General features: G+C 61.8%; 43 protein-coding genes (2 of these 43 only partly in view). 30 read left to right on the top strand and 13 right to left on the bottom strand.

Going from position 1 to position 57671, the window contains the following annotated elements; all coding sequences use genetic code 11:
* The 5 genes from LJ655_RS11155 to LJ655_RS11135 form a co-directional block, all read left to right on the top strand.
* A protein-coding gene (locus LJ655_RS11155; RefSeq protein ID WP_230561301.1) for a response regulator transcription factor crosses the window boundary here: on the top strand, positions 1-209 show its 3' end. It extends 475 nt beyond the left edge of the window; 209 of the gene's 684 nt are visible here — the last part of the coding sequence; the start codon falls outside the window, past its left edge; the stop codon is at positions 207-209.
* A gap of 37 nt (positions 210-246) precedes the next feature.
* Positions 247-5241 (top strand): AAA family ATPase, encoded by a 4995-nt coding sequence (locus LJ655_RS11150; protein WP_230561300.1) that lies wholly within the window; start codon positions 247-249, stop codon positions 5239-5241.
* Entirely contained in the window at positions 5201-7894 is a 2694-nt protein-coding gene (locus LJ655_RS11145) for a hybrid sensor histidine kinase/response regulator (RefSeq protein WP_230561299.1), read from the top strand. Before LJ655_RS11150 ends, LJ655_RS11145 begins: the two co-directional genes overlap by 41 nt.
* Positions 7895-7899: 5 nt before the next feature.
* Positions 7900-9075, top strand: coding sequence for a hybrid sensor histidine kinase/response regulator (locus LJ655_RS11140; RefSeq protein WP_230561298.1), 1176 nt, complete (start codon positions 7900-7902; stop codon positions 9073-9075).
* 370 nt (positions 9076-9445) lie between these two features.
* Positions 9446-9865 (top strand): PPC domain-containing DNA-binding protein, encoded by a 420-nt coding sequence (locus LJ655_RS11135; RefSeq protein ID WP_230561297.1) that lies wholly within the window; start codon positions 9446-9448, stop codon positions 9863-9865.
* A gap of 156 nt (positions 9866-10021) precedes the next feature.
* Here the strand turns inward: LJ655_RS11135 and LJ655_RS11130 are convergent, their stop codons facing one another.
* The 3 genes from LJ655_RS11130 to LJ655_RS11120 form a co-directional block, all read right to left on the bottom strand.
* The gene (locus LJ655_RS11130; RefSeq protein ID WP_230561296.1) at positions 10022-10408 is read right to left on the bottom strand and encodes an MAPEG family protein; all 387 of its coding nucleotides are present in this window, start codon (positions 10406-10408) and stop codon (positions 10022-10024) included.
* Between the two features lie 185 nt (positions 10409-10593).
* Positions 10594-12270 (bottom strand): alkaline phosphatase family protein, encoded by a 1677-nt coding sequence (locus tag LJ655_RS11125; protein ID WP_230561295.1) that lies wholly within the window; start codon positions 12268-12270, stop codon positions 10594-10596.
* A gap of 253 nt (positions 12271-12523) precedes the next feature.
* Positions 12524-12928: a DUF427 domain-containing protein gene (locus LJ655_RS11120; RefSeq protein WP_230561294.1), complete on the bottom strand. Its 405-nt coding sequence runs from the start codon at positions 12926-12928 to the stop codon at positions 12524-12526.
* 362 nt (positions 12929-13290) lie between these two features.
* Here LJ655_RS11120 and LJ655_RS11115 point away from each other — a divergent pair, with 362 nt between their 5' ends.
* Entirely contained in the window at positions 13291-14277 is a 987-nt protein-coding gene (locus LJ655_RS11115) for a hypothetical protein (protein ID WP_230561293.1), read from the top strand.
* Here LJ655_RS11115 and LJ655_RS11110 read toward each other — a convergent pair.
* Positions 14274-15515, bottom strand: a complete 1242-nt coding sequence (locus LJ655_RS11110) for an FkbM family methyltransferase (RefSeq protein ID WP_230561292.1) — start codon at positions 15513-15515, stop codon at positions 14274-14276. The genes LJ655_RS11115 and LJ655_RS11110 overlap by 4 nt on opposite strands.
* 251 nt (positions 15516-15766) lie before the next feature.
* On the opposite strand from LJ655_RS11110, the gene hmpA reads away from it, so the two are divergent.
* The gene (hmpA, locus tag LJ655_RS11105; RefSeq protein ID WP_230561291.1) at positions 15767-16981 is read left to right on the top strand and encodes an NO-inducible flavohemoprotein; all 1215 of its coding nucleotides are present in this window, start codon (positions 15767-15769) and stop codon (positions 16979-16981) included.
* Positions 16982-17086: 105 nt separating this feature from the next.
* On the opposite strand, the gene LJ655_RS11100 is transcribed toward hmpA, so the two are convergent.
* Positions 17087-17995 carry a LysR family transcriptional regulator gene (locus LJ655_RS11100; RefSeq protein WP_230561290.1) on the bottom strand — a complete coding sequence of 303 codons (909 nt, stop codon included), beginning with the start codon at positions 17993-17995 and terminating at the stop codon, positions 17087-17089.
* Between the two features lie 155 nt (positions 17996-18150).
* On the opposite strand from LJ655_RS11100, the gene metE reads away from it, so the two are divergent.
* Both metE and LJ655_RS11090 read left to right on the top strand, forming a co-directional pair.
* A complete protein-coding gene (metE, locus tag LJ655_RS11095) occupies positions 18151-20457 on the top strand; it encodes a 5-methyltetrahydropteroyltriglutamate--homocysteine S-methyltransferase (protein WP_230561289.1) in 2307 nt (768 codons plus the stop codon).
* A 194-nt stretch (positions 20458-20651) separates the two neighbouring features.
* A complete protein-coding gene (locus tag LJ655_RS11090; protein WP_230561288.1) occupies positions 20652-21326 on the top strand; it encodes a protein-L-isoaspartate(D-aspartate) O-methyltransferase in 675 nt (224 codons plus the stop codon).
* A 29-nt stretch (positions 21327-21355) separates the two neighbouring features.
* On the opposite strand, the gene LJ655_RS11085 is transcribed toward LJ655_RS11090, so the two are convergent.
* Positions 21356-22645 carry an MFS transporter gene (locus tag LJ655_RS11085; protein WP_230561287.1) on the bottom strand — a complete coding sequence of 430 codons (1290 nt, stop codon included), beginning with the start codon at positions 22643-22645 and terminating at the stop codon, positions 21356-21358.
* Positions 22646-22745: 100 nt separating this feature from the next.
* Positions 22746-24020 carry a glucarate dehydratase family protein gene (locus tag LJ655_RS11080; RefSeq protein ID WP_230561286.1) on the bottom strand — a complete coding sequence of 425 codons (1275 nt, stop codon included), beginning with the start codon at positions 24018-24020 and terminating at the stop codon, positions 22746-22748.
* Between the two features lie 210 nt (positions 24021-24230).
* Here LJ655_RS11080 and LJ655_RS11075 point away from each other — a divergent pair, with 210 nt between their 5' ends.
* Positions 24231-24935, top strand: a complete 705-nt coding sequence (locus LJ655_RS11075) for a GntR family transcriptional regulator (RefSeq protein WP_230561285.1) — start codon at positions 24231-24233, stop codon at positions 24933-24935.
* Positions 24936-24992: 57 nt separating this feature from the next.
* Positions 24993-26054 (top strand): DMT family transporter, encoded by a 1062-nt coding sequence (locus tag LJ655_RS11070; RefSeq protein WP_230561284.1) that lies wholly within the window; start codon positions 24993-24995, stop codon positions 26052-26054.
* A gap of 40 nt (positions 26055-26094) precedes the next feature.
* Here the strand turns inward: LJ655_RS11070 and LJ655_RS11065 are convergent, their stop codons facing one another.
* The gene (locus LJ655_RS11065; RefSeq protein WP_230561283.1) at positions 26095-27174 is read right to left on the bottom strand and encodes an alcohol dehydrogenase catalytic domain-containing protein; all 1080 of its coding nucleotides are present in this window, start codon (positions 27172-27174) and stop codon (positions 26095-26097) included.
* Positions 27175-27286: 112 nt separating this feature from the next.
* On the opposite strand from LJ655_RS11065, the gene LJ655_RS11060 reads away from it, so the two are divergent.
* Complete coding sequence (locus LJ655_RS11060; RefSeq protein WP_230561282.1) at positions 27287-28060, top strand: helix-turn-helix transcriptional regulator; 774 nt, start codon at positions 27287-27289, stop codon at positions 28058-28060.
* Positions 28061-28315: 255 nt separating this feature from the next.
* Entirely contained in the window at positions 28316-29275 is a 960-nt protein-coding gene (locus tag LJ655_RS11055; RefSeq protein WP_230561281.1) for a Vgb family protein, read from the top strand.
* 63 nt (positions 29276-29338) lie between these two features.
* Here LJ655_RS11055 and LJ655_RS11050 read toward each other — a convergent pair whose 3' ends face one another.
* Positions 29339-29767 (bottom strand): DUF1810 domain-containing protein, encoded by a 429-nt coding sequence (locus tag LJ655_RS11050; RefSeq protein ID WP_230561280.1) that lies wholly within the window; start codon positions 29765-29767, stop codon positions 29339-29341.
* Between the two features lie 149 nt (positions 29768-29916).
* Between LJ655_RS11050 and LJ655_RS11045 the strand changes: the two genes are divergently transcribed.
* The 10 genes from LJ655_RS11045 to LJ655_RS11000 all read left to right on the top strand — a co-directional run bounded on the left by LJ655_RS11045 (position 29917) and on the right by LJ655_RS11000 (position 43412).
* The gene (locus tag LJ655_RS11045) at positions 29917-30630 is read left to right on the top strand and encodes a carbonic anhydrase (protein ID WP_230561279.1); all 714 of its coding nucleotides are present in this window, start codon (positions 29917-29919) and stop codon (positions 30628-30630) included.
* Between the two features lie 27 nt (positions 30631-30657).
* Positions 30658-32187 carry a CYTH and CHAD domain-containing protein gene (locus LJ655_RS11040; protein ID WP_230561278.1) on the top strand — a complete coding sequence of 510 codons (1530 nt, stop codon included), beginning with the start codon at positions 30658-30660 and terminating at the stop codon, positions 32185-32187.
* 533 nt (positions 32188-32720) lie between these two features.
* Positions 32721-35303, top strand: a complete 2583-nt coding sequence (gene ptsP / locus LJ655_RS11035; protein WP_230561277.1) for a phosphoenolpyruvate--protein phosphotransferase — start codon at positions 32721-32723, stop codon at positions 35301-35303.
* Positions 35304-35325: 22 nt separating this feature from the next.
* Positions 35326-37119 carry a PTS glucose transporter subunit IIBC gene (gene ptsG, locus LJ655_RS11030; RefSeq protein WP_230561276.1) on the top strand — a complete coding sequence of 598 codons (1794 nt, stop codon included), beginning with the start codon at positions 35326-35328 and terminating at the stop codon, positions 37117-37119.
* A 31-nt stretch (positions 37120-37150) separates the two neighbouring features.
* Positions 37151-38740, top strand: coding sequence for an aspartate-alanine antiporter-like transporter (locus LJ655_RS11025; RefSeq protein WP_230561275.1), 1590 nt, complete (start codon positions 37151-37153; stop codon positions 38738-38740).
* A 57-nt stretch (positions 38741-38797) separates the two neighbouring features.
* Positions 38798-39793 carry a 2-hydroxyacid dehydrogenase gene (locus tag LJ655_RS11020; protein ID WP_230561274.1) on the top strand — a complete coding sequence of 332 codons (996 nt, stop codon included), beginning with the start codon at positions 38798-38800 and terminating at the stop codon, positions 39791-39793.
* 163 nt (positions 39794-39956) lie between these two features.
* Positions 39957-40769, top strand: a complete 813-nt coding sequence (locus LJ655_RS11015; RefSeq protein ID WP_230561273.1) for a gamma-glutamylcyclotransferase family protein — start codon at positions 39957-39959, stop codon at positions 40767-40769.
* A 581-nt stretch (positions 40770-41350) separates the two neighbouring features.
* A complete protein-coding gene (locus tag LJ655_RS11010; RefSeq protein ID WP_230561272.1) occupies positions 41351-41698 on the top strand; it encodes a hypothetical protein in 348 nt (115 codons plus the stop codon).
* Positions 41699-41986: 288 nt separating this feature from the next.
* Complete coding sequence (locus LJ655_RS11005) at positions 41987-42448, top strand: RlpA-like double-psi beta-barrel domain-containing protein (RefSeq protein WP_230561271.1); 462 nt, start codon at positions 41987-41989, stop codon at positions 42446-42448.
* Positions 42449-42983: 535 nt separating this feature from the next.
* Positions 42984-43412: a lysozyme inhibitor LprI family protein gene (locus LJ655_RS11000; RefSeq protein WP_230561270.1), complete on the top strand. Its 429-nt coding sequence runs from the start codon at positions 42984-42986 to the stop codon at positions 43410-43412.
* A gap of 155 nt (positions 43413-43567) precedes the next feature.
* Here LJ655_RS11000 and LJ655_RS10995 read toward each other — a convergent pair whose 3' ends face one another.
* A complete protein-coding gene (locus tag LJ655_RS10995) occupies positions 43568-44128 on the bottom strand; it encodes a hypothetical protein (RefSeq protein ID WP_230561269.1) in 561 nt (186 codons plus the stop codon).
* A 95-nt stretch (positions 44129-44223) separates the two neighbouring features.
* Here LJ655_RS10995 and LJ655_RS10990 point away from each other — a divergent pair, with 95 nt between their 5' ends.
* The 3 genes from LJ655_RS10990 to LJ655_RS10980 are packed head-to-tail and all read left to right on the top strand — an operon-like array spanning position 44224 to position 49541.
* Entirely contained in the window at positions 44224-45357 is a 1134-nt protein-coding gene (locus LJ655_RS10990; protein WP_230561268.1) for a hypothetical protein, read from the top strand.
* Positions 45358-45381: 24 nt separating this feature from the next.
* Complete coding sequence (locus tag LJ655_RS10985) at positions 45382-48420, top strand: nSTAND1 domain-containing NTPase (protein WP_230561267.1); 3039 nt, start codon at positions 45382-45384, stop codon at positions 48418-48420.
* An 11-nt stretch (positions 48421-48431) separates the two neighbouring features.
* Positions 48432-49541: a hypothetical protein gene (locus tag LJ655_RS10980; protein WP_230561266.1), complete on the top strand. Its 1110-nt coding sequence runs from the start codon at positions 48432-48434 to the stop codon at positions 49539-49541.
* An 81-nt stretch (positions 49542-49622) separates the two neighbouring features.
* On the opposite strand, the gene LJ655_RS10975 is transcribed toward LJ655_RS10980, so the two are convergent.
* Entirely contained in the window at positions 49623-50387 is a 765-nt protein-coding gene (locus tag LJ655_RS10975; RefSeq protein ID WP_230561265.1) for an SDR family oxidoreductase, read from the bottom strand.
* A gap of 138 nt (positions 50388-50525) precedes the next feature.
* Between LJ655_RS10975 and LJ655_RS10970 the strand changes: the two genes are divergently transcribed.
* Both LJ655_RS10970 and LJ655_RS10965 read left to right on the top strand, forming a co-directional pair.
* The gene (locus tag LJ655_RS10970; protein ID WP_230561264.1) at positions 50526-51434 is read left to right on the top strand and encodes a LysR family transcriptional regulator; all 909 of its coding nucleotides are present in this window, start codon (positions 50526-50528) and stop codon (positions 51432-51434) included.
* A gap of 75 nt (positions 51435-51509) precedes the next feature.
* Complete coding sequence (locus LJ655_RS10965; protein ID WP_230561263.1) at positions 51510-51980, top strand: ribonuclease; 471 nt, start codon at positions 51510-51512, stop codon at positions 51978-51980.
* A gap of 79 nt (positions 51981-52059) precedes the next feature.
* Here the strand turns inward: LJ655_RS10965 and LJ655_RS10960 are convergent, their stop codons facing one another.
* Positions 52060-52521 (bottom strand): hypothetical protein, encoded by a 462-nt coding sequence (locus LJ655_RS10960; protein WP_230561262.1) that lies wholly within the window; start codon positions 52519-52521, stop codon positions 52060-52062.
* Between the two features lie 38 nt (positions 52522-52559).
* Complete coding sequence (locus LJ655_RS10955; RefSeq protein WP_230561261.1) at positions 52560-54443, bottom strand: S8 family serine peptidase; 1884 nt, start codon at positions 54441-54443, stop codon at positions 52560-52562.
* 357 nt (positions 54444-54800) lie between these two features.
* On the opposite strand from LJ655_RS10955, the gene LJ655_RS10950 reads away from it, so the two are divergent.
* Together LJ655_RS10950 and LJ655_RS10945 are read left to right on the top strand one after the other, a co-directional pair.
* Positions 54801-55583: a bestrophin-like domain gene (locus LJ655_RS10950; RefSeq protein WP_230561260.1), complete on the top strand. Its 783-nt coding sequence runs from the start codon at positions 54801-54803 to the stop codon at positions 55581-55583.
* A 200-nt stretch (positions 55584-55783) separates the two neighbouring features.
* Positions 55784-57671, top strand: partial view of a D-(-)-3-hydroxybutyrate oligomer hydrolase gene (locus LJ655_RS10945; RefSeq protein WP_230561259.1) — the 5' portion only. The gene runs 275 nt beyond the window's last position; the window shows 1888 of its 2163 coding nt (coding positions 1-1888); it begins with the start codon at positions 55784-55786; its stop codon lies off the right edge, out of view.

Here is a 57671-nt window from a genome sequence, read left to right as displayed (position 1 = left end):
AACTGCTCGAATATCTGATGCGGCACGCCGAGCAGGTCGTCACCCGAACGATGCTCCTGGAGAACATCTGGGACTACCACTTCGATCCGCAGACCAACGTAGTGGATGTGCATGTGAGCAAACTTCGGCAAAAGATCGATGCCGGCTTTGAAGTGTCACTTCTAAGAACTGTTCGAAACGCTGGATACATGCTTTCGGCGAATGGATGACGGCGGTGTCGGAATGGAGAGGGAACGGCGGGGAGTCATGGATATCGAAGAATCGGCGGCGGAAATGTTATGGGACGATGGCCTGTTCGTCCTGTCGCGAATCGATGCTGGCGACGGCCGCCCGTCGCGGCTGTCGCTGCGGCCCACGGAGAGTCAGCCCTCCGGTCAGACACGGGCCTTGCTCGAGAACGCCTTTTCGCTTCGGGCGCACCTGGATGGACCGCGTTTCACGCAGCCCGTCGAGTTCGTTCGGGATAGTTCTTCCATTGCGCTGCAACTCGAGGACCCGGGCGGCGTTGCATTGCCTGCACTCGATACGTCCCTGCTGTCATTCGGCCAGATCGCGACGATTGCCGCGAACGCCGCGGCTGCCCTCGAGATGTTGCACAGGAAGGATGTCATACACAAGGACGTCCGCCCGGAGCATCTTCTTGTCAATCCAGCTAACTGGGCAGTGGCTCTGACGGGTTTCGGTCTGTCGACGCGCGTCACTTCCGCTGGAAAGGAGCCGATCCACCCGGTCATGCTCGCGGACGCACTTCCCTATCTCGCTCCCGAGCGCACTGGGCTCGTCAACCGGCCGGTCGACGCTCGCGCCGACTTGTACTCGCTGGGCGTCCTCATCTACTGGATGCTAACGGCTAAATATCCGTACTCCGCTCACTCCCCTGGGGAATGGCTTTACTGTCATACGGCGAGGAGGCCGACACCTCTGCGCGAGCGCGTTCCCGACGTGCCCGAATCGCTTGAAGCCATCGTCGAGCGATTGCTCGCAAAAGCGGCGGAAGACCGCTACCAGACCGCGCGCGGAGTCGAATACGACTTACGTCTGTGCGCCGAACAACTGCGTGCAGGAGACGGCCTCGCCCCGTTCGCCCTCGGAACGGCAGACGCTGACGACCGGCTGCTGATACCAGACCGACTGTACGGGCGGGAAGGTGAATTGAGCGCACTGACTCAGGCTTTCGACCGCGTGGCTCATGACGGTACGACCGAATTCGTGCTGGTGTCCGGTTATTCAGGGATCGGGAAGTCATCGCTGGTTGGAGAGTTTCACCAGACGATGAGCCGCGGGCGATTTGCGTCGGGCAAGTTCGATCAGTACAAGCGAGATATCCCCTACGCGACGATTGCGCAGTGCATGGAGACAGTCGTCGAACAGATCATCAGGGAGGACGAGCGCGAACTGGCGAAGTGGCGCAGGCGCATCCAGGATGCGATGGGACCGCATGGCCGCCTGCTCACGGAGCTCATCCCCGTGCTCGAAGAAATCGTCGGGCCGCAACCGGCAGTCGCCGAATTGCCGCCCCTGGACGCCCAGAAGCGCTTCGTCACTGCGTTGATTCGCTTCATTGGAGCGTTCGCGACACCCGCACAGCCGCTCGTGCTGTTTCTGGACGATCTCCAATGGCTGGACGCAGGCACCATTTCGGTACTGGAAGCGCTCGGCCGTGGCTCCGCTATTTCCCATTTTCTGCTCATCGGAGCCTTCCGTGACAACGAGGTCGGCCCGAGCCACCCTCTCGCTCGCGTGATCAGCAGCGTTCGGGAAAGCTCGGTGCCGGTTCATGACGTATTGCTGGCCCCCTTGGGGGTTGCCGATGTGGAACGACTCGTTTGCGATACCACTCGCGGTGATCCGGCAGAGGCCAGAAGGCTGGCGCGACTGATGTTCGAGAAGACGGGCGGGAACCCGTTTTTTGCGGTCCAGTTCCTGCGCGTGCTCGCCGAGGAAGGACATCTGAAGTTGAACCGTGCTTCGCGCGAATGGGTGTGGAATGTAGAGCAGATCGCGCAGGGAGCTTTCCCCGATAGCGTGGTTGATTTGCTGGTGAAGAGAATCGAGCGGCTGTCTGAACGGGCGCGACGGCTGCTCGTCGATTTCGCTTGTCTTGGCGCCACGTCGGCGACGTCGGTATTGGCGCAGGTGAGCGGGCACTCGAGCGGCGAAGTTGACTCGGCGCTTGGTGAGGCAATCGGGCACGGGCTGGTTTACCGCCGTTCGGACGGCTACGCATTCGTTCATGACCGGATTCAGGAGGCTGCCTACGCTTTACTCGAGGAGGCAGAGCGCGCGCCATCGCATCTTCGTATCGGAGTCCGGCTGGATACGGGAGACGCTGACCCTGAACTCGAACGGAATATTTTCGAGGTCGTCAACCAGTACAACCAGGCGCTCGACGCAATCAGCGACTCTCAGGTTCGTACGCGTGTAGCCATCCTGAACCTCCGCGCGGGGCGTCGCGCGCGCGCAGCGGCGGCCTACGGCACGGCGCTGAACTATCTCACGGTAGGGACCCGGATTTTCGGCGAGGATGCGTGGGAGACCCATTACTCGGAGAAGTTTTCGCTCGAACTCCTGCTCGCGGAATGCACGTTTCTCGCCGGCAGTCCAATAGAGGCGGACGATCGCCTGTGTCGTCTCGAACGATATGCTGGCAACGTACGCGACAAGGCGGCCGTCGCTTTTCTTCGGATCACGCTGCATACCGCCCTGGACAAGATGCACGCGGCAGTCGAAATTTGTTTGAGCTATCTTTGTGAGGTCGACATCGATTGGGTAGCCCATCCGGACAGGGAAGAGGTCGATAGAGAGTACGCAAAGCTGGTCGCTCGGGTTCAACGCGGCTCGATTGCAGAATTGCGTGACAATCGATTGCTCGATGACGAAGCGCTCGATGCGACGCTGAATGTCTTCACAGCCGTTTTGCCGCCCGCATTCTTCACTGACGAAAACCTGGTGTGTCTCGTGCTGACGCGCATGGCGAATCTGAGCATAGCGCACGGCAATAGCGATGCCTCCGCGTTGGGTTTCGCCTATTTGGGAATGGTTGTCGGTCCATTCTTCGGCGACTACGAGAGCGCCCACGAGTTTGGCAAGCTAGGGATGGCGCTCGTCGACGACCGAGGACTCGATCGGTTTCGCGCCCGTGTCTACCTGTGTTTCTCGTATCACGTCATGCCGTGGACAGAGCCGATTCAAGCAGCGATTCCGCTGTTGCGGCAAGCATTCGAAGTGGCAACACAATGCGGCGACCTGACATACATCGGCTTCAGCAGCTGTTGCCTCGTCACCAGTCTGCTCGCCGCCTCTGCGCCACTGGCGGACATTGAGGAGCAGGCAGTCGAACGGCTGCATGTCGTGCGGTCCGCCGGATTCGGGTTGATCGTCGACATCATTAATTCGCAGCTCTCGTTGATTCGCGAATTGCGCGGCGGTGCGCCATGGTTTGGTTCAACCGATTCTGACTATCCGAACGCGAATGCTCTGGAGCAGCACTTCGAGGGCAATCGGGCACTCGATATCGCCGCGTGCTGGTACTGGATTCGTAAACAGGAGGCGCGCTACCTGGCCGGCGACATCGCAGGTGCGAAGGAGGCGGCGAACAAGGCAGCTCCCTTGTTGTGGACGACATGGGGACATCAGGAACTCGCCGTTTACCACTTCTTTTCCGCGCTGACGTGGCTCCATGACAGGGATACCCACTCAGCGCAAGCCGACGTCCTCGCTGACGCAAAGCTTGCCGAGCACGTGAACAAGCTCCGCGGCTGGGCCTTGAACGGTCCGGCGAACTTCGCCGCGCGTGCAGCGCTGGTCGAAGCAGAGGTCGCACGCGTGCGCGGTAACGCTTTTGAAGCCATGCGGCTATACGAGCAAGCCATCGAACATGCAAAGGCGCACCGATTGCTGCATCTCGAGGGGCTCTCTAGCGAGATAGCCGGACGGTTCTATGCCAACCGCGGCTTCGCGACCATTGCCGCGGTGTACTTGCGCAATGCCCGATCGGCCTACCTGAACTGGGGAGCAACGGCGAAGGTGAGAATGCTCGAGGCGGAACACTCTGATCACAGGGCGAACGAGCCGGGAGGTTCATTGTCAGGTGCCGTGGAAAGTCGGCTGGAAATGGAAACGGTCGTGAAGGCGTCACAGGCGATATCGAGCGAAAGGGTGCTCGACAGTCTGATGAATACACTGATGACCATCGTTCTCGAGCACGCGGGCGCGCGGCGCGCGCTGCTCATTCTTCCGCACGAAGAGCAGCTTTACATCGAAGCCGAGGCCAACGAGGGAGGCAACGTCCGCGTGGAGCGGCGAACGGCCTCGCCGCGCAACTTGCCGCTCTCCCTGCTTCACCATTGTCTTCGCACCCACGAAACGCTGCTTGTCGATGATGCGACGACGGAGAACCCGTTCGCCTCTGACGAGTATTTCAGTGGCAAACGCTCACGCTCCATGCTCTGTTTACCTCTCATCAAGCAGACGAGACTGGTCGGCGCGCTATATCTCGAGAACGAGCTCGCGCCCGGCGCATTCACGCCGCCGCGCATGGCGGTGCTCAAGTTGCTGGCGTCCCAGGCCGCAATTTCTATCGAGAACGCGAGCCTGGAGCAGGTCGAAGCGCTCCTCGAGGAAAAGGACGCCTTGCTGAAGGAACTGCACCATCGGGTGAAAAACAATCTGCAGCTGATTAGCAGCCTCCTCAATCTTCAAGCAGCTCGTGTGCAGGATAAGGCCGTGGCGGAGCTGTTTCAGGAGAGCCGGAACCGCGTGCGCTCCATGGCGATGGTCCATGAAAATCTGTATCGTGCGGGCAACTTCGCGCGAATCGACATGGCGCCTCATATCAGAAACCTGTGCGCGCACCTGTCGCGCGTATACGAACTGAGTCAATCGAATGTCATCCTCGACGTTGTCGTTGACGACGTTCAGCTCGACATGAATCGCGCGATAGGATGCGGCATGATCGTCAACGAGCTTGTTTCGAATGCACTCAAGCATGCGTTTCCGGACGGTCGAAGCGGGCGGCTGCGCGTCGAGCTGGCAGAGCAGGAAGACCATTGGTGCCGCTTGAAGGTCGTCGATGACGGTATCGGCTTGCCGACGGAGTTTTCACTTGAGCATGCCGAATCCCTGGGACTGCAGCTCGTATTCGACCTTTCGCGGCAACTCCACGGGTCGATCGAGGTGAGTCGCGGGAGAGGGACGGCCTTTGAGATCGATTTCAGACTTCAGCAATCGGGCGGCCAATAACATGTCTTCTGCGCGAATTCTGATTGTCGAGGACGACCGGGTGGTCGCTCGTGACATTGCCCAACAAATGACTCGCTGCGGGCACGTCATCATAGGTTGCGTGACGACCGGCGAGGACGCGATAACCGTTGCCGCGAAGGAAAAGCCAAGCCTTGTCCTCATGGATGTGCGCCTCGAGGGAAAGCTGGACGGCATTGATACGGCTCGTCAGTTGCGCGAGTCGCATAGTTTGCCCATTGTGTTTCTGACGGCCTATGCCGATGAGGAAACGGTCCGGCGCGCCACGGTGACCGAACCATTCGGTTACGTCCTGAAGCCGTTCGACGATTTGCAACTGCGCACGGCTGTCGAGATGGCTCTCTATAAGCACGATGCTGAGCGCCGGTTGCGCGAGAGCGAGCAGCGTTATGCGGTTACGCTGGACTGCATCGGCGATGGCGTCATTGCGACTGACTGTATGGGGCACATTACGCTCATCAATCCCGTCGCCGAGGCGTTGACAGAGTGGTCGCGGGAAGAAGCTATCGGGCAGCCGCTCGAGAAAGTCTTCCGGCTAATCGACGAGGACACGAATGCGCCAATGGAATTCGGCGTGTCAGCATCCCTGGGCGAGGGCGGCTTCGTTTCTTTTCCTCCGAAGACGATGCTTGTCGGTAGAGCAGGGCGTAGGGTGCCTGTTGAAAATCGCGGAACGCCGATTGTGAACGACGCGGGAAACGTCATTGGCATGGTGTTCGTTGTGCGTGACGCTACCGCGTCACGTCAGGCAGCCGAAGCGGAAATCCTGCGTGAGACCAATGAGCGGCTGGACGGCGCGATGCGCGGCTCCAAGGTCGGGGTGTGGGCCATCGAGGTCTCGGGCGAAGAGGGCCGGCATTTGTCGCTGAAGTGTTGGAACATCCTCGCATGGTTGGGTTACACAGAGGCGGACGCCGCTCCCAGCATCGCGCGCGTGATGGAGGTCATCCACCCGGAAGACAGGAAACGCCTTGGCGACGCGTTTTGGCGGTGCAGTCAGGAACCGGGCGGGCTATTTGGCATTGAGCACCGCGTGCTTCACCGCGACGGTTCCTGGCGATGGGTGTTGACGCGTGGCGCGGGTCCCCGGTCTTCCGGCGACCCGGCGACGCGCGTCTCCGGAACCATGGTCGATATTACGGACTTGAAGCGTGCAGAACTCGCACTGCGAACCAGCGAGGAGCGCTTCCGTGGAACCTTTGAAAACGCAGCAGTGGGCATTGTTCATTGCGACCAGAGCGGCCGGTTCCTCCGCGTCAATCAGCGCTATTGCGATATCGTTGGCTACAGTCGTGAAGAATTGCTCTCCATGACGTTCATGGATGTCACGGCGGCTGACAGTGTTCCAAAGGCCATTAGTCATTTCAAGAAACTGCTCAATAACGACTTCTCGCATTACACGGAGGAAAAAGTCAATACACGGCGCGACGGGTCGCGCGTGTGGGTCAGTGTGACGGTGTCGTTACAGCGTGATTCCAGCCAGCAATTTCAGCATAGCATTGCGATCATCCAGGACATCTCGGCGCGCAAAGCGCTCGAGGAGACGGTGCGTGTTGCCCGGGACGAGGCGGAGTCGGCGAACAAGGCGAAGGACCAGTTCCTCGCTAACATCAGCCATGAACTCCGGACCCCATTGAACTGCATTCTCGGATATACGCAGGTTCTGCGGCGCGATGACAACCTGAGCGTTCGTCAAAAGTCGCACGTTTCGCTGATTGAGCAAAGCGGGTCGCATCTGGTCACGTTGATTAATGATTTGCTCGACTTCGCGCGTGTCGGCGCCGGTCGAATCAACCTGCAGCAGAACGAGCTTCGGCTCGCGCCGTTCCTCGAAATGCTTGCGGAGATGGTTGGCGTGCGGGCTGGTGAGAAGGGGCTCGCGCAGATTTGTGCGGTTGCGCCAAACTTGCCGGCAGTGATTCGCGTCGACGAGAAGCGATTGCGACAGGTGCTGCTCAATCTGCTTTCCAACGCCGTGGAATTCACGGACGCGGGACAGGTGGCATTCTCGGTGAAGCTGGTCGGCAGCAACCTGTTGAGGTTTGAAGTGAAAGATACCGGGATTGGCATCAAGCGTGACCAACTCGAGCGAATCTTCCAGCCATTCGAACAGGTGGGTGACAGCGAGCGCGGGAGCGCCGGGCTGGGACTGGGGCTTTCCATCAGCCAGCACCTGGCCCGTCTCATGGGGAGCGACATTCGCGTCGAGAGTGAATATGGGCGCGGAAGTCGATTCTGGTTCGACCTTGCGATTGAGTGTCCCGCTCACGAACCGTCGGTGCGTGACGACGCCGATGATCGACAAGGCTCACGCGACGAATGCCTGGTGTTTGCCGGACGTGACGGTGCGCACCCCGCAATTGAACAGGTGGCCGAGCGTTCGCGCCGGATTGGCGCCCCCCTATCCGACGCCGAAGCGGTCTCATCGTTGGTTCTGCCGCCGCGTGCGAGCATGGAAGTGTTGCACGATCTCGCGCGCAGAGGTTCGATGCGGGAAGTCATACGACAGGTCGAGTCGCTTCGGGCGAGCGACACCCGCTACACGGAATTCGCCAGCAGGGTGCGCAACCTTGCGGAAAGCTTTGAGTCGCGAGAACTGCTCGTGCTCATCGAGAAACACCTGAACGGAAGTTAGTGCACATGTCGGATGAGTTCGAGAAAAATCCGCCCGTAGTCCTGGTGGTTGATGACAGGGCAGCGAACCTGGGCCTGGTCGTAGACTTTCTTGAGGGAGGCGGCTTGCACGTCTCGATTGCCCGGGACGGTGAAGAGGCGCTGAGTCGCGCAGTGCTCGTACGTCCGGACCTGATACTGCTCGACGTGATGATGCCGGGTCTGGATGGGTTCGAGGTTTGCCGCCGTTTGAAAGCGACCCCGGAAACGGCGGACATCCCCGTCATCTTCATGACGTCATTGGCGCACACGGAAGACAAGACCATAGGTTTCCAGGTCGGGGCCGTTGACTACGTCACCAAGCCCTTGCAGATGGAAGAACTTCTCGCGCGAGTGAGAACCCACGTGAAGTTCCGGCGGCTGCAAAAGGTCCTGCAAGAGAGCAATGCACGCTTGCACGACGAGGTGGAGAGGCGGCAGGCCGCCCAGGAGGCGCTGGTCGAGATGATCAGCAGCGTGCGCAACACATCGAATGCGATCGCTCACGATTTGCGAACGCCTCTGACCGAACTCCGTACCCGGATGGAGGTGATGGTTCTCGATTTGAAGAAGAAGGTCGACGCCGACACGCTTGAGCGTCTGGAGGGCTCGCTCGCGGATATCGACCGGGTGATCAGCATCTTTAATGCCCTTCTGCGCCTGGCCGAGATCGACGCGGGGGTCCGAAGGTCGGGTTTCGTTGCCAGCAATGTCGCAGATATCGTTTCCGAGGCGGTCGAGTTTTACCAACCGCTGGGTGACCTTCGAGGGATTGCGCTGTCGCTGACTTGTCCCGCCGAGCTGGAAGCGGTTGTGGACCCGCTGCTGATTGCGCAAGCAGTCGGAAACGTGATCGACAACGGACTGAAGTTCGCCTCTTCGCGCGTGCACGTGACAGTGAGCGAGCGTGAAGGGCTCATCGAGATTCAAGTAGCGGACGATGGTCCGGGCGTTCCTGCTGCCGAGAAGGCGAAGGTAACGGAGCGCTTCTACCGGGGCGATGCGAGCCGGGGCACGCCGGGCGTCGGGCTCGGCCTCGCGCTCGTGAAAGGTGTCGCAACGCTGCATAGAGGCACGCTGACATTGCTGGACAACCATCCCGGACTCGTTGTGAAGTTGACGGTGTCCTGCCGATCCGACTATCGCCTCGAGGGGCAGAACTGAAAGAGATCTGTGGCTCCGGCCCACGATCGCCACAAACTCGTGGTAGAAGATCTCTTTGCGCAACACGCGCATGCGTGCCGTACGCACCCGCTGACGAAGCGCCCACTACGCTCTGCAGCGCATTGACTCAAGATTTTTGCTACCAAGCGCTGGCTGTTGCCTCATGGAATGTGCTACCCGTCAGCATGCTGGAGCTCGGCCAGCCCCCACCACTTGCATCAAACTTTGGCGGGATTTTGAAGCCCATCGTGCGACAGTGGCAACGGGCTTGCGGAAGGACTTTTCCCGCAGACTCTGTTGTGCGCCCCTATGAGATACTTCCTCGTTCACACATGATCCCTGCGCCTACGGCGCATCGACCGATCCAGGCATGCAAGCCCATCCCCTCCGACTCTGCCCCGGCGACGACCTGCGCGTCGCCGTCGAAGACGCACTCCGGCTACGCAACCTGCAAGCGGCCTTCGTCGTACAGGGCATCGGCAGTCTCGGCGTTGCAGCATTGAGGTTTGCTGGCGCGCAGGCACCGACGGAAATTCGCGGCGACCTCGAAATATTGACCCTCGCAGGCTCCGTCTCGCTCGATGGTGCGCATCTGCACATGTCGATTGCGGATGCCCGCGGACAGGTGTTTGGCGGTCATGTGGCACGCGGCTGCACGGTACGCACGACGGTGGAGTTATTGCTCGTGTCCGTTCCGGGGTATTCGTTCGTGCGAGAGCTTGATCCGCGCACGGGTTTTCTGGAACTGCTGATTCGCGGCGACGGCACCCCGCATCCCGACTCCGCCTGATCGCGCGAACGGGACATCTATGTTGTACGGCGAATTATGTCCTTGCCCGACAATCTGGCTCGCGAGCTAGCGGAGCTGGTCCAAGCGGCCGGCTAGCAACCAAAAAAACGCTTGAGATGCAGGCCCTCGCTGGACGACGTCTCGCTGTTGCCTGCCTTAGCGCATTAGCGTCAAACATAACGCAATCCCCGCCCCATATGTTCCAAGCGCACCGACAAACCGCAGAGGATTGGGCCGCGCCATCGTGGGGAACGCAACCAGTCCGAGGACGAGCAAACACCGGCACACGGTCGCCATGACCATCAGCGAGACCGTCACTGCGGACGGTGAACGCGCGCCCAGAAAAAGAAACAGCACGGCGAAGAACGGCGCGTATTCGGCCGTATTGCCATGTGCCCGAACCAGCTTGTGCAGCAGGTTAGCGGGATCTTCGGCGCAGCCCGAAGTGGTGCCGTCCCGGAAACGCATCATCGATACCGACAAGCCGAGGCCGAATAACAACAGCCCCAACACCGCAACACATCCGAGCGCAACGAGGTTCATGGGAACGCGGCTCCTTGCCAGGCAAGCGACGCACACCGGTTTGGCGAATCAGGCGGCTCTCATTCTCGCACGGCACGGCATGCGCAAGCCGCGCGGTTGGACCCCATCAAAACGGCTACGCCGCGATCGTTGCAACACAGATCGCGGCGTAGCGCACTACTCAACCACGTCGACTATCTCCGCACTCAGTCTTCGCGATCGAACTCCGGCAGCGGACGCGTTCCTTCAATCGCGACCGAATGCAGCAGTTCAGGCTTCAGATCTAGCAGACGCAAAATCGTCGGCGCTACCTGCGTGGTCGACACACGCTGGTCGTTGACCTGCCCGGCGTGACGCGCATGGGGCACATACATCACGAGTCCGAGATGGCTGTCGTCGGGGGCATTGCCGCCATGCTCTTCGTCCTTCGATGTGCTCGACGTATAGATGACGCCCGGGTTCGGCTGAACGATGATGTCAGGCGTGCGGCCGCGCGACGGATCGCCGAACCGGTCCGCGAGTTGCGGACCGGAGAGGATGTACGCCTGCGGGCCGTCAGCGCAAATGCCCGGCGCGTTGCAGCTCAGATTGGCTTTCAGCGTCTTCACGGCAGCGGACACCTGGCTTTGATCGCGCAGCCAGATCAAACCGACGTCGTCGGTCTGCACGAAGCCGGTACCGACGAGTCCGGTGCCGTCGTTGAGGTTGCCGCTCGTCGTAGCGTTTTGCCCAAAAGCGCCGCTCGAATCAAGGTAGTTGTTGGCTTCGAGCAATTTGGTCAGCGTATCGCCGTTCTTCACGAGCTTCGAATGATCGGTCGGCGACTGGCCATGCTTGGCGGTGACGATGATCGCCGTCGACGAGTAAAGACCGCGCTGCTTCAGCTCGGACACGATGCGCCCCAACGCGTCGTCGAGATACGCGATCGCGCCGCTGACCTGCGGACCCGGCGTGAAGCTCGCGTCCAGATACCCGCCGCCGTTCGCGACCGTGGCTTTCTGCGCGACGCTCAACGTCTGGAAGTTGGTGCCGAACACCGTCGGGACCGGGGCGCTCGTTTGCCCGGTGGAATCCTTGCCGTCGATTTCATTGATCAGCGATTGCACGTGGTAGTTGTCGAACTTCTCCGTGTGCGTATATGTATCGATGTAATTGGTGTTGGTATCCGGATCGATCGAATTGATTTCGGTGCGCGCAAGATCGTCCACGCCCGTGCCGGACGGTCCGTTGAGCCAGTCGTAGCCCCACGCGTGCTTATCGGCCCACGCGGTGCGCGCGCCGTTCACGTTGCCCTTGATCACTTCGAAGACCGTGTTGGTCTTGATGTAGTTGTGCGGATAGACGGGTTTGCAGACGCCATTGACGAGCGCATGCGGGATCGCCTGCGGATTGAACGCGCCGCCGCCGTTGAGGTGGGTGAGCGCGCCGCCGTTCATGCCGTCGATACCGGTGGTTTCATCGAAGACGACATTCCAGCCGGTCGGGCCGGTGCAATTGCTATCCGACGGCGCATAGAGCGTGCGGTCGTAGGAGACGTCGTAGAAGAGGCCCGCGGACTTCGGCGAGCCGCCCGTCACGAGCGCGGCGAGGCCCGGAAACGAATCCGACAGGCCCGGCGTGTGCGCGTTCGTATAGGTCGTGCCCGACTTCGCGAGCAGTGCGAGATTGGGGCAGGTGTTCGCGCCGATGCAACGCGCAACGTCCTGCTCATGCAGACCGTCGAAGCTGATCAACAGCAAATGCTTGACCGACGCGCGATCGTGATCGCGCCCGTGGTCGTGATCGTCGCCGGCTGCCGCGATTGCCGAATACATTCCGGCGAGCAGTGCGACGGCTGCGCACATTGCACTTTGCTTACGTTTCCATTTTGTGATCGGTTTCATGTCTCGTCCTCTTGTGTGAAAGCCAATTTTGGCGGGACAGATTGGAACCGTAAAAAATGGCATTTGCGTGACCAGCGATTTTTTTTATTCGGTAATGCCTAAATCGTAAGGATTTTTTAAAGGAACGCCGTGATTCATTCGAAGCTCATTCGAGGTGAACCTGAATCGCTTTGACGCATGATCGACGCGATTCTTCACGCATAAAAAACGGCACGACGAGCCGCCGCGGCGGAAGTGACGCGGGCGCGTTCGCCTAGTGAGCAGTCGGCTGTTCCATGATGGAATCCACGCGATCGGGATAAAACGCGAGGTGCTCGCGGATCGGCGCGACGGCGTCATAAGGGTGCTCGTAGGTCCACACCGCATTCGTGCCGCGCTCGCCGGCCGACGGAATCGAGAAGTATGCGCATTCGCCCTTGTACGGACAGTACGTCGCGTGGGCCGTGCGTTCGAGCCGCGTCATGTCGACGTCCTTGCGCGGGATGTAGAGCACGGCCGGGTAGCGGGCTTCGCGCAGCGTCAACGCGTCCTGCGTATCGGCGATGACGTGGCCGCCCGCCGTAACGATCACGCGCGCGTGGTGGCGCTCGATCGTGATCGGATGGTCGGGGCCGGGAATCTTGACGGGTTTGTCGTTCGGGACCGAATAGGTGGACATTACGACGCTCCTTGAGTGAGCGCGGCGGCGAGGCTTCGTTTGCCGATTGCGAAGTCTCTCGCCCCAGCGCGACGCTGGCGAATCGATGCACGCGTCGCCAGGCGATCCAAGATATGTACGTATTGCTGCACTACTTCACTTCAGGTATTGCTATCACATAGTAGCAGCAGACCTTCCATGTGTTGCGAGCGGCGCAACGCCTGCCGGAATTGCATCAATCGCGTGGATGTGCTTTTCTACAACGGTGTGGTGAGTTTGCGTAAGACGAACAGGTCAGCCGGCCGACAGGGGTGCATCATGGTCGTTTCGTACGCTGCGTATCAGCCTCCGATCTCGTCGGCAATTTGCGAGGTTGATTGACAATGCCTGCGCTCCGGAAGCGTCGCTCACATCGCGCATCGCGGGGGTGTGCCGCTCTGCTTTTGACCTTGCTGCAATGCCCATTGCATGCGCAAGTCGTGCCGGGGCAATTGTCTAGCAATACCGTGATTGGCGGCAATGTAAAGCAGCATGCCGACGCTGTGCTCGCCATCATGACCTACACGACAGTCCCTGACGTCACGACCAGTAACCTGTCGGTGAATAATGGCCTGACGGGTAATCCCGGCTTCGGGCAGACCCAATTTGGCGGCGGTTTCACACTCAGCAGGTCGTTTCCCCTGTACATGGAGGGCACGCTTGCCTACAGCCGCTACGATCCGGTCTTCATCGCCTCGGATGGCGCCCAGCAGCGCGCGGTGCCGACCAGGTGGAACACCTTCAGCGGCACGGTCGGACTCGGGTGGGATTTCCGTATCACGGACGAACTGGCTTTCCGCCCGATCCTCAACGGTACGATTGGGCGGGTCTCGAGCGACCTGAAGGTGGGGCAGACGATCTTCAATCGCGTCACGGACAGCAACCTGCAATTCCTCGAGAGCGGCTCACTCGATGCTTACGGCTATGGCGGCTCCCTGATGCTCGACTATGAGCACTACCGCGAAAACTACGAAATCGACGCCGAATTGCGCGCAACGGATATTTACCTGCGCAGTTTCGGTAGCACTCCGCAGGCCGTTCAGGGCTCGGCCACGGCCCAGCAGGTGAGCCTATGGACGCGCTGGCGCGCGCCGACCGGCTGGCACGCGCTGGACAGGCCGGTTCGTTACGTGCTCGAAGCCGCTTACTCGCACTATTTCGGCGACAGTGCCGGGGTGCTGGGTTTCAACGACCTCACGTCGTTGGGAGTGGGCCTCGAACTCGATAGCAGCAAATATCCCATCATCGTCACTCGCACGCGCGCGTTGGTCCGATATGTGTTCGGACGCAACGTGCACGGCCTGTCATTCGGATTCGCGATGAGTTTCTAATTGAGGTGTTTGTTAACCGCCAGGAAAATCAACTGTGATTCGTTGCCTTGATGGCTCACAGCAAATCCGTTTTGCTCGAGAAACCGCAAAAATGCCAGGCCGTCCCCTCTATCAGATCCGCCTGCTTCGCCAACGATCAGGCGAACTCTCTGCGACAGCAGCCGGCCATGCGGAAACAGGATGGCATGTTCCGAGCCTTCGACATCAATCTTCAACAAATCCAGAACTTCCGACGAAAAGCCTTCGAGTAACGTCGGAAAATCCGTCACGGGGACCTCGACTGTCTCGGTGGCGGAGTGCTCGGCCATGTTCAGCTTATTGCCGCCGGTGTTGTCGGAGCTGATAAACAACGTTCCCACGCCCGACTGCGAAGACACCGCCATCTCCTTCAGCTCAATCGAAGAATGGAGCTGATTGAGTTCGATGTTCTTCCGAATCAACTCGGCATTGCGAGGCGCCGGCTCGACAACGATTATCTGCATGGGCTGTTTCAACAGCGCACTGATCTGGATGGAAAACGAACCGATATGGCCGCCGAGATCGAGTACGGTAGTACCCTGGAAGCCGATTCCAGACAGTTTGTCGAGATATTCGGACCGTACCTCATCCACGATACCCTCATCCATCGTGCCGGTACGGACAGCAAACTGGAAACCGTACTTGTTCACGATGACTACTTCGCCAGGCGGCTTGTTGTTCGCCACTAGTTCCGCGAGTTGCTTCGGTGACTCGGAATTGGGCACCGTAGTAAGGTGAAGACTCCTGTCGGCAATCGCGATATAGGCACTATTCGCGAACGGCACGTGCATCTGCGCGATCCTGTCTGCGTACTGTGGAGAAAGTTGGTTCAACATCGCCCGGTTGACGATCATCAAGCTCACCTGCGGAGAATATTCTCCGATAGGACTCAGCTTCAACCTGCCGTTCAGCAGCAAGGGTCGAGCCATTGCAAAAACTCTTTTGAAGTAGTTCGGAACCGCAATGGTCAACTGTGCATCCGGGTTCAGCGAATTGAGATCTGAAACAAGCCACCTCAACATTTCGATTGCCTGCTCGTCCCCTGCTTGCCTGGCAAGGATCTTTACCGCTGAATCGTTCTTCAGTTTTCCGAAGAACCGTGGTGCTGTACCGAGGAGCTTCAGCCGAGCGCGAGTATCGATGTAACCAATGGCACGTCTGAACAAGTTTCGGGCACCACCCGACCTGTAGGCCGATGTGATTTGCTGACTTAGTTTCATTTCGACGAGTCTCTTCGCTGAGTGATTCACGATTGTAGACGCGCGGCGCTCGGGCGGCCATACCGCTGCGTGGCTGGCCCGCTGTTTTTGTACGGCCGGCGTCGATTAAGGAAACTTGCCGTTGCGACAAATCCGCCATACTGTGCAGGTGAGCGAGGGAACGAAATTCCCCAATGCCCGTACTGCGGCAACGACACCGCGAGCCGCATGTGCGAGTTCGGCAACCAGTCGCCCAATGCAGGAGGATCAAGATGCTGACGCAGAAAACGAAGGACATCGTGAAAGCGACGGCCCCGGTGCTGGCCGCGCACGGCAACACGATCATTCGACGCTTTTACCTACGGCTCTTCGAGGCGCATCCCGAACTGAAGAACGTGTTCAATATGGCGCACCAGGAGCAGGGGCAGCAGCAGGAAGCGCTTGCCCGCGCTGTGTACGCGTACGCAGAGAACATCGAGGACCCGGGCAGTCTTGCCGCGGTGTTGCGCAATATCGCCAACAAGCATGCGAGCCTCGACGTGAAAGCGGAGCACTATCCGATCGTCGGCGAACATCTGCTCGGCGCGATCAGGGACGTGCTCGGCGAAGCCGCCACCGACGACATCATCTCCGCGTGGGCCCAGGCATACGGCAATCTCGCAGACGTGCTGATGGGCATGGAAAGCGAGTTGCGCGAGGCGCGCGCGGCGCAACTCGGCGGCTGGACCGGATGGCGCACGTTCGTGGTCAAGGACAAGCGGCCCGAGAGCAGCGTGATCACGTCGTTCATTCTCGAACCGAAGGACGGGCAGCCGGTCGCCAACTTCGAGCCGGGCCAGTACATCGGCATTGCCGTCGATGTGCCTGCGCTCGGTTTGCAGCAGATCCGTCAATACAGTTTGTCCGACGTGCCGAATGGCCACAGCTATCGGATCTCCGTCAAGCGCGAGAGCGGCGAGGCCGGGCGGCCGCCGGGCTATGTGTCATCGCTGCTGCACGACCACGTAAGCGTTGGCGACGAAGTGAAGCTGGCGGCACCGTACGGCACGTTCTACATCGATGTCCATGCGAAAACGCCGATCGTGCTGATCAGCGGCGGCGTCGGTCTGACGCCGATGGTCAGCATGTTGAAGCGCGCGATTCAGGACCCGCAGCGGCGCGTGGTGTTCATTCACGGCGCGCGCAACGGCGCGGTGCACGCAATGCGCGACCGGCTGCGCCAAACCGCCGCGACCCAGCCGAATTTCCGCGCGATCGTGTTCTACGACGCGCCGCTCGGCACCGACGTGCAGGGCCGCGACTACGACCATGCGGGCTTCATCGACCTCGGCAAGCTGCGCGACGAGATTCTGCTGCCCGATGCCGACTATTACATTTGCGGTCCTATTCCTTTCATGCGGTTGCAGCACGACGCACTGAAAAACTTGGACATCCACGAGTCGAAGATTCATTACGAGGTGTTCGGCCCCGATCTGTTTGCTGAATGACGCATACGGCTGCCGACGCGCGATCGGCAGCCGCCGCACGGACCCTGGGCCGTACGGCGGCGGCGATGGTAGCGACGATGCCGCGTGTTGGTGGCTGCGCAGCGCTCAGCGCCGCGGCTTCGAACCCCGCCAGGCCGATTTGCGCGCGAACTCGACGAACGAATGCAGATAGTCGAGCGAGGCGTCCGCTTCGCGCGTGCCAAGAAAAATCTGCTTGGCGATCCCCGTCTTGCCGAGCTTCACGCTCACCACCGGCATCCGGTCCGCGTATTCCTCGGCGAGCCAGCGCGGTAGCGCGGCCACGCCGCGATGGCTCGCGACCATCTGCAGCATGATGTCCGTGGTCTCGATCGTCTTGTGGCGGCGCGGGGCGACGCCGGCAGGACGCAGGAACAGGTTGTAGATATCGAGGCGATCGGTGTCGACCGGATAGGTGATCAGCGTTTCATCGACGAGCTGCTCGGGCCGCACAAAGCGCGCGTTGGCGAGCCGATGCCCTTCGGCCACCACCAGCACCTGCTCGTAATCGAACACCGGTTCGAAGCTGAGGCCGGGCCGCTTGAGCGGATCGGGCGTGACGAGCACGTCGATGTCGTAGCCGAATAACGCGCCGATGCCGCCGAACTGGAAACGCTGCTTGACGTCGACATCGACGTCGGGCCAGCGCGCCAGGTACGGCGACACGACTTTCAGCAACCACTGATAGCACGGGTGGCATTCCATGCCGATGCGCAGCGTGCCGCGCTCGCCGTTCGCGTATTGCTTCATGCGTGCTTCGGCGTGCTCGAACTGAGGCAGCATCCGCTCGGCGAGCGACAGCAGGTATTGGCCCGCCTGCGTGAGGCGCAGGTTACGGCCATCGCGTTCCCAGACCGACGTGCCGAGCTGCTGCTCGAGCTTCTTGACGCTATGGCTCAACGCCGACTGCGTCAGATGCAGCGCGCCGGCCGCCGCCGTGAGCGAGCCCTGCCGTTCGACTTCGCGGATCAGGGTGAGATGAAAGCGTTCGAGCATGATGACGTGGGCCCCGGCGCACCGTGCGCCTTAAACATGGAATGAACAAAACTAATGGATGGATGAAATAATGCCATTTTTATTCATGGAATGAAAACCCTATCATCGCTGCCAGTTCTCGCATTTAGTGCAATTTCAATTGGAAGGCAGCATCCATGGTCACGACACACAATCTCGGCTTCCCGCGCATCGGCGCACAACGCGAACTCAAGTTCGGCCTGGAACGCTACTGGAAGGGAGAATCGTCGCGCGACGAACTGAAGGCGCTCGGCAAGCAGTTGCGCGCGCGTCACTGGAACGACCAGCGCGAACTCGACCTCGCGCCGGTCGGCGATTTCGCGTTCTACGACCAGGTGCTCGACATGAGCTTCACGCTCGGCAATCTGCCGGCACGCGTGCGGGGCTTTCACGGCGACAAGCTCGACAACTACTTCCGCGTCGCGCGCGGCCGCTCGGCGCAGGGCGCCGAAGAGCGTGCCGCGTGCTGCGGCGGCGTCGCGGCCGGCGAAATGACGAAGTGGTTCGATACCAACTACCACTACATCGTCCCTGAATTCACCGCCGAAACGACGTTCAATCTCGACCCGTCAGGCTTTCTCGAACAACTGCGCGAAGCGCGCGAGCAGGGCGTGAGGGCGAAGCCGGTGATCATCGGACCGATCACGTATCTGTGGCTCGGCAAGGCGAAGGACGGGTTTGGCACACTCGCGGACAAGCTCGCGCTGCTGCCGCGTCTGATGCCGGTGTATCGCGCGTTGCTCGACTATTTCAAGGTGATGGACGTCGAGTGGGTGCAGATCGATGAACCGGTGCTCGTCACCGAACTGGATCCGGCATGGCGCGATGCATTCGTGAGCGCGTATCAGGGCTTCGAGGAACGGGGCGTCAAGCTGCTGCTGACGACCTACTTCGGCCAGCTGAAAGAGAACCTTGAGCTTGCTTGCAGCCTGCCCGTGGACGGTTTGCACATCGACGCGATCAACGCGCGTGACGAAGTCGCACTGGCCGCGCAAAGGCTACCCGCGCACAGCGTGCTGTCGGTCGGCGCGATCAACGGCCGCAACATCTGGAAGACCGATCTGAATGCCGCGCTCGAATGGCTCGCGCCGCTCGCGCGGCAACTGGGCGATCGTCTGTGGCTCGCTCCGTCTTGCTCGTTGCTGCACGTGCCGGTCGATCTCGCGAGCGAAGACAAGCTCGATCCAGAGATTCGCTCATGGCTTGCCTTCGCGCTGCAAAAGCTCGACGAACTGAGGGTGCTCGCCGTCGCGCTGAACGGCGGCCGCGAGAAGGTCGCGCATGAACTCGCGGCGAACGCCGCCGCGCTTGCCGCCCGGCGCAACTCGCCGCGCGTGAACAACCCGGCGGTGAAGGCTGCGCTGGCGCGCATCGACGCGAAGCTCGGCAAGCGCCAGCACGCCTACGCCGAACGCGCCAGGAAGCAGGCCGCGCTGTTGCAGCTCCCCGCGTACCCGACCACGACGATCGGCTCGTTCCCGCAAACGCCGGAGATCCGTCACGCACGCAGCCAGTTCAGGAGCGGCGCGCTCGATCAGGCCGCTTATCAGGACGCCATGCGCAAGGAAATCGAGCGCAGCGTGCGCGAGCAGGAAGCGCTGGGCCTCGACGTGCTCGTGCACGGTGAAGCCGAACGCAACGACATGGTCGAATACTTCGGCGAGCAGCTCGACGGATACGCGTTCAGCCGGTTCGGCTGGGTGCAGTCGTACGGCTCGCGCTGCGTGAAGCCGCCTGTCCTGTTCGGCGACATCAGCCGCCCGAGGGCGATGACGCTCGAGTGGATCAGCTACGCGCAGTCGCTGACGAACAAGCCGATGAAGGGTATGTTGACGGGTCCCGTGACGATCCTGAACTGGTCGTTCGTGCGCGACGACCAGCCGCGTGTGGTGTCGTGCTACCAGCTTGCACTGGCGATCCGCGAAGAAGTGCTCGACCTGGAAAAGGCCGGTGTGCAGGTCGTGCAGATCGACGAAGCCGCGCTGCGCGAAGGTCTGCCGCTGCGCCGGGCGCAGTGGGGCGAGTACCTGCGCTGGGCGGTGGAATCGTTTCGTATCGCCGCGAACGGCGTGCAGGACGAAACGCAAATCCACACGCATATGTGCTATTCAGAGTTCAACGACATCATCGCGTCGATCGCCGATATGGACGCGGACGTCATCACGATCGAAACCTCGCGCTCGGACATGGAGCTGCTCGAAGCCTTCGACAACTTCAACTATCCGAACGAGATCGGCCCGGGCGTCTACGACATCCACTCGCCGAACATTCCGACGCAGCAGCACATCGTCCAACTGATGCAGAAGGCGGCGGAGCGCATTCCGGCGCAGCGCTTGTGGGTGAATCCGGATTGCGGTCTGAAGACGCGACAATGGGCTGAAGTCATTCCCGCGCTTTCGAACATGGTCGCTGCCGCGAAGACGCTGCGCAGCCAGGTTCAGTAAAACGCGAGCGGGCCGGCGGTCCTTTCTCGCACGCCGGGGTAGCCGGTCTGCCCCATGGCGACTGGCTAACGAAGACTCGCCGCGGATGCTGGCCGGCGGTATGCTCGTTGCTGAAGCGTGGAAGACGGCGAACCCGCGCGCGGCGCTGCCCCAATGGGTGTCGCGCGGGCTGCTGCGCTCGCGAGGAGGCGGCGATGGGCGATTTCAACGAAGCGCGCGCATGGATGGTCGAGCGACAGATCGTGCGTCGCGGCGTGCGTGACGAGTACGTGATCGCCGCGATGCGGCGCGTGCCGCGCGAAGCATTCGTGCCGGCCGATCTGCGTGATTTCGCGTATGACGATACGCCGCTGCCGATCGGCGGCGAGCAGTCGATATCGCAGCCGTTCATCGTCGCCAGGATGCTGGCAGCCGCCGAACTGCAGCCTGGCAATCACGTGCTCGACATCGGCACGGGCTCCGGCTACGCGGCCGCGATCGCAGCGGAGATCGCGGGCCGGGTGGATTCGATCGAACGCGACCCGAGCCTCGCCGAGGACGCCCGCGAGCGCTTGCAGCGGCTCGGCTACGAGAACGTCGAAGTGCACGTCGGCGACGGCACCGTGGGTTTTGCCGCGCATGCGCCGTATGACGCGATCATCGCGGCGGCGGGCGGACCGCATGTGCCGCAGGCGCTGCGCGCGCAACTGGCGCCGGGCGGGCGGCTCGTGATGCCGGTCGGCAGCAGCCTGAGCCATCAGCGGCTCGTCAAGATCGTGCGGCGCGGCGAACACGACTACGACGAACAGGCGTTGGCTGAGGTGCGCTTCGTGCCGCTCGTCGGCGACGATGGCTGGCCGCAGCCCGGTGGTGCGCCGCCCTTGAATTAGCGGCCTGCGCGATCGACCGATGGTGAACTTCAGTCGCGCAGCTTCACCGCGGTCATGCGCGGCATCAGCAGATGAATGATGCCCAACGCCACCAGATACGCCGATGCGCCGACAGTAAAGAGCGCCCAATACTGCCCGGTGCGCTGCAAGGTCTCGCCGATCACGCCGGAGTAGAAGAACGACCCGATCATGCCCGCCACGCCGCCGATCCCGATGACCGTGCCGACCAGCCGCTTTGGAAACACGTCGCCGACCGTCGTGACGAGGTTCGCCGACCATCCCTGGTGCGCCGCCGCGGCGAGACCCACCGCGAACACCGCGTACCACAGGCTCTGGAAATACGACAGGGTGGCGATCGGCACGACGCACAACGCACAAACGAGCATCGTGAGCTTGCGCGCATAGTTCGGCTTGTTGGTGCGCGCCATCAGGCGCGACGACAGCCAGCCGCCCGCCACGCTGCCAACCGATGCCATCGTATAGATGGCGATCAGCGGCAGGCCCATCTTGCCGATGTCGATATGGCGCGATTCATTGAGCCACTTGGGCAGCCAGAACAGATAGAACCACCAGACCGGATCGGTCAGCAGCTTGCCGAAGACGAACGCCCACGTCTCACGGTATTTGAGCACCGACAACCAGCTGACTTTCTGTTCGGCGACTTCTTCGCGATCCGCATTGATGTAGTCGAGCTCTTCCTTCGTCACGGACGGATGCTGCGAAGGCTGCCGATAGACGAGCATCCAGACGGCGAGCCAGACGAAACCGGTCGCGCCGCCCACGATGAACGTCGCGCGCCAGCCCCACATGAGCGCGGCGATCGGCACGAAGGCCGGCGCGACGATGCCGCCGATCGTCGCGCCCATGTTCCAGAAGCCCGTCGCCAACGCGCGTTCCTTCTTCGGAAACCACGTGGCGGTGGTGCGGATCGCAACCGGAAAATTGGCCGCTTCGCCAAAACCGAGCAGACCGCGCACCGCCGCGAAGCCGGGCACGGTCGATGCCACCGCATGCAGCATCGCCGCGAGACTCCACATCGCCATCGCGCTGCCGTAGACCTTCTTCGTGCTGAAGCGGTCCGCGATCCGGCCGAAGATGGCGAGACCCACCGCATAGGTGACCGTAAACACCATCACGGTCTGCGCGTACTGCACCTGATTCCAGCCGATATCCTTTTGCAGCAGCGGCGCGAGCAGCCCGAGCATCTGACGATCCATGTAGTTGATCGTCGTCGCGGCGAAAATCATCGCGCAAATGGTCCATCGGTATCGACCGACGGCCGAGCGTGCGGCGGCCGTCGTGGCGTCTATCGTTTTCATCGAGTCTCCTGAAGTTTTTTTTGGAAATGGTGTCGATACGGTTCGGCGAGATCAACCGCCGGCATCGCCGCGAACCGGAAGCACGCATCCGAAGCGCGGATTAAAAGCGCGGGTTCTTGCCGGTGAAGCCCGGGTCGTACTTGCGCATTTGCGTGAGGTCATCGCGATTGCGCACGCCGCATGACAGATACTGCGCATGCAGTTCGGCCAGCCGCTCGCGGTCGAGTTCGACGCCGAGGCCCGGCGCAGTGGGCACGCGCACCGAACCCTTGTCGAACTTCACGCGGCCGCCCTTGATCACTTCTTCTTCCTGCCACGGGTAGTGCGTGTCGCACGCGTAGGTCAGGTTGGAGATGCTCGCCGCGACGTGCGTCATCGCCATCAGGCTGATGCCGAGGTGCGAGTTCGAGTGCATCGACATGCCGAGATCCCACAGCTTGCACATGCGGGCGAGCGTCTGCGTGGCGCGCAGGCCGCCCCAGTAGTGATGGTCCGAGAGCAGCACCTTCACCGAACCCATCTCGGCGCCGCGCCGGAAATCTTCCATCGTCGTGATGACCATGTTGGTGGCGAGCGGCAAGCGCGTGCGCTTCGCCAGTTCGGCCATCCCTTCGAGACCCGGACAGGGATCTTCGTAGTACTCGAGCAGCTCGTCGAGTTCCGGGGCGGCCGCGATGCTGGTTTCGAGCGTCCAGTTGGCGTTCGGATCGAGGCGCAGCGGCACGCCGGGAAACGCTTGATGCAGCGCACGCATGCACGCGATCTCGTGCGCGGGTTCGAACACGCCGCCCTTCAGCTTGATGCTCTGGAAGCCGTACAGCTCGATCATCCGGCGCGCCTGCGCGACGATCTGCTCCGGGCTCAGGCCCTCGCCCCATGCATCGGGCGCGTACGGCTTGTCGACGTGCTCGGCGTATTTGAAGAACAGATAGGCGCTGTAGGGCACCGCGTCGCGCACCTTGCCGCCGAGCAGGTCGACGATCGGCGCGCCGACGATCTGCCCTTGCAGATCGAGCATCGCGACTTCGAGCGTGCTGATGACCTTCGGCGCGTTCTTGGCCGAATGCGAACCGGGCGCGAGCTCGAATTCGACCGCGCCCGGGCTCGCCTTGATGGTGGCCCGCACGCGCTCTTCCATGCGATTGAGGTCGAACGGCGACAGGCCGAGCACCAGCGACTTCGCCTGTTCGAGCACGCGCAGCATCGGTTCGTCGCCGTAGGTCTCGGAGATGCCGACGCGGCCGTCGCTCGTCTCCAGCTCGACGATGGCGCGCAGCGCCCACGGTTCGTGGATGCCGGCGGCATTGAGCAGCGGGCCGTCGCGGAAGGCGATCGGGGTGATGCGCACCTGGGTGATGGTGATGTCGCGAGTCATGATGGCAATCGGCAAGAGGACAGGGTAAATACGATGGCGCAGATAGTAAAGCACTAATATATTAGTGCGTTAGTGGGGTTAATACTCATCTCCATGTTTCGCGGAATAGCCCACGGAAGGCCGCTCGAAGGGGTGGGCGTCGGCTATAGTACTAGTGCCTCAGCGGGCGGCCACGCCCGCTCCGCCTGCTTCCATGCTTCAGCTTCTGCCATGAAAAACCACGCTACCTCGTCGGTGGTGAGGCGGCTCGACCGCTCCCGCCACGCCGCGCCGCAAGTATTCGAACGACTGCGCGAAATGATCCTTTCCCTCGAACTGACGCCGGGCACGGTGCTCTCGCGCACCGAACTGGCGAACCAGTACGGCTTGAGCCAGACGCCGGTGCGCGACGCGCTGATGAAGCTCGGCGAGGAAGGTCTCGTCGACATCTATCCGCAGCATGCGACGGTCGTTAGCCAGATCAACGTGACGTCGGCGCTGCAAGCGCATTTCCTGCGCCGCTCGATCGAACTGGAAGTGGTCCGCACGCTCGCGGAGCAGCGCGACGCGGCGCTGATCGCCCGGTTGCGCGCCACGATTGCGGGGCAAACGGAACTGCTCGACCTGAAGAATTACGAGCAGTTCTCGCTGCTCGATCAGACGTTTCATCGGCAGATGTACGAGGCGGCTGGTGTGCCGCAGCTATGGGATCTGGTGCGCAGGCTGAGCGGACATATCGACCGGCTGCGGCGCCTTCATTTGCCGGTGGAGGGCAAGACGATGGCCGTGGTGCGAGATCATACCGAGATCGTCGATGCGATCGGCAAGGGCGATGTGGAGGCCGCGCAGGCGGCGCTGCGCAAGCATTTGTCGGGAACGCTGAGCCAGATCGATCAGATCAGGACCAGTCATCCGAGTTTTTTGGCGGATGAGTGAGGGGCGGGTAGGGCGATTGTGGCCTTCCTCTCGCGCTTGTCCAACCTCGGCCGAACCATGAACTCAAGACTTAACGCGGTATTGACCGCCCTCACGGCCGCGGCGCTGTTCGGTGCCGCGACGCCCCTGGCCAAAGCCCTGCTCGGCGCGATGTCACCGTTCATGGTCGCGGGTTTGTTCTACCTCGGAAGCGGCGTGGGCCTCGGCATCGGCATCATCACCCGCCGGATGCGGCGGCCGCCGGCGCAAGCCCCCATTGAGCACCGAATTCGCGCAGAGGAGTTGCCGTGGCTTGCGGGCGCGATCGTCGCCGGAGGTGTCGCCGGACCGGCATTGCTGATGCTGGGGTTGTCGAGCACCCCGGCCGCTACGAGTTCGCTGCTGCTGAATCTGGAAGGCGTGCTGACTGCCGTCATTGCGTGGGTGGTGTTCCGGGAGAACGTCGACCTGCAAGTGTTTCTCGGCATGGTTGCGATCGTCGCCGCAGGCGTGATGTTGTCCTGGACACCCGGAGAAGCGGGCGTGCCTGCCGGTGCGCTGCTCATCGTCGGAGCATGTCTGTGCTGGGCGGTCGACAACAATCTCACGCGCAAGGTGTCCGCGAACGACGCAATGGTGATCGCCTGCCTGAAAGGTCTGATCGCCGGTCCCGTGAATCTTGCAATCGCGATCGCGACCGGCGCATCACTGCCGCCGGCCATCACGGTCGGTGCTGCCATGCTCACGGGGCTTGCCGGCTACGGAGTGAGCCTTGTGCTATTCGTCGTCGCACTGCGTCAGCTTGGAACGGCACGGACCGGCGCCTACTTCTCGGTTGCGCCGTTGTTTGGCGTCGCCATTTCGCTGCTGATCTGGCCGGAGCGGCCGTCCGTCATCTTCTGGATCGCCGCGGCGCTGATGGCCCTCGGCATCTGGCTTCATGTACGCGAGCGGCACGAGCATGAGCATAGGCACGAACTGATGGAGCACTCGCACCGGCACCGGCATGACGAACACCACCAGCACGAACATGATTTCCCATATCACGGTGACGAGCCTCACACGCATCCCCACGTCCATCTGCCCATCACGCATTCGCATGCGCATTTCCCGGATATTCACCATCGTCATCAGCATTAGACATTCAATTGGCTAGACTAGACGCGGGCTGAATCGCGGGCTAAGGCTGGATCACGGTCATTCTGAATGGCCCGCCGTTCGCAGCCGCGTGGGATACCGCTTCGTTGGCTTCGTCGAGCGGGAACGTCTTGATGTCGAAATGGCCGGGATCGAGCAATCCCGAGCGGATCAGACCCGTCATGAGCGTCACGGCCTCGGTCGGATACATCCATTTGCCGCGTATCGTGATGTCGTTGCGCATGATCCACGGATAGGGCAGGTCGAGCCCCGCGCCGCCCAGCATCCCCACCCCGCCCATCAAAACGACGCGCCCATACGGGCGCACGGCCATGACCGCGGCGCGTACGGCCGTAGCAGGCGCCGAGGGCGGCAACAGATCGATTACGCAATCGATCGGACAAGGGGCCGCTCGTTGCATCCGTTCGCGGTCCGACTGTTCATCACCCGACAGTTCGACCGGCCGCACGCGCTCGCCGAACCGCTGTTTCAGATCGTCGAGTGCTTCCCCATTGCGTCCTGGCGCAATTACACAGCGCGCGCCCATCGCAAGAGCGACAGCCACGCAGGCGCTACCGAAGTTGCCGGTGGCACCGCTGACGAGCAGCGTCTCGCCGGCCCGCAGCGCGGCGCAAAGCAGCCCGCCATAGGGCACCAGCATGACGTTGAGCGCGCACCACCGCGCGGCCTCGCCAGGCTCGATCTCTCCGATCCGAATCGCGTTCTCGGTCGGCACGCGCACCTGTTCGGCGAACGGGCCGTCGTGAAAGTGCCGTTGCAGACGCAAGCCGCCCTCGCCACGTGAGCTCCATCCCTGCAGCGCAATATCGGGCATCAAGGCGTCGTCGCGCGAGCGCACGGTCGGGTCGCAAAACACCCAATCGCCCGCCTTCAGATGGGTCGCGTCCGGACCGCTCGCCCTCACGCGGCCGATCGCGCCGCAGCCGGGCACGATGGGCAACTCGATCGGATAGCGGCGCTCGCCATTGAACACTTCGTTGGCGTACGACAGCACCGGCGCGGCGGCGACATCCACGATCACCTCGCCCGTGCCGAGTTCCGGATTCGGCATCTGCGTAATCGCCAGCGGTTGGCCAAGCGAATTCAGGACTGCGGCTTTCATCGTCGTTCTCCGTCAAGGATGGGGCTGACGGGGTCATTCTGGCGAGCCTAGAATTGGCAACAAGGCCTGGCACTATCCCAGGATTCATCGATACCTCCTTGCAAGGACGACCATGCCGGCATCGAGACACACTGAATTCGGCGATTTCCTGCGTTCGCGCCGGGAGAAACTGATTCCGGCAGCCGGGCAGCTCAGAAGTGGCCGGCGCCGTCGTACGCCGGGTCTGCGGCGTGAAGAAGTTGCCGAACTGGCGGGCATCGGCGTGGACTGGTACGTGCGGCTCGAGCAGGGGCGAACGGTCAGTCCCTCCGACGCCACCCTCGACGCGCTGGCTCGCGCCCTGCGGCTCGGCAAAGCAGAAGCCGCGCATCTGCGGGCGCTCGCGCGCAGCCACGATCACCGCGCGTTTGTTCCCGAGAGCGTCCCGCCGGCCATTGCGCGCATCGTGTCGGACCTCTCGCTGCCGGCCTACGTGACCGGCCGGCGCTGGGACATCCTGGCGTGGAACCGGGCGGCAGCCGATCTGCTCGGATTCGATCGCCTGACCGAGGCGGACCGCAACATCCTCGTTTTCATGTTCATCGAACCGGAGACCAAACGGCTGTTCGGCTCCACCTGGGAGACCGAAGCGCGCCGCATGATCGCGCTCTTTCGTGCCACGCATGATCTCTTTGCAGGCGACCCGTCGTTCATTGAGCTGGTGGAGCGCCTGCGTGCGTGCAGTCCGGAGTTCGCCAGTTGGTGGGTTGCGCACGACGTGCGGGGAGGCGCATCCGGGCAGAAGCTACTCACGCATCCTCGGCGCGGTGCGCAACGCTACGAATACGCCACGTTTCAGGCCAACGACGATCCGTCGTTGAAACTCTCGATCTACACGCCCGTCTGATTCGCGCGACGCGTGCCAGGCATAAAGGCGGGATGCGATCGCGGAGTCATCGCAGCACAAGTTCGATGGTGCGTAAGCCATTCGTATTCGAGCGAGGCGCTCCCGCCTGCACGGGTTTAGACTTGAGCGGCGAAGCAACCGGCCCGCGAGCGCAGGAACGCGGCACGTTAGTCTTCTTGCTTGATACATACGACCATGCGGCGCTGGACTGTCGGGTTTCTGATTGCCCTGGCTATATACGCCCTGGGTTACGCGATGACTACCGGCAACATCGGCCTCGCGCATGCACAAACACAGCCGCCGTCGTTCGAGAGCTTCGCCGTTCCCTCCGGCAGTGCGCCGCATGACGTCGCGCCGGCGCATGACGGCACCGTGTGGTACACCGCGCAGGCGCAGGGAGCGCTCGGGCGGCTGGACCCGCGCAGCGGCAAAATCGACAGGATCGCGCTCGGCGCCGGATCGTCCCCGCATGGTGTGATCGTCGGCCCCGATAGCGCGGCTTGGGTCACTGACGGCGGCCTGAACGCGATTGTGCGTGTCGATCCGAAGACGCTCGCCGTCACGCGTTTTCCGCTGCCCAAGGATCGGCCAGACGCCAATCTAAACACCGCCGTGTTCGACAAGCAGGGGCATCTGTGGTTTACCGGGCAAAGCGGCATCTACGGCGAGCTCGATCCCGAGCAAGGCCGAATGCGTGTCTTTGATGCGCCACGCGGCCCCGGAGCCTACGGTATCTGCGTGACCCGCTCCGGGGAGCTGTATTTCGCGTCGCTGGCGGGGAGTTATCTTGGTCGCATCGATCCCGCGACGGGTGCGGCGCAGGTCATCGAGCCGCCGACCGCAAAGCAGGGCGCGCGCCGCGTCTGGGCCGATTCCAGCGGGCGCGTCTGGGTCAGCGAGTGGAACGCGGGAAAGGTCGGTGTATTCGATCCCGCCACGCATCGATGGCGCGAATGGCGACTGCCCGGCAACGATCCGCACGCGTACGCGATATTCGTCGACGACCGGGATATCGTCTGGCTCAGTGAATGGAGCGCGAACGCGCTAGTGCGCTTTGACCCCCGTACCGAGCGGTTCGACGTGTTGCCGCTGCCGCGCGATCACGCCAACGTGCGTGAGATGATGGGCCGTCCGGGCGAGGTGTGGCTGTCCGAGTCGGGTACCGATCACCTGTTGCTCTACCGGTCCCGTGAGGCCGACGTGAGAGGGCAGTGACGACATACTGCACCGGGGCCGGAATTGCGCGGTTCGCTGCGCCGCGCGCGCCGGTTCGCAACCTCAAGCGGCCTGGAGCAACTGAAGTGTTCGCGGATCGGCTTGTCCGCCGAAATACTTGCGCAAGGCCTCGACGAATACGTCGTTGTCGTCGGTGGCGCGCGCGAACAGGCTGACCGACGAGCGAAACTTGAGGTTATCCGGATACCCGAAAATCTCCTCGATGGAGCGGTCGCTGACAAGGTTGACCAATTGCGTCGTTTCGCGCAGCCGCGGAGCGAGTATCGGGTGGCGCAGATAGGCTTGCGCCTCGGCCAGCGAGGCAAGCGCGAAACGCTGCGCCATTGCGCTGGTTCCGAGCCCCTGTAGCTGAGGAAACACGAACCACATCCAATGGCTTCGCTTACGTCCGTGCCTCAATTCGTCGCATACCTGGGCATACACTGGATCCTGGGCATCGACAAAACGCTGAAGGTCATAGAGATCGTCCATTTCGTACTCCCGCTCGTGCTCCGCCCGATGCCGGTATGGAGACTTCCGACTAGTGTGAAAGGAGACATTCGAATTTGGCCGATGGCCGCATAGTATTCAGATAATACTTCGATCGTGGAGCGGCCCCCTGACCGTCCGGAGACAAGAACATGCGCAAACTGATCATGGGCATCGTCGAATTCCGCGAGAAAATGCTGCCGCAATATGTGCGAAAGTTCAGCGAACTGGCGCTCGCGCAGACACCGGATGCTCTTTTCATCACATGTTCGGACAGCCGTGTCGTGCCGGACCTGCTTGCCTCGACCCATCCGGGCGACCTGTTCACGATGCGCAACGTCGGCAACCTGATACCACCGGCGACTGCGGAGGGAGTCTCGACCGGCGATCTTTCCGAGGCAAGCGCGATCGAATACGCGGTGCTGGTGTTGAAGGTCGCGAATATCGTCGTGTGCGGGCATTCCGAGTGCGGTGCGATGAAGGCGGTGTATACGCGCAAAGCCAAGCTGAAAACGCCGAACCTCGATAAATGGCTGTACCACGCCAACAACGCAGCGTTTCGCCTCGAACACGAAGGCCCGCTCGACGAAACTCTGAAGCCGCACGATCAATTGTCGCAACTCAACGTGCTTGTGCAGATCGAGCATCTGATGACATACCCGATCGTCCGGCAGCAGGTCGCAGCCGGGGCGCTGGTGCTGAGCGGCTGGTGGTTCGACATTGCGACTGGCGACATGTATGCCTATGAGCGCGCCAGCCGCTCTTTCGCAGTCATCGACCGCGCGATGGCTGAGCGAATGATTGCGCGCCTTGCCTCACGGGCAAATGCATATGGCCGGCAGTCGCGCGGATCTGATGGAGTGTGATGGTTCTCAGCCTACACGGGGATCCTTATGGAGCGGGAGCTAAAGCTGCGAGTCGCGAAAGAAGATCTTGACGCATTGCGTCGCGCGCCTCTGCTCGCGACAGCGAACAGCGCGGCCAAGGCTCCTCAATTGCTGACGAGCACGTATTTCGACACGCCCGGGCTCGCATTTCGTGAGAACGAGGCTTCGCTGCGGGTGCGTACCGTCGGCAACGACAGAGTGCAGACGTTGAAGCTGGAGGGGGCGGTGCATGCGGGACTTTTCGACAGGGACGAGTTCGAGGTGCCAATCGAGAGCGACGTCCCCGATCTCACGCGACTGTACGATCAGATTCCCGAAGACACCGGCTGCGGCAAGCTGATTCGCGACGAGACCATTGCCGCGCAACTGGAACCCGTGTTCGTCACGCGAATCAATCGATCGGTCTTTCCTCTGCGCACACCGTCCGGTGACGAACTCGAGATCGCGCTCGACGAGGGGACGGTCGACGCGAAGACGGGTTCGGTGTCCATCGCGGCGGTGGAGCTGGAACTGAAGCAGGGAGAGCCGGAAAGCCTGTACAACGTGGCGCTCGAACTGCTCGAAGCCGTGCCGCTGCGCATCGATCATCTCAGCAAGGCCGATCTCGGATACGCACTGCTTGAAACCGGGCAAAGCAAGGCGGTCAAGGCGCAACCCGTGCAACTGGACAAACGCGCTTCCGTCGAAGACGCGTTCTCCACTATCGCGCGCAAGTGTCTGGATCAGGTTCACGCCAACGAACGCGGCGTGGTGTCCGGCCACGATCCGTCGAGCGTTCATCAGATGCGCGTGGGGCTTCGACGTTTGCGTTCGGCCTTCGACCTCTTCGCCAGGCTCATTCCCGCCTCTTCTCGCCTTGACGAGGAATTGCGCTGGATTGCCTCGGAACTGGGCGCAGCGCGCGATTGGGAAGTGCTGGCGGGATCGACGCTCGATCATGCCGACATCAATGGCAATGCGCCTGAGATCCTGCCCGTCAGGCAGGCGTGTGAAAAGCATGCCGTCGACAACCGCCAGCGCGCCGCTGCGGCGGTCGAGTCGGTCCGCTACACGCGGCTCGCGCTCCAGCTCGCGCTCTGGTTGAACCGGAAGGGCTGGCGAGACGGCATGTCCGACGAACAGCGCGAAGCGATCGGCGCTCCAGTGAAGCAGTTCGCCGCGGATGTTCTGCGCCGCCGGCACAGGAAGCTGATCAAACGCGGCAAGGGCCTGGCCGATCTCGACGACCATCTTCGTCATCGCGCCCGCATCGCAGCAAAGAAAGTTCGCTACGCCACCGAGTTCTTCGCGTCACTGTTCCCGAGGCGGGCCGTCAGCCATTATGTCGACGCGCTGAGCGCGCTTCAGGATGATCTGGGCTGGCGCAACGACGCCGTCGTCGCCGATCAGCTTCTGACGGGGCTGTCGCGAACGTCCCCTGAGTCGGTGTCGGGCGGGGCCTTCGTGCGAGGCTTTCTGGCTTCTCGTGTCGCGTCGGATCATCGGACTTTGACAAAACTATGGAAGCGTTTCAGACGCCTGTCGCCACCGCGCTAACCCGCGTCGCCGCGCATTCAATCGCGAGACCGTTCGAGCGAGATTCGGAACGCGAAGCTGCGTCACCTTTCGCTAAACGAATAAAACAGAAATCAAACGATCCGATTCGGATCACTCAACAGGAGACCTGGCTCATCTCCGGCTGGGAAACCGAAAAATTCACGAACCCATGTGCGAGATCGTCTCGTCTTGCAATCTGCGCGCAGTAACATATGCTCAGTTGCAGAACGCGTTTAAGGTCATTTCTCCGGACCCACGGTGCAAGCGGGCACTCACAGGCGCGAGGCGTCCCGGCAAAGCCAAACAGCACCGTCGCGGCGCGCCTGACGTTTCTTCGTTCACCCGTAAGGCGTTCGCGCAAGGGGTGGACTCGATCTTCAAGCAGTATGCGAAGTGGCTAGATGTGGCTGATTCAAATGCTGGCGTACCGCTTCCGCAATCATGAAATCAGGTCTCTGTTACCGACGCGTTGGTGATGTGCGCCGCTCGCATGCCGGTGAACGGCGCGAGCATCAATATAAGGAGTCCTGGCGATGCAAGCTCCTCAGCGTCCCCTGCGCGTCGAGTTGATGGCGCCACTCTCGGGCGTACTGGTGCCTCTCGACAGCGTGCCCGATCCAGTCTTCGCCCAGAAGATGGTCGGCGATGGCGTGTCGATTGATCCGACTTCGGATGAACTGCTGTCGCCGCTTGCCGGCGAGGTGACTCAACTCCATAGCTCCAGCCACGCCATCACGATCACCGGCGACAACGGCCTGCAAGTGCTGCTGCACATCGGGCTCGACACGGTGTTGCTGCGCGGCGAGGGCTTCACGCCGCTGGTCAAGCAAGGCGACGCCGTCGCGGCGGGTACGCCGCTGATCCGCTTCGACCCGATTCTGGTCGGCGCAAAGGCACTCAGCCTGCTCACGCAAATGGTGATCGCCAATGGCGAGCTGGTCACGCGCTACGTTCCGGCGCACGGTCTCGTCGTCGCCGGCACCGACGTCGCGCTGTACGTCGAACTGGTGGTCGGCATGGAGGACAAGGATACGGCCGGCCACGCGGGCGCCATCCTCTCCGACGAGATCACACTGCCGAATCCGGCGGGACTGCATGCGCGGCCCGCTGCGCTAGCCGCAGCCGAAGCAAAGAAATACAAGTCGGAGATTCGGCTCGTGCGCGGCGGCGATAGCGCAAATGCGAAGTCCGTCGTCGCGATCATGGGACTCGCAACGAAGTTTGGCGACAAGCTGCGTGTCGAGGCCCGCGGTCCCGACGCGGCGGAGGCGGCAAGGAGCATCGCGCGTCTGCTGGCCGAGGGCTCGGGCGAAAAGCCCGGCGACGCACCGGCGCCCGCGCCGGCTGCGGCACCTGCGCCCGCCGCACCCGCTGCACCCGCTGCACCCGCTGCACCCGCTGCGCCGGTGCCGGCGACAAACCAGGCCGCTCCCGCCGATGCCGACGAATACCTCGGCGTATCCGCTTCGCCCGGGCTTTCGGTCGGCAAGATCGTGCAGTTCCGCCAGCAGGTGATCGCGGTGGACGAAGCGGGCGAGTCGCCGCAACGCGAACGCGCGCAACTCGAAGCGGCCCGGCATCAGGCCCGCCAGCAGATTGAGGCGCTCAAGGCGACGCTCGCCGATCCGTCGAAGGCGCAGATTCTTGACGCGCATCTCGAACTGCTGGACGATCCCGACCTGAACGACGCCGTGATCGGCAGCATCAGCGCAGGCAAGAGCGCCGGCTTCGCGTGGCGCGATGGGTTCCAGAAGCAGGCGAGCATGCTCGAAAAGCTCGACAACCCGCTGTTGCGCGAACGCGCCGGCGATATCCGCGACGTCGGCCGTCGTGTGCTCGCGCTGCTCGCCGGCGCGAAGCAGGCGCCGATCGACGTGCCGGACGAGTCGATTCTGATAGCCGAGGAACTCTCGCCGTCCGACACCACATCGCTCGATCGCAGCAAGGTGCTCGGCTTTTGCACGACGACCGGCGGCGCGACGAGCCACGTCGCGATCCTTGCGCGCTCGCTTGGGATTCCTGCGATTTGCGGTATCGACGCCCGCGCCCTGCAACTCGCCGATGGCACGCCGGTCGTGCTCGACGGTTCGCGCGGCAGCTTGCGGCGCAACCCGAGCGCCGACGAACTCGAGAAGGCGCGCGAACGCATCAGACGCCAGGCCACCAAACGCGAAGACGAAAAGCTCGCGGCGAGCAAGCTCGCGATGACTGCCGACGGCCGCCGGGTCGAAGTCGTCGCGAACATTCGCAATGCGCAGGAAGCGCGCGACGCGGTCGCGGCCGGCGCCGAAGGCGTGGGTCTGCTGCGCTCCGAGTTCCTGTTCGACGCGCGAGACACCGCGCCATCCGAAGACGAACAGGCCGAAGAATATTGCGCCGTCGCAACTGCGCTCGGCCGCGAACGTCCGCTCGTGGTTCGCACGCTCGACGTCGGCGGCGACAAACCGCTCTCGTATCTGCCGCTGCCGAAGGAAGACAACCCGTTTCTCGGTCTGCGCGGCGTGCGCGTGAGTCTGGAGCGTCCCGACATCTTCCGCACGCAACTGCGCGCGATCCTTCGCGCGGCGCCGCTCGGCAATCTGCACGTGATGTTCCCGATGATCGCCACGGTCGAGGAAGTACAGGCGGCGCGCAAAATCCTGCTCGAGGAAGCCGGCGATCGGGCCGCGAGCGTGAAGGTGGGCGTGATGATCGAGGTTCCGGCCGCCGCGCTGATCGCCGAGCCGCTCGCACGCGAAGTCGATTTCTTCTCGATCGGCACGAATGACCTGACGCAGTACACGCTCGCGATGGACCGCGGCCATCCGCAACTCGCCAAGCAGGCCGACGCACTTCACCCGGCGGTGCTGCGTCTGATCGGCATGACGGTCGATGGCGCGCACCAGCACGGCAAATGGGTCGGCATATGCGGCGGCATCGCTTCGGATGCGATGGCCGTGCCGGTACTCGTGGGCCTTGGCATCGACGAGCTTTCGGTGAGCATTCCCGCGGTCGGTTCGATCAAGGCCCAGCTCGCACGCGTGACGATCGACGAAGCCAACCAACTCGCCGCCGAGGTGCTGCGGCTTGGCACTGCCGCCGAAGTCCGTGCGCATCTGTCACGCTTTGCCGATTGAGCGGACCAACAGGAGACCAGCCATGTTCTCGCATGCCTTCGGAGTTCTCCAGAAAATCGGCAAATCGCTGATGCTGCCGGTCGCCGTGCTCCCCGTGGCCGGCCTGCTGCTCGGTCTCGGCTCGACCGACTTTCACGGTTACGTGCCGGCCGTCGTGCTCGCGCTGATGAAGAACTCGGGCGACGTGATCTTCGCCAACCTGCCGCTGATCTTCGCCATCGGCGTCGCGCTCGGCTTCACCGAGAACGATGGCGTCTCGGGCATCGCCGCAACGATCGGGTTTCTCGTGATGACGGCGACGTTGGGTGTGGTTGCCAAGATAGAGGGCGTCGAAACCGACCCGATCATGGGCATTCCGTCGATCCAGACCGGGGTGTTCGGCGGCATTCTCGCCGGCGGTCTGGCGGCCTGGATGTTCAACCGCTACTTCCGCATCACGTTGCCGCCGTATCTCGGCTTCTTCGCCGGCAAGCGCTTCGTGCCCATCGTGACGGCGATCGGCGCAATCGTGCTCGGTGCGATCCTGTCCTTCGTGTGGCCGCCGATCGGCAGCGCGATCAAGACCTTCTCGCATTGGGCAGCGGTTTCCGATCCGCGCACCGCCGCCACCGTCTACGGTTTCGTCGAACGCCTGCTGATTCCGTTCGGCCTGCACCACATCTGGAACGTGCCGTTCTTCTTCGAAATGGGCAGCTTTGTCGATCCGACGACCGGCAATACGGTTCACGGTGACATCACCCGTTTTTTCGCGGGCGACCGAACCGCCGGCATCCTTGCAGGCGCGTTCCTGTTCAAGATGTTCGGCCTGCCGGCTGCCGCGATCGCGATCTGGCATTGCGCCAAGCCGGAGAAGAAGGTGGCCGTCGGCGGCATGATGGTTTCGGCCGCGCTGACTTCTTTCCTCACCGGCATCACAGAGCCTATCGAATTTGCGTTCCTGTTCGTCGCGCCGGTCCTTTACCTCATTCACGCCTGCCTCGCGGCGTCGGCGCAGTTCGTGGCCAACACGCTCGGCATGCGCATGGGCTTCACGTTCTCGCAAGGCGGCATCGACTTTCTGATGTTCAACCTGATCGGCGGCAAGGCCACGCATGCCTGGTATGTGTTCATTCTGGGTCCGATCTACGCGGTGATCTATTACGGGGTGTTCCGCTTCGTGATCACGCGCTTCAACCTCAAGACGCCCGGCCGCGAGGACGACACGGCGGATGCGGTGGCGGCTGCCGCGAGCGGTGCAGGCGGCCGCTCGCGCGAACTCGTGCTCGCTTTTGGCGGCCGCTCCAATCTCACGAGCCTCGACGCGTGCATCACGCGGCTGCGCATTTCAGTGAAAGACCCGGCGCGCGTCGACGAACATAAGCTCAAGGCGCTCGGCGCCGCGGGTGTGGTGCGCGTGGGCAACGGTGTGCAGGCGATTTTCGGGCCGTTGTCGGAGAACATGAAAACCGACATGCAGGAGTATCTGAAGACAGCGGGCGCCGAAGCGGATCTGCCGCCAACCGGCGCGCCCGGCGTGGCAGGCGTGGCGGAGGCGGGCGCTACGGCGCCGGCGGCTGTCGACGCCGTAGCGCAAAACTCCCCGCAAGACATCGCGCGCGCGGAAAAGATTCGTGCGGCGCTGGGCGGCGCGGCGAACATCAGGAAGCTCGACGCGCTGGCCGCCACGCGGCTGCGTGTCGAGTTGTTGGACGCATCGCGAATCGACGCGGCCGCACTGAAAGCGTCAGGTGTGGTCGCGACACAAGCGCTGAAGAACGGCGCACTTGATCTGATCGTGGGTCTCAGCGCGGGAAACCTCGCGGGCGCAATGCGATAGGGCGTTGATTCGGCCACCCATAGGGGGTGACATGGACGCAGTCAGAGCTTTCCTCGAGAGTCAGCCGCTGTTCGCGCTCTTTCTAACCATTGCGGTTGGCTATCTGGTCGGCGGAATCAACATCAAGGGCGTGGCTCTGGGCTCCGGGGCCGTGCTGTTCGTCGGACTGGCACTCGGCGCGTTCGCGCCGAAATCCGCGCCGCCGGCGTTGCTCGGCACGCTCGGTCTGCTGCTCTTTCTTTATGGCATCGGCATTCAGTACGGCGCGCAATTTTTTCGCGGGCTCACGAGCCGGGAGGGCATGAAGGCCAATGCGGCCGCATGTCTCGGCGTCATCGTTTCAGGTCTCGTGGCGTGCGCCTTCATTCATTCCGGCATCTCGCTAGCCGATGCGCTCGGGATGTTCGCAGGTAGCGGCACCAGCACGGCGAGCTTGCAGGTTGCGATCGCGTCGATGAAGAGCAACGATGCCGCCGTGGGCTATAGCGTTGCCTATCCGTTCGGCGTGGCGGGGCCGATCCTGTTCCTCTATGCGCTGAACGCTGCTCTGAAAGTCAAGATCCGCAAGCCTGATGCGAAGTTGATGCAGTCCGCGGAAATCGCGCTGCGCAATGCCAGTCTCTTCGGTCTCAGGCTGCCGGAGCTGCGGGGCCACCTGCCTGCCGGCGTGGCGATTGCGGCCGTGCGGCGCGCGCACCGCAACCAGCTGCCCACCGATGACTTCACGCTGCGCGCCGACGACGTGCTTCTCGCCACTGCTATCGACCGCCGCCTACTTGACGAGGCAACGGCGCTGTGCGGCGAACTGCAACCCGGCCGCATCGCGAGTCATCGGGAAGACCTGGACTATTTGCGTGTGTTCGCGTCGAATCCGTCAGTCGTCGGTATGGCGCTCGGCGATCTCCGCTTCCCGGACGGCGTGAACTGCGTGATCGCGCACGTGCGGCGCGGCGACGCCGATCTGCAATCGACGCCAGACCTCGTTCTCGAAGCGGGCGACCGCGTCGGCGTACTCGTCAATCGCGCGCACCACGCGACGGTCCGCGCGTTCTTCGGCGATTCGATCAAGGGTACGGCCGACCTCAGTTTCGTCTGCCTTGGCATCGGTGCGGCTGCCGGGCTGCTCGTCGGCGCGATTCCGCTGCGCGTGCCCGGTCTCGGCGCGTTCAGCCTGGGTCTGGCGGCGTTGCTGCTGGTCGCTCTGTGCCTCGGCAAGGCGCGCCGCAACGGACCGTTCGTGTGGGTGATGCCGCTTTCGGCGAACCTCGTCCTGCGCAATCTCGGGCTCACGATTTTCCTTGGACAGGTCGGCATTTCGTGCGGACCGAAGTTCGTGACGACCGTGGGCACCGCCGGGCCGATGCTGCTGCTCTTTGGTGTGGTCACTGTGCTGGTGCTGGTTGGCGTCACGGCGATCTGCTGCCTGTGGGTTTTCAGGCTGTCTTTCGATACGTCGGTCGGCGTGATCTGCGGCGCGACCGGCAATCCGGCGATTCTCGCCTTCGCCAACCGCATCGCGCCGACGGATCAGCCCGACATCATGTACGCGATGATTTTTCCGTCGATGACCATCGTCAAGGTGCTGTTCGTGCAGATCGCCATAGCGATTGCCGCTAGCTAGACGAGCCTGCGCGGCACGCGAACGGAAGTCGAAACCGAGCTTGCGGAGGAGTACATCATGGACGTGGCGATATTCAGCTCGACGCGGTATGAACGCCAGTATCTCGACGAGGCCAACAAGGCCGAGCAGCACAAGCTGCATTACTTCGATGTCTTGCTGGAGATGGACACCGTCGGTCTCGCCGCGGGCTTCGGCGCGGTCTGCATCTTCGTCAACGACAGGGCGGACGCGCAGGTGCTAGACGCGCTGCGCAAGGGCGGGACCGGCCTGCTCGCATTGCGCTGCACCGGCTTCAACAACGTTGACCTCAAAGCCGCGGCAAGGCTCGGCCTGAAGGTGGTGCGCGTCGTTACGTATTCGCCGAACTCCGTCGCGGAACACGCGGTCGCGCTGCTGCTCGCAATCAACCGCAAGGTGCACCGCGCGTACAACCGCACACGCGATTCGAATTTTTCGCTCGACGGCCTCACCGGCTTCGACCTTTGCGGCAAGACGGTCGCGGTGGTCGGCACGGGCAAGATCGGCTGCGTGTTCGCGAAGATCATGCTCGGCTTCGGCTGCAAGGTGATCGGTTTCGATCCTTATCCCTCCGCGGAATTCAAAGCGCTCGGTCTAGACTATGCGAAGCCGGGCGAGATCGCCGAGATGGCCGACATTATTTCGCTGCATTGCCCGCTCACACCCGCGACATACCACATCATCAATTCGGAGACGCTCGAGCGGGCGAAACCGGGCGCAATACTCATCAATACAAGCCGTGGCGGGCTGATCGATACCGAAGCCGTCATCGAAGCGCTGAAGTCCGGAAAGCTCGGCGGGCTTGGCATCGATGTCTACGAACAGGAGGCGGATCTCTTTTTCCGCGATCTCTCCAGTGACATCATCAGCGATGACGTCTTTCAGCGCCTCGTCTCGTTTCCCAATGTGATCGTCACAGGGCATCAGGCCTACTTGACGCGTGAGGCGTTGACGACCATCTGCGAAACCACCCTGAAAAGCATTACCGCCTTCGAGAAGAATGAGCCTTTGCAAAACGAGGTGAAGGACGAATAGAGGTCCATGTCCATGTGGATTGCGATCGCCGTCGATACGGAACTTCGTCGATGAACGGTACCTGAGCGAATCTGCCGTTCTTGGGGCCGCCTGAGGCGGGCAGTTGCCGGGCGGCCCGGTAAAGGCGATCATCTGCCGCAATGCATTGGACGGAGATCTGACGATGTCGGCGATGACAAAGATTCGGGCGTGGGTTGTGGCACTGGCGCTCGTCGGCTCGGTGGGGCACGCGCAGACCACCGACTTCTGGGGAACGGCTCTCCCCGATCAGCCGACACAGTTCATTTTCGGTTACGGCTCGCTCATCAACACGTCATCGCGCAACGCGACGGCCGGCAAGCCGGTGGCGGCGATTCCGGTGCGCGTCGCGGCGGCGTTCGGCTACGTGCGCAGCTGGAGCGACCGCGCGAGCTCAGGGTTCACGGCGCTCGGTTTGCGTCGGCCGTTCGACGGCGAGGCGCCGATGACGATCAACGGCGTGATCTATCCCGTTGCAGGCAACGACATGTCCGCGTTCGACGAGCGCGAAAAGGGATACGTGCGCGTCGAGGTGCCGCGCGCGCTCATCGAGTCCGTGTCATGGCAACCGCTGCCGGCGAAGGGAACCGTCTGGGTCTACGTGCCGAAGGCCGAAGGCAAGGCACCGGGCGAAGGGCTTCCAGCGCCTGACGCGAGGTTTCCGCTCGTCCAGTCGTATGTCGATGTGGTGATCGAGGGCGCGCTCGAGTATGGGCCGGAATTCGCGCGCGAGGTCATCGAGACGACCCGGGACTGGAGTCCCTACTGGCTCAACGATCGTACGCTTGCGCGCCGGCCCTGGGTGTTCGATAAACAGTACGCGCAGGTCGATGCATTGCTCGCGACCTCGGCGCCCTGTTTCGCGTTGCGAGCGTTCTCCGAAGACTTTGCCGCGACGAGTGCGGGCATTGCGAAGCATAAGGGGGATGTGTGTCTTCGGTATGCGCATGGTCGCTAGGTTGCGCGATAGTTCATACAGGAGCCGGAAAGATGCAGTTGAAAGTGAGATGCCCGGAATCATCGTCAATTTTTGTCAAAACTGCTCTATCCCAATTTAATGCTGTTGACCGTTACCCGATCTGGATGGTTAAGTCGTCGGGTGTCGTCTGATTGCAACGGGGCGGCACGTGCCTAAGACTGTAATATCCCCCTCAGGAAAGCATCTTGCCCACGCCGCGCGAAGAACGACTACGAATACGGCTGACAGCGACGCGAAACAGGTTCAGGTTGCGTCACGACGAAAGACGCGACTCGAAGAAGACGAGGAATATCTTAAAAATGCGAATGTGAGAGCCTTTATTTACGCAATTGGTGACGCTGAAAGGGGGGAGACTTCAGTCCTCATACCCAAGATGTTATCGCCGTTGAGATTCTTCGTTCAATCGGGGTAATTGACCCAATCCTATCGGGGGATATCAATACTGCGTTGTCGGCCGCGTCCCGTAGATGGGCGGCTCTGCCGCAGGGTACAGGGTTGCCGGGCCGCTATAAGCAGCCCTATGCCACCTATGAGGTTTTTTCTTCGTCATACAAAAAAATATGGTGGAACAATTGATTAAAGTTCCAGTTGCAGCAGGAATTTTAGTGTTGGCTTCCCTAATTGCTCATGCCGAAGAAGTAAAAGTCGCCATGAATTTTTTGCACGCCAGAAATCTCTTAATTCACAAGGGTTGGTATCCTGTTCAATCGACGATGCCGGGCGAACATATTGGCATAGAAAATATTTTAGTACGAGATGGCATCAAGGAAGTGGAAAGCTGTGCGATAGATCGGCCATCGTGTATTTTCAATTATTCAAAAAATAATAAGTGCCTGAGGCTTGTAACTTTCGGAGAGAACGTGCCTACGATGAAAATTATCGATATTTCCAACTCTTGCCCGTCGTAGGCGACAAGCCGAACAGTCATGGTCAGTAGTCGTGTAGTCATACTGTAACTGTCGAGGAAAGATGAAAATATCGGAACGTGGTCAAGGTCAAGATCCAGATCGATGAGGACTACCAGCGCGTCAATCTTTTCTGAGCCGAGAACCGGAAAGGTGCACCTGAAAATGAGATGGCCGGAATCATCGCCAATTTTTGTCGAAGCGGCTCTATCCCAATTTAATGCTGTTGACCATTACACGATTTGGATGGTTAATTCGTCGGGTGTCGTCTGATGGACAGGAAGAGGTCGAATGGAGGCGCAGAAAAACAAGGACACTGGAGACAAAGAGGAGCGCCTTCTTTGCCGAATCACGTATTCAATGTACTCCACCTTTTCGCCGATGCCGTCCGCGATGGCTCTGAACGTCGAAACCGGCGAATTCTTTCCGCAGGATAGGCTTCGGTCACATTCGACCGACTACGAAATGGCCGAGGCCTTGAGCTACGCATGGGCGTGCGATTGTCGCGGGCGCTCACGGCAGCGTTTCGATGAGCAGTTCGTGCTGAGAGATGGTGCGGGCCGGCCACTCAAGAACGCGTTTTATCGGGTGCATGTTGACGCGAACATAGTCGACGTTATCGATGATACGGGGGGCGGAATCCGGGGCAATCACATTGATCATTTCAGCGGTCCCGGAAGTGCGGCCACAAGGGCATGGCGAGCATCCGGCGGCGATCTTCAAAACGCCCGTGTCAAATTTCTCGGTACTTGACATGAAACGATTGCTCCTGCTTTTTTTGCTTTGGCCGGTTGTTTCGTTCTCCCTTGACGGGACTGGTTCTGTTGACTTTAATTCTTCGATTGTCCCGTTATTGGATCAGAACCCTACACTGAGACAATTCGTCTTTTGTGGCTTTGACATTGTTAGTGACCCAATTGGGACTCGGATAGGAAACGTTCAATCGAAGGCACTAGGTGGTACCAGGATTGGGCCATATTCCATGTGGGCGAACTGGCGTAGCGTCAAAGGCGAATACCCCGTTATCCTTACGGTGAACACACAAGCCACCTTTCTGGATAAACATGGTCGGTCTGTTGGCGGGAACCTGTCGAAAGCGGTGCGAATCGTGGAGCACGTCAAGAGTGTGACTATAGCGCCACCTGAAAAGGGCCAATCAGAAGTTACGCCTGGCGGCTTCAAACATGCAGCGGACCCGAGAGTGTGCACTGAAACACCGGCTTCTTAATCACCAATTGCCTGGTCCGTGGCCCCGCTTCGGCGGGGCTTCGTTTATTTGCAGACGAACATGAAACGTAGCCTTCTAGCACTCTCGTCGCTGTCGCTGGTGGTATCGGTTATCGCGTTTGCGAAGACTCGCTACTCCGGCGAGTTCGACTATCATGACTTTCGACCGTCCGCTGTCCACTTTCACAGGCACACACGCGCGCAGATCGACCACTTGTGCAAGACAGGCGATGGAGCGTCAGCCGAGGATATGGAGGAACGCGAACACCGGGAATTCGAACGTTCCACAGAAGAGTTAAACAAACAACTCGCAGCACTTACGGCCAAAATCAAGAAAGACGACAACGATTACGCGAAACTGAATGATGAACCGGTTGCCCTACCGAGGTTCTTAAAAGCGCAAGCGGCTTGGGTTCAATACCGCGATAACTACTGCTATAGCTACATCTACGATCCAGGGCCGGGTTCTGCCAGGTACATCTTTTTTTAGTTGCATGACATCGATGACGAAAGCACGCACAAGAGAGCTTGGTCAGTTTGACAAGTGACGCGGGCGCTGTAACAGGCTTAATCACGGCTGTGCCTGCGTCTTGGAAGCATGAGCGCTCAGCCTCCTTCGTAGGTTCTTGCCCGGCTGCCTTCAGCTCAGCTAGAAAGCCCTGCTGGCTCCTCGAACCTTTGCGACCCTTCCCGACACCCATCGGGGGCGGACACAGAATTCTCGGGAACGGAGGCGGAGAGTGCCGGAGAGTGCATTTCATATTCGATGCCGGACCGCACGCTCGGGTCCGGCACTTCGAGAACCTCCTGATCCGCGCCAACCACCGCCGTGCGATGTCCCGGTTCGCTCGCGATCTTCTCGGGCGGGTGGTCTTTCACGAAGTTGGCGACATCCGCTGGGTCAAACTGCTTGGCGAGGACCATCCGTATCGCGACGAAACTGCAGCCGCCGCAGAAAAGTTGCGGGCAGCAGTCAACGTAATACGTCGATTCATTGCGGCGCACACTGCAGCCCGAAATTAACCCACCGCGCCTCAAACGAATACGAAACACGACATTCGGCACGAGATCGTTACCGAGTGGCTGATCAACAATGGCAATGGCGATCCTGATCGGATTAGTCGATCGGCCGGCACAGGGCCGCGCTGCGACAGGTGCGCAGATTCCGCATTCCCAAGCATTTACCGGCCAAACAATCGTCTCCATACGCCTTCAATCCGATTATTGCGGAGCTTGATTTAAAAATCGGACATAAGCACCGTTTTGCCTGAAGAGCTTGACGGGCGGGGCGAGGGGGCGACATGCAACTCTTTCTTGATGCCAACGGCGACAGTATCAAGTTGGTCTGGCGCTCGGACGAGGGCGGTCGCCGATCCAAGCCGATTTTGCTGCCGAAAGCGTTCCTGCTCGATCGCGCGCGCAAGATACGCGACGAGCTGAATAACCTCAACGATTACGTCCAGACGACTCAGCTCGACGAAAGCAAAGACCCGGGCTGGGTCCGTTACAGGGAAATTCTCAACCGGCTCACAGAATGTGGACGATGGCTTTCGAATGCCATCTTCAACTTCAGGGACGAGCACGCGCAAGAATTGCTCGAAGCGCTGGATGCGCTGCCACACGGCGCAGAAGTGAAAATCTTCTGCTCCGACGATCAGGTGACGCTGCCGCTCGGCTTCGTCTATGCGAACGGCGCACCCGTTTCCGAGCCCACGGACGCGCCGGCAACGGAGGCAAAACGGCCGTCGCGTGAAGACTTCGCGGGATTCTGGCTCAACCGGTTCAAGATCACGATGGCGATCGACGGCGGGCCGTGCGGCGCGCTCGTCATTGATCCGGCTTCGTTCAAGTCGCTCTATGCACTGCACAAAAGCGAGTTGGCGAATGCCGCCGCTTACCTCGGCGACGACCGGGCCCACCTCGATCTGCTGCTCACGACGATCGATTTTCGCAAGGGCTACTACGATTGGCCCAACGCCCAGCGTGCCTGCGGTGAAGCGGCGGGATGGGACGGCGTCGTTTTCGTATTCGCGCATTCCAATGGCGACATGCTCGAACTCGATAGTACGAGGATCGACTCGTTGCAGTTCGCGGAGATGCTGCACCGCAATCGCGACGATGCGCATACCGCGCTGATCGTGCTCAATTGCTGCCTGTCCGCGACGGGTGGAGAGAACTGCTCCCTGCTCGGCGCGGTTGCCGAGCGAGGCTTTTGCGGGTTGATCGGCACCGAGGCGGAAATCCTCAACACGCATGCCATCCGGTGCGGTACCCGGATCATGTGGGGCTTGTGTGCGGAGGGCCTGTCGCTCGGAGACGCGTTCGATCACATGCAGAACGACACCGACCTGTTCCCGCTGAACCTGTTTTATACATGCTACGCGGATCGCCGCTTCAGGTTGGCAACGCCGTTCACCCATCTGAAGGCGGCGTAAATCGTGGATACTTCGCGACATGATGTGAAATGGCCGAAACATCCGTATCCCGGCCTGCGGTTTTATCGCGAAACCGATGCGGTTCTTTTCTCCGAGCGTGACGAAAACATTCGCCAGTGTGCGGAATCGCTGCTGCGCTTCGGCGTGAAGATACTGCTGCTCCAAGGTTCGAGCGGCGCGGGAAAGTCTTCGTTCCTGCGTGCCGGGCTCATCCATTACCTGCGCCAGGACCCCGAGCGACGCACCCTGTTTCTCGGTGGTGACGATCATACGATCCGCTGTACCGCGGACCCTTTGCCGCAGATCAGCCACGCGCTCACGAACGCGCTCGACAGTGGGGCGATCGCAATGGGCGACGCCGGCGGCGCAGCCGAGAACGACGTCTGCACGCTGGTCGATCGCGACGTGCGCGACGACGTGTGCCATCGTCTGCGCGCGCTGGCGAAGGGTCCGCGACGGCAGCTTGCGATCGGGCTTGCCGACGTGCTGATCGATATTTGCGGCCAACTACCCGGCAGGCTGGTGCTCGTGCTGGATCAGGCCGAAGAAGTCCTCACGCGCGATACCGGCGATTCCGAGGTCCACGAAGCATCGGCGGCGTTCTTCTATTTTCTGGAGAGGGTCTATCTGCTCAACATCGACGTGCGCATCATCATCTCTCTGAGAACGGAATACTACGGCCGCTTTCGCGACGAACTGCGCATCAGCGATACCCGTCTTAGCGACCGGCCGAAACACGGCGGCGTCGAACCTTACCTGTTGCGCTCGATACGCGACAAGGAGGCGTTGCTGCGCGTCGTGAGCCTGCCGACCACCGCGACGCACGCCGACGGCAGCTCCGTTTACAACTTCTCGTACAACCCGGGCGTACGTGAGGAAATCGTCGATGACCTGCTGAAGTCCTATCCGGTCGGCTCGGTCACTCCGGTGTTGCAGGTCATCTGCTCGGCGCTGTTCAGCTGTCTGACTGCGCATAAACGGGTCATCACGCATGCGGATTTCCGTTCGCTCGGCGGCGTGGACGGCATCATGAAGACCTATGTTCTTGATGTCGTCAGCGAGGCCGCGCGCCGGACCCGCTCGCACCCGGATCAATGGTATGCGCTGTTGTACAGCCTCGTCAGCCGGCAGGGTGGCGGCACGCTCGTGTCCTTGACCGAGTCCGTCGAGGAGCTGGAAAAGCGCGCACGCGACGAGAAGATCGAGGGCGATGTGCGCGCCGTGTTCTTCGAACTCAGCCACGGGCGGCGACCCTTGCTACGCGGCGAGCCGCCGGAACGGCCGCGGTATTTCAGCCTGCAGCATGATGTTCTGGCAACCGCGCTGGTGCGGTGGAAAATGTCCTATACCGAGCGGCGCGAGCGACAGAAGGCGGAACGCCGAAGCCGGCAGAAACTGCTATGGAGCATGGGAGGGGCGATCGCCTTGCTCGCAATGGCGGTCGTGGTCACTGTCGCGGTAGGTACCTCCCGAAGCCACGATCTGCTGCAAGAGAAAGGGACGCTGGTCGCGGCGCGCAACAGCCTCGCCAGTTTCGCGCCGCGCGGCAATTTCAGGCAAAGCCTCGCTCTGCTGCTCGCCAATCTCGATGCCACGGACCGTGTCGACACCTTTTACGAGAGGCTGAGACGCGGCAACCTGCCGTTGCACGAAGCCACGATCCGCGCGTTGAGACTGACACTCGTGCGCATGCCGGCACTCACCGGGCAATACCTTGCCGCCGGTCTGGACGCGGCGCGCGGCCAGGTGGCGCTACTCGAGCGAGACGGAAGATCGCTCGCCATCGTAGCTCTTCCGTCGGGTTACGACTACGCGCAACTGCCGTTGGTCAAACACCTGGAACTGCCCGCGCCACCCGCCAACAACCCGAACGGCAACTTCCCGCCGTCGGTGGGGTTCATCGACCAGATCGGGCCGGTCGCGCTGGTTGCCGGTTACGCCTACTACTGGGACGAGCAAGGTAAACCGGTCATGCGCAACTTGCGCAACATGTTGCCCGAGGTGATCCGGGGCGCCGTGTTTCCACGCTACGATTTTATCGGCGGCAAGTTGCTGATTACGGCGAGCAGCTTCTCTTCAGGCGCCACCTACGACCTCAGCATCGTCTATGTCGACGCCGCCGCGCTCAGGGCGGAAACGGCGCTGCCGACGCGACGCGTCATCCAGAGCCTGACTCGCCTGTCGTTCGGCCCCGTGTTTTCTCCATCGGTCAGGTTGCCCGACACGTTTGCCTATCTCTACGAAGGCGGAGAGCGAGCCAGCGCGGACTTCAGCGATCTCGTCTCGCGTCGTTATCAACGTCTCGTGTCGGGAGCCGGTCCGTCGCCGTCGGCGGGGCTCGATCTGTACCTGGGACGCGTGGATGGGTTCCAGCCACCCAAATACATTGGCGTGGCGAGATTGACCGCGAGCAGCGCAACGGGCCCGCATCAGACCGTGGGGACGAGTTTCGTGCTGGGCCGGGACGCGGTTCTCTTCAAGAGCGTCGAGCCGCGACTGTATCTATTCGACGTGCCGGCCATCCTGGAGAGCACCTCTGGAAAAGTGGCGCCGCTGCAAATCGGCTTCGTTGCGCCGCGGGACCCGCTGCAAACCACGCAGCCGGGACCTGAAGACCTGCGTCTGGTGACTGGGCCGACCCCGTGGGCGGCTCCGCCGCTCGCCGGCGTGTGGCTGGACGACCGTTTGCGAGCGGCCTGGTCGGCGCCGCGCGGACTGTGGGTCGTCGAAAATAGCCGCGCCCGGCCCGACCTTGCGAACGCACTGCCCTCGATGACCGGCCCGCTGATGACCGGCGATGCCGGAGGCACCAAGCTGCAATTCACGCGCGACGGCAACCTGTTGCTGCTGCTTCAGCAGCGCGATTTCAGAAACCCGATTTCGGTACGCATCTGGGATCTTCGTGCAGGCCGAGCCGAATGGCTCCAACAGGCACCGCCGCCCTGGCTTATACATACCGCATGCGAATTGATGAAGAGAAGCAGCGCGGACACTCCGTTCTTCTCGGAACCCGAAGCCGCGATCTATCAGATTCGAACCGCACCGCCGCTTTGTCCGTCGTGAGAGGCCGATCCATGGCTGACTTCTTCGCTCAGATTGAACGCATGTGGGACACGCTGAGGCGTGGTCAGGTGCCACTGCCCATGGTTGCCGCGATCGCGCCCGACAGATGCTCGCCGGACGGCGCGGCGGGTACCTGGATCGGTCGCGATGAAGCGTACTTCACGCTACGCGTGAACGAAATGCACTTGAGTGCGAATCGCGAGTGGTATGTGGTCTACGATCCGCTCGTGCTGGTATTGACGGAGTTCAACTACGGCAACCAGCGCGTGACGGTGCCAAGCGTGGTCGGTCCGAATCTGATCGGCAAGCAGGCCGAGGGGCAGGTGCCGAAACATGGCTCGCTGGTGCTCGACGTGTGTGTCGCGGGCCCGTGCCCGTACAAGGGCGGAGACATCGACGTGTCGGTCAGCTTCTATCAGATCGTCCGGCGCAACTATGCACAGAAGCTGCTCAGCGTGATCGAACGGCTGTCGGGAGCGCTCGGGGCGGTCGGGCAGTTGGCGATGATCGCGAAGACGGGCGTGGCGCTGCTTGAAGGCGTCGAGGGTCTGCTTGGGCTCGATGGCACCGTGATGCTCGCCGGGCAGCGAATCTCGCTGACCACCTCGCCGCTCGATCCGCTCAGGACGGGCTTCCACGCCATGATCACGCCACCCGTGCCACGGAACCCGGACACGCTGCGCGTATGCGACCGGCGTTTGTATGTTTCCAGCGCGCACGGCACGAGCGATCCAACGCCGTATCGGGAATCGGACTTCGTGTTGCTCGGCATCAGCAGCTCGGAGGTACGCGGAGACGACAGCCTGTTGCCGTTCAATGACCTGAAAATGGACGCCATGAGGGCGCTGTGGGATGGCGCGGACGGGGTCGAGATTGCGAAGGCGAACCTGATCGCCGCGTACCAGCAAATGCGGAAGAATCCCGACGTCACGCAACGCGAAGCCAGCTTGCTGTTCGATCACTGGCTGGTGGAGTTCGAAGCGGAGCGCAACCGTGCCAGCAAGGTGCGCTCGATGTCCGAGCGGCGCGCACGAGGCACGCCGCCCGAGCTGGCCACCGATATGTTCAACGCGCTCAGGCGGATCGAGGAAAAAGCTCGCGGCGGCGACGCAAGCCGATGAATCAACTCGCCCGCCACCTTGCCGCCACCGGTTCGCGAAAGGTATCAACGCCCGCTTCGCACGTTGCTGTCTTCGACAAGCTCAAGTGCGCGTAATCGAGACCCCGCCGTCGACCAGCGAAGCCGTACCCGTCACGAACGACGAATCGTCGGAGGCGAGGTAGAGCGCCGAGCGTGCAATCTCTTCCGGCCTGGCAACGCGCTTGAGCGCGTGCAAGCCGGTCACGAACGTCTGCGATTCGGCCGTATCGTTCATGCCGCGATACATGTCCGTGTCCACTGCGCCCGGCAGGATCGAGTTGACGCGCACGCCTTGCGGGCCGTATTCGGCCGCGAGCGCTTGCGTCAGTCCGATCAGCCCGGCTTTGCTCGCAGCATAGGCCGCCGTTCCGGGGAAGGCGAACGAATAGCCGACGAACGTCGAAGTGAAGATGATCGACCCGCCGCCGTGCTTGATCATTTCAGGAATCTGATGCTTGGCGCCGAGAAACGCGCTCGTCAGGTTGGTGGCCAGCGTGGCTGACCAGCCTGCTTCCGAGACTCCGGTGGTCGGTCCCATTTCACCGAGCGTCCCCGCATTGTTGAAGGCGATGTCGAGACGGTCGAAGCGGCTGACGGCGAGTGCGGCCAGCGCTTTCGCAAATTCTTCGGATTGCACATCGCCTGCCAGCGAGATAGCCGTACCTCCGTCGCGGGCGATCTCCGCCACGAGCGCTTCGAGTTCGGCCTCGCGGCGTGCCGCCACGACGACCTTGGCGCCTTCTGCGGCGAACAACCTGGCGGCAGCGCGGCCAATACCCGCGCTGGCGCCCGTAACGATAGCCACTTTTCCTGTCAAGCGTTGCATGTTCACTCTCCGGTTTCAACCTGAGCCGATGCCCCATGCGCCGGCTCGTTGAAACAAACTATAGGGTTCCGTTCTTGGGAGAGAAAGATCAAAATCATGGCGGTATCATTCATTTTTTGTGAATGTCCGGAGCGCAATATGGACCGGCTGCGCGCGTTCGAGGTCTTCGTGACCGTCGTCACTCGGGGCAGTTTTGCGCGCGCGGCCGATGCGCTCGGAACCTCCCCCGCGAACGTGACCCGCTATGTGAATGAGCTGGAGGCGCATCTCGGTGCACGGCTTCTCAATCGCACCTCACGAAGGTTGTCGCTTACCGAGAGCGGTGAAACGCTCTATTCGCGCTGCAAGGTCATCCTCGAAGACGTGGCTGAAACGGAAGGGCTCGTATCGGCGACGTCGATCGAACCGCGCGGACGGCTGCGTATCAATGCACCTGTCAGCTTCGGTATCCGGTATCTCGCGCCGCTGTGGCCACGGTTCATGCAGCAATATCCCGACGTCGAACTCGACATCACCCTCATCGACCGCATCGTCGATATCGTCGAGGAGGGCTTTGATCTCGCCATTCGTATCTCGCGCGCCGGCACAGTCGATCATGCGGCCCGCAAACTGGCGACGTCGAGAAACATCCTGTGTGCGTCTCCCGATTATCTGAAGCGCTGGGGACATCCGGAGAGACCGGCGGACCTGCTCAGACACCGATGCATCGGCTATACCTATGCTGCCACGGCGGACGAGTGGCGACTGACGGACCACGACGGCAAAACTCACGCTGTCGAGGTCAACTGTCACATGCACACCAACAATGGCGACACGGCACGCGCAGCGGCGCTCGCGGGACACGGCGTGATCTGGCAGCCCACGTTTCTGATTGGCGAAGACCTTCGCGCGGGCGGGCTCGTTCAGGTATTGCCTGAATACCGCTTGCCGGATATCGATGTGCTCGCCTTGTATCCGAGCCGTCGCCACGTGAGCGCAAAAGTTCGCGCGGCAATCGATTTTCTGGTCAACGCGTTTTCAGGTGTGCCGCCGTGGGACAAACATTGATGCACTCTGCCTTTGGCGATACCCTAAAATCGTTCATGGTCGTCCAATGCTGGTCAACCCGGAGGCAACCGTTTCGTGAAACGAGCATGTGGTTTCTTCAGCATCGTCGCCTTGAGCGCGATCCTCGGCGGATGCGGCAAGGGCGGATCGCAAAACGCTGCCCAGGAACAGGGTGCATCCGCGAGTCAAGCGCAGGTCCAGCCGGGGCAGGCCGCGAGCGAAGCGTCCGCCGCATCGGGCGCGCAGGAGCGGGGGGCGCTGGCCACCGTCACCAAGGCGCAGTTGCCGGGAGAAGCAGCTGAAACGCTGCGTTTGATCAAAGCGGGCGGGCCTTTTCCTTATTCCGAGGACGGTGTCCTGTTCCGCAATAGCGCAGGACTGCTGCCACAGCATCCGCGCGGCTACTACCACGCATATACGGTTCGCACGCCTGGCTCGGCCGATCGCGGGCAGCGCCGGATCGTATGTGGTGGACCGCGCAGACAGGCGAGCGACTGTTACTACACCGACGATTACTACGCCAGTTTCAAACGCATTGCGGGATAAGTTGGTTGCAGGTGGATCCTGGCCAACGGCGAGCTTTTGGGCGGGTGATCGGACCGGTCGCGGCCATGAAACGGGTGCCTCACTGCGCCCGTTGCTTGACGTAGCTCACAGGCAGGTCGAATCTCGCGGACGGAAGCCTGGTGGAGAGCGCCTGATAAAGCGGCAACAAATCGGAGAAGGTGCTCACATGTAGCACGGTGAGGTTCATCGTCGGGAAGGCCTGTATCTGCTGCGCCAATCCGGCGGCCGCCGCGCTGACCGCGCCCGTGTCCGGATAGATCACGACGAGGTCGTTCGTGCTAAGACCAACGAACCAGTCGCTTGCGCGGATCACCAGCGTGGAATTGGCCTGCACGTTGCCGTCCTGATCGAGCGGCTCAGCACTTGGCATAGGCCACACGCTCGTGCTGCCGATCGTCACCGGGGCGCTGCGGCTCAACTGCTGCACCTGCGCCGGGGAGGCCCGGGCACCCTGCCTGAGTGCCGTGCCCTGCGCATGGGCGAGCGATGCGCACAGCAGCGCTGCGCCCGCCAGATTCATGAAGCGATTCCAACCCATACTGTCCCACCTCCCGTCCGTCAGTGACCGAGCACGTTGAGTGTTACGCTCTCAACCCCCATCTGCGCACCGTTACGAGTATCGACATCGACGAACCGGACCGTCCACGTGCCTGTCGCCCCCTCGCCATTGAACGCATTCGACGCAAGAAGCCAGTTGGAAACGGCTCTCCCGGTGTTCGCGAACCCGTTATAGGCGTTCTGCAGCACGCTGCGGGTGCCGCCAGGCGAGATCACTTCGACCGCGAGGTCGCTGAGGTCGGCGGACACCATATTGATTGACACCTGTACGTATTCGACCACCTGCGCGGATCCAGTCACGTTCAGCGGTATCGCGAGTCCGCTTGCGGTGCCTTGCGGAACCAGCTGGCCACCCGGGTTCTGTTGCCGGTCAGCCTCCTCGGACGCCGTGTTGGCCAACATGGATCCTGCGAGATGGGTGTTGTATTGGCGGGCCATGTTGACCGCCGCCGCAGCGTCGACGAGCCCAAAACCGTACCAGTTATCGAACCAGTTGCCGGCAGCGTTTTGCGTCCACGCAGGTTCCGGCACGTACGCCTGGCCCGATGTCAATTCCACGCTCGGCGGCACGCGCGCGGTGTCGATACGGCGCGCGGTCTTCATCAGGATCCACCGTATGTCACGCCAGGTCAGCGCCGGATTGGCCTGTAGTATCAGCGCGACCACGCCGGAGACTGTCGGCGCTGCCGCCGATGTGCCATTCATGCTCGCCGTGTAGTCGCAATCGGGATTCAGTGCGCTGTTTATTTGGGAACCCGGAACATCGAATGGATTCGCATTGGGTCCCGCCGCCTGGGTGCGTGCATATCCCTGATTGCAGCCGGTCAGGTCGGTGGTCACCAATGCCGGACCGGGAGGCGCCCCAACGGTGTTCGTAGGCCCAAGGCCATACTCCCCGCCGAGCCCGGAAACGAGGATGTTGGAGCCGCCCGACGAGTAGCTGGAGCGTTTGCCCAGCGCGTTGACGGCTGCCACCGCGGCGACCTGTGGCATCGCCCTGCCCGGGTCGAAATTCGCGTTCACGCAGGTCACCGCCGCCGTATTCGCTGCGCGACAGTCGACCTGTATCACGACGCCTTCTTGCTCTTCGGATTCTTCCGTCGCGCTCTCGAACTCGTTGCCTGCGGACTGGACCAGCAGCGCGCCGAGGCCGCCGCGCATTGTCTCCAGGTGCTGAAGCAGAATGCTTTGGAAATCGTTAGCGAGGTCAAACTCTAACGGCACCGATCCCGCACTGCCGTACGATCCGTTGAAGACTGCGACGTTCTGCGAAAACGGAGCCCCGCCGAAGATGCTGATCAAGTTGACCGGTGTCTGACAGTTCGTGCAGAGGAAGCGCGCCGCGCCGAGCGTTGCCCGTGGTGCCACACCGTGGCCGCCTATGCCATTGTCCGCGGTGGCGGCGATGATTCCCGCCGCCGCGGTACCATGCGCGTCGTCCACGCTTCCGACTGGCGGCGTCGGATCGTTCGCATCAGCCGCTAGAGGATCGAAATTACGCAGCATCGACGGATTGATGCGGTCCTTCAGATCCGGATGTGCAATCTCGGTACCCGAGTCCACGACCATCACATTGACGCCGAGCCCGTTGATGCCCTGACCGAGCGGTCCCATCACGTCCAGGTCGATACCGGGTGTGCCGGGCACACCGGTGAACACGTCCTGCCCGACATTCTGCAGGTACCACTGGTACATGACGAGCGGATCACCGGGATGACCCGGCTCTTCGCCACCGCCGCTGGCATTACTGCTAAGGCCACCGCCACACGCGGCGACCAGCAGCACCGCGCAACCTGACACCGCCAGTTGCCGACACAGCCTGCCCGGCCAGAAGTGCACATTCTTCGGCTGTTCGTTTTCACGAAATGATTTGGAGGCCTGCACAGGTTTCTCCAATCGAAACACAGGAACCTCCGGAACGCGCACAACGTGCACGTTTGGCGGCTCGTAGGTGGTTACCCTTGCACGCTGCTACCGTTATAGCAGATCGTTTCCGTTACGCATGTGATTTGGCCGGGGCTTCGATGGAACCTGCCCGCTTTGAGGCTCATTCAGGCCGCGAGGTGGGAGTTACGTTGTCGCAACGGTGACAGAGTCAATACGGTTCGCGCCAGGAAGTCTCGATGCACGAACTCCAATGGAGACCGTGTGTAATATTGAAGCGGCAACAACGGAAACTGACCATTCGCAGCGTACCCGTGCCGTGCACCGACGCGGCGCCGGGTCCACCGCAGGGAAAAGATGATCTGGATAATTGATTTCGTTGCGCATCTTTCCGATTTCGCCATCCTCCTCACAGGGGGAATATCGACCGGCGTCATCGCCGTTGGCATCGCGTGGGTCACGGCGCGCGTGCTGAAAAGGCTCGGCTATGTCAATCCCCGCAGTACCATCGCTGACGTAGTCCACGGCAGTCTGCTTGCGTTCATCGTGTTCGTCCTCGCGCATGTGTTGACGGACGTGCGCGCCAACCAACACCGCGCCGCGGACGATGCGTTGCGCGAGGCCTCGTTCGTGACGCGACTCGACCGTCAGTTGCGCTCTATTGGCGGCGCCGATGCCGATGCCGCGCGCGCGGCGCTCAAGCGATACGTGATGAAAGTGTCCGGGGACGACTGGCCCGCGCTCGCCGCTGCGGAACCGGAGCTGTCGCCACGCGCGAGCGAGGCACTCGATGACCTCATCGAAAGGACACAGCGCGTTGCGAAGCTTGCCGTGGCGAATGCCGAAGATTTGCACACGTTGTTGCGCGAAATCGAGGAAAGCCGCCAAAAGCGGCTCGAGAATGCCACGCGCACCGTCCCGCGCGTCTTCTGGTGGGTGATCTGGGTATTCCTTCTGGGCGCGATGGTGATGAATGGGCGCTTCGAACCTACACCTGCAACGCTCGGACTCATTGCGTTGCACATGGTGGCAATCGGCATGGTGGTCGCGCTGATCGTGACCCTCGACGAGCCCTATCGTGGCCAGAGCGCGATTTCGCCCGCCCCGCTTGAAAAGGCCGTCGGCATCAGCATACGTTGACAGGCGGCGGCACTTCACGTTTCGCCGCGCGCACGCCTGATCGTCATCGTGCCGCAATAGAGCCGTTATCTACGGGTGTTCTCTGCTGGAATCTCGACTCCTATTGTTTTAATGTCCACGATGCTGTGATCCATCGCGGCACAGCGATACTCAAAGTGCGATGTGCATCTCTTATTTGAACAACAAAGAAGGAGACACAAATGACAGGCTTCCCGATCGCCAGACGAACCAGAACCAGAACCAGAAAGGTACAGCTTCGTAGCGCGACAGCATTGGCCATAGCAACGGCATGCGTGACGCTTGCATGCGCCGCGCATGCCACGGACCACGACAACGACAACGACGGCCACGGCGAGTTGAATGCGCTGCCATCGTTCGTCGTACCAGGCAGTCTCTCAACTAACACCTACGACGGCGTCAGCGACGATCTGCTGACAGCCGGCCTCGGAAAAACCGGCCTCGCGAGCGCTGCGGCGCCTGCCGTCGTGAACGCCTCGAGCCCAACGGCAGCGGAATTGCGCAGACTTGCGATCTGGTCGAATTACCGCGCGCTCGTCGACATGACCCCGGCCGGCGGCTACGGCCGCTTCTGGGGGCCCAACGTCGATCTGAACGGAAACGACACCCTTGGCGAAGGAAAAATTGCCGGCACCGAATATCTGGCCTATGCCGACGACGGCAGTGGCCGGCAAAACGTCAGCCTGCTCGTTCAGGTGCCGGCAAGCTTCGACCCGGCGAATCCGTGCATCGTCACGGCGACGTCGTCGGGCTCGCGCGGTGTCTACGGCGCGATTTCGGCGGCCGGGGAATGGGGCCTCAAGCGCGGCTGCGCGGTCGCCTATACCGACAAGGGCAGCGGCAACGGCGCGCACGAACTGATGAGCGGCCTCGTCACGCTGATCGATGGCCGCCTTGCTAGCGCCGCCACCGCCGGGCCAGCCAGTCTCTTCACCGCCAACGTGCCCGCAGCGATGCTGAGCACGTACAACCAGAATTTCCCGAACCGCTATGCGTTCAAGCACGCGCATTCGCAACAGAATCCGGAGCAGGACTGGGGCAAGGACACCCTGGAGGCCATCCAGTTTGCGTACTGGGTGCTGAACCAGCAGTTCACGCCGCGCCTCGACGCGTGGCATCATCGCGTGCTCTATGAGCCCGGCAGCATCACCACCATCGCGGCATCCGTGAGCAACGGCGGCGGCGCGTCGCTCGCGGCCGCCGAACAGGACACGAAGGGGTGGATCACGGCGGTGGTGGTCGGCGAGCCGCAGATCAACGTGCGGATGCCGGGCAACGCGCAGGTGTTCGAGGGCGGGCAGCGTATCGCCGCAGCCGGCAAACCGCTGGCGGACTACATGACGCTCGCGAATCTGCTCCAGCCGTGCGCCGCGCTCGCGGACGCGGCCGCCGGCGCGCCGTATCTGACCGCGCTGCCGGTCGCGACGACCGGTGCGATCCGCCAGGCGCGCTGCGCGTCGCTGGCGGCCGCCGGATATGTCCATGGCAGCGACACGCAAACGCAGGCCAACGACGCCCTCGCACAATTGCATCAGGCCGGCTATGAAGCGGATTCGGACCTGCTTCATGCGCCGATGTGGGATTCGCAAGCGGTGCCGGCGGTCGCGGTCACGTACGCGAACGCGTACGCGAGGGCGAGCGTGGTCGACAATCTGTGCGGCTTCAGCTTCGGCACGACGAACCCGGCGACGGGTGCAGCGGGCTTCGCGCCGGCGGTCTCGCCGATGCCGACCATCTTCGGCCTCGGCAACGGCGTGCCGCCAACCAATGGCATCAGCCTCGTCTACAACGTTACGCCTTCGGGAGGCGCGGACCATCGGCTCGCGACAGCCGACGCGAGCTTCGCCGGTGCGGTATGCGCGCGTGCATTGTGGACTGGCAAAGACCCGCGCGTACTGGCGAGCGTCGATGCGATCAGTGTCAATGCGATCCTGCATGGCAAGCCCGCGATCATCGTCCAGGGACGCAGCGATGCATTGGTGCCGATCAATCACGCTTCCCGTGCGTATCTTGCCGCGAACAGCGTGCGCGAGGGCGGGCACAGCCATTTGTCGCTTTACGAGGTGACGA

This window comes from Paraburkholderia translucens, assembly GCF_020881035.1.
Classification (GTDB): domain Bacteria; phylum Pseudomonadota; class Gammaproteobacteria; order Burkholderiales; family Burkholderiaceae; genus Paraburkholderia; species Paraburkholderia translucens.
This window is presented reverse-complemented; position numbering and strand designations above follow the sequence as displayed.

Excerpts from the sequence above, each read along its gene's own strand:
- LJ655_RS11150 (WP_230561300.1), top strand. The coding sequence starts at position 247 with ATGGATATCGAAGAATCGGCGGCGGAAATGTTATGGGACGATGGCCTG.
- LJ655_RS11140 (WP_230561298.1), top strand. The coding sequence starts at position 7,900 with ATGTCGGATGAGTTCGAGAAAAATCCGCCCGTAGTCCTGGTGGTTGAT.
- LJ655_RS11135 (WP_230561297.1), top strand. The coding sequence starts at position 9,446 with ATGCAAGCCCATCCCCTCCGACTCTGCCCCGGCGACGACCTGCGCGTC.
- LJ655_RS11130 (WP_230561296.1), bottom strand. The coding sequence starts at position 10,408 with ATGAACCTCGTTGCGCTCGGATGTGTTGCGGTGTTGGGGCTGTTGTTA.
- LJ655_RS11125 (WP_230561295.1), bottom strand. The coding sequence starts at position 12,270 with ATGAAACCGATCACAAAATGGAAACGTAAGCAAAGTGCAATGTGCGCA.
- LJ655_RS11120 (WP_230561294.1), bottom strand. The coding sequence starts at position 12,928 with ATGTCCACCTATTCGGTCCCGAACGACAAACCCGTCAAGATTCCCGGC.
- LJ655_RS11115 (WP_230561293.1), top strand. The coding sequence starts at position 13,291 with ATGCCTGCGCTCCGGAAGCGTCGCTCACATCGCGCATCGCGGGGGTGT.
- LJ655_RS11110 (WP_230561292.1), bottom strand. The coding sequence starts at position 15,515 with ATGAAACTAAGTCAGCAAATCACATCGGCCTACAGGTCGGGTGGTGCC.
- hmpA (WP_230561291.1), top strand. The coding sequence starts at position 15,767 with ATGCTGACGCAGAAAACGAAGGACATCGTGAAAGCGACGGCCCCGGTG.
- LJ655_RS11100 (WP_230561290.1), bottom strand. The coding sequence starts at position 17,995 with ATGCTCGAACGCTTTCATCTCACCCTGATCCGCGAAGTCGAACGGCAG.
- metE (WP_230561289.1), top strand. The coding sequence starts at position 18,151 with ATGGTCACGACACACAATCTCGGCTTCCCGCGCATCGGCGCACAACGC.
- LJ655_RS11090 (WP_230561288.1), top strand. The coding sequence starts at position 20,652 with ATGGGCGATTTCAACGAAGCGCGCGCATGGATGGTCGAGCGACAGATC.
- LJ655_RS11085 (WP_230561287.1), bottom strand. The coding sequence starts at position 22,645 with ATGAAAACGATAGACGCCACGACGGCCGCCGCACGCTCGGCCGTCGGT.
- LJ655_RS11080 (WP_230561286.1), bottom strand. The coding sequence starts at position 24,020 with ATGACTCGCGACATCACCATCACCCAGGTGCGCATCACCCCGATCGCC.
- LJ655_RS11075 (WP_230561285.1), top strand. The coding sequence starts at position 24,231 with ATGAAAAACCACGCTACCTCGTCGGTGGTGAGGCGGCTCGACCGCTCC.
- LJ655_RS11070 (WP_230561284.1), top strand. The coding sequence starts at position 24,993 with ATGAACTCAAGACTTAACGCGGTATTGACCGCCCTCACGGCCGCGGCG.
- LJ655_RS11065 (WP_230561283.1), bottom strand. The coding sequence starts at position 27,174 with ATGAAAGCCGCAGTCCTGAATTCGCTTGGCCAACCGCTGGCGATTACG.
- LJ655_RS11060 (WP_230561282.1), top strand. The coding sequence starts at position 27,287 with ATGCCGGCATCGAGACACACTGAATTCGGCGATTTCCTGCGTTCGCGC.
- LJ655_RS11055 (WP_230561281.1), top strand. The coding sequence starts at position 28,316 with ATGACTACCGGCAACATCGGCCTCGCGCATGCACAAACACAGCCGCCG.
- LJ655_RS11050 (WP_230561280.1), bottom strand. The coding sequence starts at position 29,767 with ATGGACGATCTCTATGACCTTCAGCGTTTTGTCGATGCCCAGGATCCA.
- LJ655_RS11045 (WP_230561279.1), top strand. The coding sequence starts at position 29,917 with ATGCGCAAACTGATCATGGGCATCGTCGAATTCCGCGAGAAAATGCTG.
- LJ655_RS11040 (WP_230561278.1), top strand. The coding sequence starts at position 30,658 with ATGGAGCGGGAGCTAAAGCTGCGAGTCGCGAAAGAAGATCTTGACGCA.
- ptsP (WP_230561277.1), top strand. The coding sequence starts at position 32,721 with ATGCAAGCTCCTCAGCGTCCCCTGCGCGTCGAGTTGATGGCGCCACTC.
- ptsG (WP_230561276.1), top strand. The coding sequence starts at position 35,326 with ATGTTCTCGCATGCCTTCGGAGTTCTCCAGAAAATCGGCAAATCGCTG.
- LJ655_RS11025 (WP_230561275.1), top strand. The coding sequence starts at position 37,151 with ATGGACGCAGTCAGAGCTTTCCTCGAGAGTCAGCCGCTGTTCGCGCTC.
- LJ655_RS11020 (WP_230561274.1), top strand. The coding sequence starts at position 38,798 with ATGGACGTGGCGATATTCAGCTCGACGCGGTATGAACGCCAGTATCTC.
- LJ655_RS11015 (WP_230561273.1), top strand. The coding sequence starts at position 39,957 with ATGTCGGCGATGACAAAGATTCGGGCGTGGGTTGTGGCACTGGCGCTC.
- LJ655_RS11010 (WP_230561272.1), top strand. The coding sequence starts at position 41,351 with ATGGTGGAACAATTGATTAAAGTTCCAGTTGCAGCAGGAATTTTAGTG.
- LJ655_RS11005 (WP_230561271.1), top strand. The coding sequence starts at position 41,987 with ATGGAGGCGCAGAAAAACAAGGACACTGGAGACAAAGAGGAGCGCCTT.
- LJ655_RS11000 (WP_230561270.1), top strand. The coding sequence starts at position 42,984 with ATGAAACGTAGCCTTCTAGCACTCTCGTCGCTGTCGCTGGTGGTATCG.
- LJ655_RS10995 (WP_230561269.1), bottom strand. The coding sequence starts at position 44,128 with ATGGAGACGATTGTTTGGCCGGTAAATGCTTGGGAATGCGGAATCTGC.
- LJ655_RS10990 (WP_230561268.1), top strand. The coding sequence starts at position 44,224 with ATGCAACTCTTTCTTGATGCCAACGGCGACAGTATCAAGTTGGTCTGG.
- LJ655_RS10980 (WP_230561266.1), top strand. The coding sequence starts at position 48,432 with ATGGCTGACTTCTTCGCTCAGATTGAACGCATGTGGGACACGCTGAGG.
- LJ655_RS10975 (WP_230561265.1), bottom strand. The coding sequence starts at position 50,387 with ATGCAACGCTTGACAGGAAAAGTGGCTATCGTTACGGGCGCCAGCGCG.
- LJ655_RS10970 (WP_230561264.1), top strand. The coding sequence starts at position 50,526 with ATGGACCGGCTGCGCGCGTTCGAGGTCTTCGTGACCGTCGTCACTCGG.
- LJ655_RS10960 (WP_230561262.1), bottom strand. The coding sequence starts at position 52,521 with ATGAATCTGGCGGGCGCAGCGCTGCTGTGCGCATCGCTCGCCCATGCG.
- LJ655_RS10950 (WP_230561260.1), top strand. The coding sequence starts at position 54,801 with ATGATCTGGATAATTGATTTCGTTGCGCATCTTTCCGATTTCGCCATC.